39 protein-coding genes are annotated in these 52,180 nt (G+C 51.6%); 15 read left to right on the forward strand and 24 right to left on the reverse strand.

Annotated elements, in window-relative coordinates; genetic code table 11:
- Window positions 1-527 (reverse strand): transposase (locus HY774_06955; GenBank protein MBI4748211.1); only part of this gene is annotated, 527 nt, incomplete at its 3' end.
- 130 nt (window positions 528-657) lie between these two features.
- Here HY774_06955 and HY774_06960 point away from each other — a divergent pair.
- Genes HY774_06960 through HY774_06970 form a run of 3 tightly spaced genes read left to right on the forward strand, consistent with a single transcriptional unit; the run spans window position 658 to window position 2,761 of the window.
- Entirely contained in the window at window positions 658-1,908 is a 1,251-nt protein-coding gene (locus HY774_06960; GenBank protein MBI4748212.1) for a hypothetical protein, read from the forward strand.
- 5 nt (window positions 1,909-1,913) lie between these two features.
- Window positions 1,914-2,222, forward strand: coding sequence for a hypothetical protein (locus tag HY774_06965; GenBank protein ID MBI4748213.1), 309 nt, complete (start codon window positions 1,914-1,916; stop codon window positions 2,220-2,222).
- Window positions 2,219-2,761, forward strand: a complete 543-nt coding sequence (locus HY774_06970) for a hydrogenase maturation protease (GenBank protein ID MBI4748214.1) — start codon at window positions 2,219-2,221, stop codon at window positions 2,759-2,761. The genes HY774_06965 and HY774_06970 overlap by 4 nt, the downstream gene beginning before the upstream one ends.
- A gap of 369 nt (window positions 2,762-3,130) precedes the next feature.
- Here HY774_06970 and HY774_06975 read toward each other — a convergent pair whose 3' ends face one another.
- The 4 genes from HY774_06975 to HY774_06990 all read right to left on the reverse strand — a co-directional run bounded on the left by HY774_06975 (window position 3,131) and on the right by HY774_06990 (window position 9,677).
- The gene (locus HY774_06975) at window positions 3,131-4,489 is read right to left on the reverse strand and encodes a DUF1501 domain-containing protein (protein ID MBI4748215.1); all 1,359 of its coding nucleotides are present in this window, start codon (window positions 4,487-4,489) and stop codon (window positions 3,131-3,133) included.
- 111 nt (window positions 4,490-4,600) lie between these two features.
- Window positions 4,601-7,768, reverse strand: a complete 3,168-nt coding sequence (locus tag HY774_06980; protein MBI4748216.1) for a DUF1800 family protein — start codon at window positions 7,766-7,768, stop codon at window positions 4,601-4,603.
- 543 nt (window positions 7,769-8,311) lie between these two features.
- Window positions 8,312-8,944 carry a histidine phosphatase family protein gene (locus HY774_06985; GenBank protein MBI4748217.1) on the reverse strand — a complete coding sequence of 211 codons (633 nt, stop codon included), beginning with the start codon at window positions 8,942-8,944 and terminating at the stop codon, window positions 8,312-8,314.
- Between the two features lie 85 nt (window positions 8,945-9,029).
- The gene (locus HY774_06990; GenBank protein MBI4748218.1) at window positions 9,030-9,677 is read right to left on the reverse strand and encodes a hypothetical protein; all 648 of its coding nucleotides are present in this window, start codon (window positions 9,675-9,677) and stop codon (window positions 9,030-9,032) included.
- Between the two features lie 242 nt (window positions 9,678-9,919).
- Here HY774_06990 and HY774_06995 point away from each other — a divergent pair, with 242 nt between their 5' ends.
- Window positions 9,920-11,341 (forward strand): hypothetical protein, encoded by a 1,422-nt coding sequence (locus tag HY774_06995; protein ID MBI4748219.1) that lies wholly within the window; start codon window positions 9,920-9,922, stop codon window positions 11,339-11,341.
- Window positions 11,342-11,712: 371 nt separating this feature from the next.
- Window positions 11,713-13,428, forward strand: a complete 1,716-nt coding sequence (gene dhaK, locus HY774_07000; GenBank protein ID MBI4748220.1) for a dihydroxyacetone kinase subunit DhaK — start codon at window positions 11,713-11,715, stop codon at window positions 13,426-13,428.
- Window positions 13,429-13,785: 357 nt separating this feature from the next.
- Here dhaK and HY774_07005 read toward each other — a convergent pair whose 3' ends face one another.
- The 12 genes from HY774_07005 to HY774_07060 all read right to left on the reverse strand — a co-directional run bounded on the left by HY774_07005 (window position 13,786) and on the right by HY774_07060 (window position 27,398).
- The gene (locus HY774_07005) at window positions 13,786-16,290 is read right to left on the reverse strand and encodes a heavy metal translocating P-type ATPase (GenBank protein MBI4748221.1); all 2,505 of its coding nucleotides are present in this window, start codon (window positions 16,288-16,290) and stop codon (window positions 13,786-13,788) included.
- Between the two features lie 33 nt (window positions 16,291-16,323).
- Window positions 16,324-16,554, reverse strand: a complete 231-nt coding sequence (locus tag HY774_07010) for a hypothetical protein (GenBank protein ID MBI4748222.1) — start codon at window positions 16,552-16,554, stop codon at window positions 16,324-16,326.
- Window positions 16,551-17,912, reverse strand: a complete 1,362-nt coding sequence (locus HY774_07015; GenBank protein ID MBI4748223.1) for a 4Fe-4S binding protein — start codon at window positions 17,910-17,912, stop codon at window positions 16,551-16,553. The genes HY774_07010 and HY774_07015 overlap by 4 nt, the downstream gene beginning before the upstream one ends.
- 162 nt (window positions 17,913-18,074) lie before the next feature.
- Window positions 18,075-20,006, reverse strand: a complete 1,932-nt coding sequence (locus tag HY774_07020; GenBank protein ID MBI4748224.1) for an FAD-dependent oxidoreductase — start codon at window positions 20,004-20,006, stop codon at window positions 18,075-18,077.
- 164 nt (window positions 20,007-20,170) lie between these two features.
- The gene (locus tag HY774_07025) at window positions 20,171-20,488 is read right to left on the reverse strand and encodes a hypothetical protein (GenBank protein ID MBI4748225.1); all 318 of its coding nucleotides are present in this window, start codon (window positions 20,486-20,488) and stop codon (window positions 20,171-20,173) included.
- Window positions 20,489-20,728: 240 nt separating this feature from the next.
- Window positions 20,729-20,914, reverse strand: a complete 186-nt coding sequence (locus tag HY774_07030; protein ID MBI4748226.1) for a hypothetical protein — start codon at window positions 20,912-20,914, stop codon at window positions 20,729-20,731.
- A 192-nt stretch (window positions 20,915-21,106) separates the two neighbouring features.
- A complete protein-coding gene (locus HY774_07035; protein MBI4748227.1) occupies window positions 21,107-21,676 on the reverse strand; it encodes a cbb3-type cytochrome c oxidase subunit II in 570 nt (189 codons plus the stop codon).
- A 117-nt stretch (window positions 21,677-21,793) separates the two neighbouring features.
- Window positions 21,794-23,224 carry a cbb3-type cytochrome c oxidase subunit I gene (locus HY774_07040; protein ID MBI4748228.1) on the reverse strand — a complete coding sequence of 477 codons (1,431 nt, stop codon included), beginning with the start codon at window positions 23,222-23,224 and terminating at the stop codon, window positions 21,794-21,796.
- 207 nt (window positions 23,225-23,431) lie between these two features.
- Entirely contained in the window at window positions 23,432-25,252 is a 1,821-nt protein-coding gene (locus HY774_07045; GenBank protein ID MBI4748229.1) for a c-type cytochrome, read from the reverse strand.
- Between the two features lie 154 nt (window positions 25,253-25,406).
- A complete protein-coding gene (locus HY774_07050; protein MBI4748230.1) occupies window positions 25,407-26,723 on the reverse strand; it encodes a cytochrome b N-terminal domain-containing protein in 1,317 nt (438 codons plus the stop codon).
- An 8-nt stretch (window positions 26,724-26,731) separates the two neighbouring features.
- Window positions 26,732-27,223, reverse strand: a complete 492-nt coding sequence (locus tag HY774_07055) for a Rieske 2Fe-2S domain-containing protein (GenBank protein ID MBI4748231.1) — start codon at window positions 27,221-27,223, stop codon at window positions 26,732-26,734.
- A complete protein-coding gene (locus tag HY774_07060; protein MBI4748232.1) occupies window positions 27,192-27,398 on the reverse strand; it encodes a hypothetical protein in 207 nt (68 codons plus the stop codon). Before HY774_07060 ends, HY774_07055 begins: the two co-directional genes overlap by 32 nt.
- Before the next feature lie 560 nt (window positions 27,399-27,958).
- Between HY774_07060 and HY774_07065 the strand changes: the two genes are divergently transcribed.
- Window positions 27,959-28,879 carry a DUF3034 family protein gene (locus HY774_07065; protein ID MBI4748233.1) on the forward strand — a complete coding sequence of 307 codons (921 nt, stop codon included), beginning with the start codon at window positions 27,959-27,961 and terminating at the stop codon, window positions 28,877-28,879.
- A gap of 473 nt (window positions 28,880-29,352) precedes the next feature.
- The gene (locus HY774_07070; GenBank protein ID MBI4748234.1) at window positions 29,353-30,117 is read left to right on the forward strand and encodes a sulfite exporter TauE/SafE family protein; all 765 of its coding nucleotides are present in this window, start codon (window positions 29,353-29,355) and stop codon (window positions 30,115-30,117) included.
- Window positions 30,118-30,353: 236 nt separating this feature from the next.
- On the opposite strand, the gene HY774_07075 is transcribed toward HY774_07070, so the two are convergent.
- The gene (locus tag HY774_07075) at window positions 30,354-31,028 is read right to left on the reverse strand and encodes a VOC family protein (GenBank protein ID MBI4748235.1); all 675 of its coding nucleotides are present in this window, start codon (window positions 31,026-31,028) and stop codon (window positions 30,354-30,356) included.
- A gap of 91 nt (window positions 31,029-31,119) precedes the next feature.
- On the opposite strand from HY774_07075, the gene HY774_07080 reads away from it, so the two are divergent.
- The 3 genes from HY774_07080 (at window position 31,120) to HY774_07090 (ending at window position 35,626) form a co-directional block, all read left to right on the forward strand.
- A complete protein-coding gene (locus HY774_07080) occupies window positions 31,120-31,908 on the forward strand; it encodes an ABC transporter ATP-binding protein (GenBank protein MBI4748236.1) in 789 nt (262 codons plus the stop codon).
- A gap of 41 nt (window positions 31,909-31,949) precedes the next feature.
- On the forward strand, window positions 31,950-34,316 hold the full coding sequence (locus HY774_07085; protein ID MBI4748237.1) for an FtsX-like permease family protein: 2,367 nt from the start codon (window positions 31,950-31,952) through the stop codon (window positions 34,314-34,316).
- Between the two features lie 113 nt (window positions 34,317-34,429).
- The gene (locus tag HY774_07090) at window positions 34,430-35,626 is read left to right on the forward strand and encodes an efflux RND transporter periplasmic adaptor subunit (protein MBI4748238.1); all 1,197 of its coding nucleotides are present in this window, start codon (window positions 34,430-34,432) and stop codon (window positions 35,624-35,626) included.
- A gap of 342 nt (window positions 35,627-35,968) precedes the next feature.
- On the opposite strand, the gene HY774_07095 is transcribed toward HY774_07090, so the two are convergent.
- The 3 genes from HY774_07095 to HY774_07105 form a co-directional block, all read right to left on the reverse strand.
- Window positions 35,969-36,949, reverse strand: coding sequence for a hypothetical protein (locus tag HY774_07095; GenBank protein MBI4748239.1), 981 nt, complete (start codon window positions 36,947-36,949; stop codon window positions 35,969-35,971).
- A gap of 94 nt (window positions 36,950-37,043) precedes the next feature.
- Window positions 37,044-37,652: a sigma-70 family RNA polymerase sigma factor gene (locus tag HY774_07100; GenBank protein MBI4748240.1), complete on the reverse strand. Its 609-nt coding sequence runs from the start codon at window positions 37,650-37,652 to the stop codon at window positions 37,044-37,046.
- A gap of 236 nt (window positions 37,653-37,888) precedes the next feature.
- Window positions 37,889-39,631 (reverse strand): protein kinase, encoded by a 1,743-nt coding sequence (locus tag HY774_07105; GenBank protein MBI4748241.1) that lies wholly within the window; start codon window positions 39,629-39,631, stop codon window positions 37,889-37,891.
- Between the two features lie 550 nt (window positions 39,632-40,181).
- On the opposite strand from HY774_07105, the gene crcB reads away from it, so the two are divergent.
- Window positions 40,182-40,664: a fluoride efflux transporter CrcB gene (gene crcB / locus HY774_07110; protein ID MBI4748242.1), complete on the forward strand. Its 483-nt coding sequence runs from the start codon at window positions 40,182-40,184 to the stop codon at window positions 40,662-40,664.
- 359 nt (window positions 40,665-41,023) lie between these two features.
- Here crcB and HY774_07115 read toward each other — a convergent pair whose 3' ends face one another.
- Both HY774_07115 and HY774_07120 read right to left on the reverse strand, forming a co-directional pair.
- A complete protein-coding gene (locus HY774_07115; protein MBI4748243.1) occupies window positions 41,024-44,020 on the reverse strand; it encodes a protein kinase in 2,997 nt (998 codons plus the stop codon).
- Complete coding sequence (locus HY774_07120) at window positions 44,017-44,601, reverse strand: sigma-70 family RNA polymerase sigma factor (GenBank protein ID MBI4748244.1); 585 nt, start codon at window positions 44,599-44,601, stop codon at window positions 44,017-44,019. Before HY774_07120 ends, HY774_07115 begins: the two co-directional genes overlap by 4 nt.
- Window positions 44,602-44,727: 126 nt before the next feature.
- On the opposite strand from HY774_07120, the gene HY774_07125 reads away from it, so the two are divergent.
- The 4 genes from HY774_07125 (at window position 44,728) to HY774_07140 (ending at window position 51,234) form a co-directional block, all read left to right on the forward strand.
- Window positions 44,728-44,868: a hypothetical protein gene (locus tag HY774_07125; GenBank protein MBI4748245.1), complete on the forward strand. Its 141-nt coding sequence runs from the start codon at window positions 44,728-44,730 to the stop codon at window positions 44,866-44,868.
- A gap of 510 nt (window positions 44,869-45,378) precedes the next feature.
- Window positions 45,379-46,170, forward strand: coding sequence for a hypothetical protein (locus HY774_07130; protein ID MBI4748246.1), 792 nt, complete (start codon window positions 45,379-45,381; stop codon window positions 46,168-46,170).
- A gap of 186 nt (window positions 46,171-46,356) precedes the next feature.
- Window positions 46,357-50,112, forward strand: a complete 3,756-nt coding sequence (locus HY774_07135; protein ID MBI4748247.1) for a PAS domain S-box protein — start codon at window positions 46,357-46,359, stop codon at window positions 50,110-50,112.
- A 135-nt stretch (window positions 50,113-50,247) separates the two neighbouring features.
- Window positions 50,248-51,234 (forward strand): hypothetical protein, encoded by a 987-nt coding sequence (locus HY774_07140; GenBank protein ID MBI4748248.1) that lies wholly within the window; start codon window positions 50,248-50,250, stop codon window positions 51,232-51,234.
- A 263-nt stretch (window positions 51,235-51,497) separates the two neighbouring features.
- Here the strand turns inward: HY774_07140 and HY774_07145 are convergent, their stop codons facing one another.
- Complete coding sequence (locus HY774_07145) at window positions 51,498-52,115, reverse strand: SDR family NAD(P)-dependent oxidoreductase (GenBank protein MBI4748249.1); 618 nt, start codon at window positions 52,113-52,115, stop codon at window positions 51,498-51,500.
- Between the last annotated feature and the right edge of the window lie 65 nt (window positions 52,116-52,180).

A 52,180-nucleotide genomic window follows, 5' to 3' on the forward strand; every position in this document is an offset into this window, starting at 1 on the left:
ACATCCGGCAGTTCATAGACCACTTCCAGCACATACGAATTGAGTTTCGGCACCAGTCGCACTTGCTGAATGTGGGTTCGGGGAATCCGGGTTGGAAAGGATAGGTTAGTTTGGGATGGGTGGATCACACCCCGTTTCAAGGCTTTGCGGCTGACAGCCTGAGTGGTGTATACCACCACGTTTCGGCCCGTTGCTTTGGGTTTGTACTTCGGGATCTTTGGTTCAGCCAGGAATTTGTCAGCGTCGCGGGCATATTCGGCGGTGGCGGCAAAATAGCTGGTCCAGTCCTGACATACCTGTTTCAAAACCTGCTGACTGACCTTGGCCGGCAATCCCCGGTACGCATCGCTGGTTTTCAATCGAACATCGAGTTGTTCATATGAAAACACCGTTCCCACCTCAAAAAACCGTTGCCGTTGTTCATACAGCGCCAGGTTGTAGAGGTTCTTTGACCGAAAGCAGAGGTCATCCGCTTCAGCAAAGAATGGGCAATCAGGTTTGATGTGATGTTTTTCAACTCGAATCATGATGGCAGTTTAAATTACAGAGTATTAAAAGACAAGTCTTTTTTTATCAACCGTAAAGAATTTGTTCCCGGTATAAATGATTGTGGTTGGTTAGAGATAGATATAAAAAATAAAACTGAATTCAATACCGATGTCGAACAAGACTGATATGATGGAGGTTTATTATCCAAACAGCGTCTGGCTCAACTTGAGACGCGACATTTTTGACGACCTGGATTGCTTTAAAATTCGGCCTGGAATTCCAACCTGGGAAGCGGGAATGGAACGTCTCCTGGCTGAGAAGGGAGGAAAAATGGTGGTGGATCTTGAGCTGGTCGAGAAAATCGCGGCGGCGGTGCTCTATGAAGGCTATATGCTGTACCCATATCGGCCTTCGGCGGTAAAAAACCGGAAACGATTCAATTTTGGGGTGTTGACTCCGCGGGCGTACAGCGAAGCCCAGCACGGAACCGAACGCTGGACCATGCATACCGAGTATCTGATTTGGTGCGAAGCCGATGCCGTGCTCAATGTAAAGGTTCGGTTCCTCAATTTGCGTGACCGACGAGTGTTTAAGACAGAGTCTCCGCCTGTGGCCGGCGATGGGCAAGAAAATCTTGAATTTCTGCAAGTTGACCACCTCGAAATTGCCGGCCAGCACTGGTATGCCTGGCAGGAAGCCGTGGAACGAGAGATTGCGGAGTTCCACTTGAACCCCAAAGATCTTGTTTTTCACCCCAAAACAGTGGCGGTGACCTTTCTACCTGAAACGGATACCCAGATGCTGATGGGGGATGATGGACAGGTCCACGGAAAACTTGAACACGAATTGCCTTCAACCAGCCTCCGACTCGAAATCAAAGCCAGGGTTGAGAGTATTCAGGAATTCCCTGACGGCCAGGTCCGCACCTTGAAGAAAATATCGGTCCGAATTGAAAACCAGACCGGGTTGAACGAAGGCTGGCTCAAGCATCGGGAGGAGGTTTTGACCCGATCAATGATTTCCACGCATACGATTTTGGGAGTTCACAACGCTGAGTTTGTGTCGCTGCTGGACCCTCCGGAAACCCTTCGGAGCCAGGTTGCTGGATGCCAAAATAATGGTGCCTGGCCGGTTCTGGTGGGGACTCCTGGAAAATGCGATGTGATGCTGGCTTCACCGATCATTCTGTATGATTATCCGCAGGTTGCGCCGGAAAGCCTCGGGGATTTTTACGATGGGACTGAAATTGATGAAATGCTGGCCTTGCGAGTGATGACGCTCACCGATGCCGAAAAACAGGAAATGCGAAACGTTGATGACCGGGCGCGCCGCATTTTAGAACGCACCGAAACACTTCCGGAAGAACACTTTATGAAGCTCCACGGTGCCCTGCGTGGCCTTCGCCCACTGGAGCCCTGACCCTTATGCAAGAATGGGAATGGCATATCCTGGAGGATCGAACCGAATTGTCCCAAACGCTGGTCCAGGGAGTTGAAATCAAACCCGGAGACCGCATCCGATTACGCCCTCAGCGTGGCGGTGACATCTTTGATCTGGTCCTGGCGGGAAAACTGGCGGTGATTGAGTCCATTGAGCAGGACTATGAAAACAAGGTCCATGTGGCAGTGGTTGTGGAAGATGACCCCGGCCAGGACCTTGGCCACCAACGACTTCCGGGCCACCGCTTCTTTTTTTCCCTGGAAGAGATCGAACCCTGGAGAGATGAGACATGAACTCACCAAACAACGGTAACCAACCAAAGAAAATCCTGGTTGCGGGCATCGGCAATATTTTTTTCGGTGACGATGCATTTGGAGTCGAAGTTGTTGGCGCTTTATCAATGCGGAAATTGCCTGATGGCGTCGTGGTCAGGGATTTCGGAATCCGTGGATTTGATCTTGCCTGTGCGCTGGTCGAGAACTTTGACACTGTCGTTCTGGTGGATGCCATTTCTCGCAATGAACCGCCGGGTACCCTGTTTGTCATTGAACCTGAGATCAATGTGTCGGTCCCGCCCAGGGCTGAAATTGAGGCTCACAGTCTGAATCCAATGAAAGTATTGGACCTCGCCCATACTTTCGGGGCCCAATTGAAGCACGTTTTACTGGTAGGTTGTGAGCCTGCTTTTCTTGGCTCGGAAGATGAAGGAGCACTGGGCCTTAGCGAACCTGTCGCCGCCGCCGTCACCGAAGCGGTGTGGCTGATTGAGTCATTGATTGCAAAAATGTTGACTGAATCGCACGGCTCCAAAGCCGCTCAATCAACAAGATAATACCAGTTTGTAGTCAGTAGTCAGTAGTCAGTAGTTCACTAAGCCTATTTGATTGAATTATACCATTTTGGAATGAAGTGATCGTATTAGAAAACAGTCAAGTAATTCAATCAATTGAAGTTAGTGAACTACTGACTACGATCTACTGACTACAAACTGATATAAGTACTCTGTCGTAAGTTTCCTGAGATATTGAATTTGGTAAGTATTTGATTCTTTTCGTGTTTTTCGTGTTTTTCGTGGTTAAAATGTCTTGGAATTTTCGGTAAAGTACTTATTAAGAGCCAAAAGAAACGCTCAGAACCCGTTTGGTAACGGGACTTCTGAGCGATGAGGAATGACCGAATTACCAAACTGTGTTCGGTGATTTCAGGCCATAAAGCCCATATCACGCACCGAAAAATTCGCCAGTTCGGGGAACAATCCATTTAATTGCCCATCGGCGGCGCCGAACCACTTCGCCAGGGTTGCCCCATACTGGGCAATGGACGTTGATGGCAATAGCACCCCACGGGTATCGGCAAAGGCATTTGGGTTATAAGCCGAATCCGCCTGATTGAGAATGGGAAATGTGCCGTAAATCTGTCCGCCACTGACACCGCCCCCCATCACCAGATAGTGACTTCCCCAGCCGTGATCCGTTCCCGTTCCGCTTGGTTGCAGCGAGCGCCCAAAATCAGAAAGCGTAAAGGTCGTAACCTGCTGCGGAATCCCCATCTCAACCGTTGCATCATAAAATGCCTTCATCGCCTGACTGACTTGCCGCAGTAAATCCCACTGCTGGTAATCCTGTCCGCTGTGCGTGTCAAACCCGCCAAGACCACAGAAAAAGACCTGACGACCAGTGCCGGTCTGGGAACGCAGATTGATGAACCGGGCCACTTCTTTGAGCTGATTTCCAAGGGTTGAGTTTGGGAACACCGTCCCCAGCGTTCCACCTCCAGCCCCCTGAAGAATCGTGTTGAGTTGCTGGGTGTCGCGCATCACTTTGTCAGCCGCCGCAATCAGTCGGTTGCTGTTCGCCAGGGATGCGATTTGTACCTGGGCATTGGCTCGGGCATCCACGGCGGCTTGTGGATAGCCATTGCTGAGGGCGTACTGAGACAGGCTGTTTCCAGGCTGCAGGTTTGTTGCCGGAACTGCCTGCCCCGCCACGTACAAAGCCGATCCATTGAACGAAATCGAGGTCGGAAAGGTGGTATTCGCGTTGTTTGGTTGCATCAGATCGGCAATGCGTCCGCCCCACCCGCTACTGGCCGAGGCATTCGGAATGCCGGCCTGCATCTGGACAATCTGATCGGAATGCGAGAAAAGCTGGGTCGGCAGTGGAACCGCGTTTTGCTGATATTGTTGCTGCGTTGTCGGCTGGTACAACATGCCGGTATTGGCCATCACCGCGAGCTTGCCTTGCTGGAAGAGCGATTGTAATTCGACCAGTCCATAATTCAGGGCGTACTGGCCGCCAGTTGTCGTCGCAATCGGCAGGAGCTTGTTGCCGGTCAGCGCCAGGCTCCCTCGTTTGGCCAAATAGGCATTATATTCGTTGGTGGCCATTGGGATGACGGTGTTGTGGCCGTCGTTCCCTCCAAACAGGAAAATACAAACCAGCGCTTTGTAATCCGGGACCTGGGCGGCTTCGACCAGATTAAACTGACCAAGAGCCGCAAGCAGTCCGGAACTGGCGGTAAGTTTCAGGAAATTGCGTCGGGAAAAAATATGTTTCTGCATCGAATCACCTCTTTAGAATTAGGACGGAAAACCTGGGGCTCAGGGCTTGGGGCTGAAACTCCTTTCTTTAAAACGAGTTCCAAACCCTGAACCCTGAACCCTGAACCCTGATCAGTGCGCCACCTGATATTCGCTCGACATGGCTGTCAGATAGAGCACCGTTAAGGCTCGCATCTTCGCATCGGCGCCGGCAGCCTGGGAGCTTTGTAACGCTGTCAGCAACTGTTGGCGCAATCCGGGGGACATCCGTCCATAAAGCAGCAAATTATCAACCGCATTGACACAGGCCACGTGGTCGCTGCCCAGAGTAAACAGCCACTGCAGGTTCCAGATGCCCGTCTGGTAATAGTTCATCCAGTTCCAAAGCAGATTGGCTCGATTGACTAACTCGCCTGGGCCATAAATCTGAAACTCCGGACCAAAAAGTGGCGGCGTTTGTTTCGGAACGCGGAATCCTGGTGAGTAATGGCCGAACACGGATGGCGCATCGAGGATGCTCTCGCCCATATTGGTGTAGGCATAGGCGATCTGCGAGGGTTGCGACAGTGTCCCTCCCAGCACACGCAGTAAGGCAATGTGGTGCTGAAGTGGCGTTCGAAGTCGTCCGAAATCATTGCCTGGATTATCGTTGCGGGCTTCTGGGTCAAGCAGGATTGCCCGGACGACCGCCTTCATATCACCGCGAACACCCTGGCCGTTGTCATCAAACACCGCTGAAATCCGGGCAACGTAGCCGGGCGTTGGATTGCTGGTCACCAGATACCGAATCATTCGGGTGGCAAGAAACGGCCCGACATTGGGGTGATTGAAAACAATCTCGATCACATCGTCGAGATCTTTCTGCATGGTCTGGTTGGCTGGCAGCGTCTGGCCAAGGAAGGTCTTTGAAGAAGTATCGTGATACGCCGGCAACGGCACCATCGGCCCGGGGTAATAATTCGGATTTGGTGACTGTGGTGTGCCGCTTGCCGTGGCATAGGTCCAGCCGGTGAGCGCGAGCGCCAGTTGCCGGATGTCATTCTGATTGTAAGTTGGAATCGGCTTGCCTGCGCCATCGAGTTTCTGCGATCCGTCTGGGTTGAGCTGATACAAACCGATGCTGAAAAGCTGCAGCAACTCGCGTGGGTAGTTTTCATTGGCGCCGCCGGCGACACCGGGTTTGGTGCTGTTGACCATATCGAGGAAGTTCCCCATCGAGGCGTCGAGCGTCATTTCCTTGAGCAGATTTTTGTAGTTGCCAAACGCATGCTTGCTCAAAATCTGCTGCCACGGCACCAGCATATTGGGGTAATAGTTTTTGTTGCGTGAAATCACGATGATTTCGCTCAAGGCGTATTTCACGCGTTGGCGAAGCTGATCCTGGCCGGTCAACATATGCCAGATAAACTGATCGGTCATTTCTCCCTGTGACGAAGCAATCCCATTGGGGTAGACCGATTCTGGGGCGTTAAACTGTTCGTCCAGATATTGCTGGATACCAACCTGTTTGACATAGGCCGTCAACTGGGGCGTTGGGCCAAAGGTAGCCTGTTCCAGAAAGCGACCGACCGTAATGGCCTGCAGGTCAACGAAGTTCAGACCCGCGCTGGCATTTTTCGTCGGGTCGGCCACACTGACCGCCCTGACGGTGACCGCACCGGCTGGGATGGCCGCCGGGGCGGTGTACAACCCGCTGGTGCTGATGGTGCCGGTTGTGGCATTGCCTCCGGTTACGCCATTGACTTGCCAGGTGACCGCCGTATTGGCCGAACCCGTGACCGTGGCCGTGAATTGCTGAGTTGTCCCCACGGCGACTGAAGCTGAGGTTGGATTGATTGTAACTGCGACCACTTGTGGAGGGGCAGTAATTGTAACACCCGCGCTGGCCTGTTTGGACGAATCAGCCTGACTCACCGCCGTGACGGTGACTGCACCGGCTGGGACTGCCGCTGGCGCCGTATAGAGCCCGGTGGTGCTGATCGTCCCCATTGTCGCATTTCCACCTGTGACACCGTTGACCTGCCAGGTAACCGCCGTGTTGGCTGAACCATTCACGGTAGCTGTAAATTGCCTGGTTGCACCAGTTTGGACCGAAGCTGAAGTCGGAGAAATCGTGATGGTAACGGCCTGTGGTTGATTTGTGACCGTCACGGTTGCGCTGGCTTTTTTGGTTGAGTCGGCCTGACTCACCGCCGTGACGGTGACTGCACCGGCTGGGACTGCCGCCGGGGCCGTGTATAAACCGCTGGAACTGATGGTGCCGGTGGTCGCGTTGCCACCAGTGACCGTGTTGACCTGCCAGGTGACCGCCGTGTTGGCTGAACCAGTCACGGTAGCTGTAAATTGCCTGGTTGCACCAGTTTGGACCGAAGCTGACGTTGGTGAAATTGAAACCGAAATGGTTTGTGGCGCTCCGTTGCTGACCGTGACCGTTGCGGTCGCGGACCGCTCGCTGTTGACGGCACATACGGCCCGAATGGTCACCGGACGGCTCAACGCCGCATTCGGCGCCTTGTACAAGCCGCTTGATGTAATTGTCCCGTTTGCATTTCCGCCGTTGACATACCAGTAAACCGTTGTGTTGGTTGTACCTGAGACATTGGATGTAAATTGCTGCTGAGCCGCTGGCGCCACAGTGGCGGTTGAGGGTGTAATGGCAACGGTGATTCCCTGTCCAAATTCGATCAGGCGCGGCGTTGAAACAGCACCGGGAGGACCCGGATTTACGACCGTGATGTTTCCGCTGCTTGATTGCATGACGTTGCTCGTTGCCTTCAATTGTGTCAGGGATACATACGTGGTCGGTAACGGCGCACCATCGAGCAGTACAACGGCGCCGTTATAAAACTGGCTCCCATTCACCGTGAAAATGGATTGTCCGAGGGGAACTTTACTCGGTGAAAACCATTGCACAACTGGAGTTGGATACCGCACTGTCACGGTCGAGGTGGCTGACGCTGTTTGGTCGGCCACACTGGTGGCCTTAATCATGACGGGATTTGCCGGCGGCAATGCGGCAGGTGCCGTGTAGAGGCCACCGGTACTGATCGTACCAACCGTCGAGTTGCCCCCTGGAACATCATTTACCGACCAGACGACCGTTGTCATGGGCGTTCCCATGACCGTCGCGCTAAATTGCCGGGTGCCCTTCAACGGCAGGGTTTCGCTGGTTGGACTGATACTGACAGTCGGCGCCGGTGGCGGCATCGTCGTGGCCAGCGCTGGGACCGCTGACCCAAAACAAAAGGTCAGGGCGAAGAAAACACCTGACAGGCATCTGTATAAAAGTTGTGAACTCACGTTATTTCTCCTCTGCCGTTCGGGCACAAACGCGACGGCGAATTTTGGAGTGCGACGGCTTGACGCCGCTTTGATATGAGGCTTTTGGTAAAATTGGCGTCAAACTGGCTCTTCTCTGCTCAATAGGGTGATGCGGAAAAACAACGACCAGCCTCAATATGGAGCACGAAGTGGAATATGGGTGCGGGATGTGCGGCAGTATCCAGTGTGGAAGATAACTGGACAACTACCTGTTTATGTAGGATTTGGGAAAATCCAGTTTTTTGCTGCAACTTGAAAGGACTTTCCTGGGCAACCAGGTCTGTTTTCTTTGAGAAGCCATTCAAAACAGAAAAACCTCTGGCCCTTGATTGGACCAGAGGTTCACAGATACCAGTTTGTAGTCAGTAGTCAGTAGTTCACTAAGTACAAGTCTCCATAAATAGGGGATGGAATCACCGAAATTCCATCCCCTATTTATGGGGACTTGTACTAAGTTTGTTTAAATGAATAACTTGACTGTTTTCTCATACGACCGCTTCATTCCAAAATGATATGAGTGGGTTAGGTTCGGCGGGCCAGTTCACTGGTCAGGCGGTATTTGTTGGTCATTTTTTCCATGGTCACAATCTGGCAGTTCTTTGGATTTTTGAGGGCTTCAAATTCTTCCACGCTCCAGTGAAACCACCGCATCAGAAAGAGTCGCAGGGTCATGCCGTGCGTGATGATCAGTGTGTTTTCTGGATAATCGTCCTTTTTGAAATCCCGATAGAGCGTTTCCAGAAACGTGCTGACCCGGTCATAGACATCAGCCCCTGATTCGCCGTCGGGAATGCGATAATAAAAGGTGCTAAACCCGTTGCGTTCGCGCATGATTTCTTCGTTCTCGTCGGGATGGCGCAGATGACCCCAGTCGAGTTCGCGAATCCGTGGGTCTTCCAGTGACCGTTTGATGTTGCTTCCGATGGCTTTTTGAATTTCGGCAAACGTCTGGCGTGTACGATAATAGGGAGACACATAGACATACACGGATTCATTTCCAATGATTGACTTTATGGAATTTCCCGCTTCAAGAGCCTGAGTGCGGCCAAGGCTGGTGAGGTTTAATTTATAGTCCGGTGTGGTCTCGTACATTTCCCGGTCTGCGTTTCCTTCTGATTCGCCGTGGCGGACAAGAATAATTCTTTTGGGTTTCATGGTGGCCTTCCGAGTGCAAACTAACCTGTGATTTGTCAGCAGGTTAGCAAAAAGACGCGGTGCTTGCACCGGGCGTTGCCAAAAATCAAAACGAAAATGGTTGAGTCATCCTGAATTTTGGCGCGAACTCTTCTTTTGGCACCGAGTTTGTCTCATCTTCAATTGGTTTGTGGTCAGATGAAAAGTACCTGCCGCCGCTCCAGTATGACCCATCGGTAAACGTAACGTGCTGCAGGACCAGATACACATCCGTCGCGTTTGACAGGAGTTCTTTTGAGGGCACGCTTCCTTTGAGATCATCATAGGTCTCAGCATCCAAAATCAGTGAAATCATCCCAAAAGGAAGGACCCGCTTCTGGGGTGCTCCGGCAAGTTGGATATCGGGAATCTCGCCCTCAAAGAGAATCACCCCAAGCGGGCGTTGCTGACCTTTCATCGGCACCAACAAAACATAGCTGACTCCTTTGATGGGTTTCGGAGACACATTCAGAACGTGCAGGGTCAGCCCCTTGAGCCAGTCGTTTTCGGCGTTGAAGGAGGAAAAAAGTTTGACCGGTTTGCCAGCCACAGAAACGGTTGAGATGACAACCGGCTCCTTTTTAAAAGTCTTTTGGGTAATCAACCGTTCCAATTGTTGCGCTTTGATTGGAATACTCAGAAGCCCATACCAAATCAGGCTGATTCCTCCGGTCAGGACGATACCGCTGAATATTTTTTGAAGTCTGTACCACATAGGTTCCCTGTCCTTTCCGCTCCTGTTTCTTCCTGAAAGTGTGAGATTTTCAGATGATCAGGCATGAATTTGCTTTTCTTTTTTCTCAAAATAGTACATAACCCAAAATTCTGAATTTCAGGGAGCGGTTTTCCTGAAACCAGGAACTTGATACTCTCCCAACTACTCCATTCCAGTCAAAATCCACTCCAATGAATTATCAAAAACCACCTTTTACGAAAGAGAATGAACCAAACCGAAAATTGTCCTGGTATGAACTCAAGGAAATGCTGTTTCAGGCGGTAAAGAAACAGTTTCGGTATGTTTCGCAGCCAGTCAAAAGCCAGATCAAACGGTTGTCCCCGGCGCAGTTGGAATCCGTGCTGGATATTTTGCCTCAATTTTCAGATCTCCAGTACCTGGAAACGCACCTGACCGAGGTTTTAAGCAAACCAACTCCGGCCCGGTCCAGGGATCGGTACACCCAGTTGGGGCCTCCTCCGGAAAGACAATTTAACCGTGAATTTACCCCGCCCCCTCCGATTCCACAAACCGAAGAAGTTTTTGAGGATTCAGAGCCCCAGGAACTGGACGTAGAGCCGCCGCCGCCGGCCCGTATCGTGGATGAACCAGCCGAAGTGCCCGTGGCGAATGAGCCCGAAGAATCGAGAAGTATGGGTTCTGAGCCGGTTTATTCTTCCCGGCAGCCTGAAGTACCTGAGTTCCATCAACCACCGGTTCAACGGCAATACTTCAAACCCAGTCCCCCGGCATCCCGGCCCAGCGCTCCCGCACCGCCACCATCAGGGGTCGTTCGGGCGACAGTCCCTCTCTCAATTGAAGGAACGCAGCTTGAACTGGTGCTCGAATACGACCGATTTTCGGACGATAAACGAAACCGGGGGGTGCGGTTTTCATTCACGATGGATGAAAGCCAGTTTCTGATCGCTCAATTGCTGACCCATCGCCAGCACATTCAACCGCTTGAGCCCCGTGTGGCGGAAGCCATTCGATCCTATTTCAATGAAGCGGAACAGGTTCTGCAAGGCGCCATCCTGGGGGGGCAGGCCGCGCCAGCGGCACCCCAACGGGTTGAAGCTAAAATCGAACATCCACCCGTTGTGGCGGCACCAACCCCTGAGTCAGCCCCAGCCCCCCCAGTGGTGGAACCCGTGACCGATGGTCAAGCGTCTTCTTCAATTTCAGATTCTGACCTGATGGAAGGCCAGGCCGGAAAACGGCATCGCCGAACCAATGAAGAACTCGCCGCCGCGGGAATTGCCGTTGGAAAACGCACCCGGTTGACTTCCGAAAAAATTGACCTTGACTCGCTTCAGTTCGACCCACGTCTGGCGTCAATCCTGAGCATTGATCAGGCTCGACACTTGAATATTGCCCCGGTCAGTTTCCTTGATAATTCAACCGACTTGCTGGTTTTGTTTGTCGAACCTGAAGGCAAAGTCCGGATTTACACCTTCTTTAACCGGGCGGCTAATCGGGCGGCAGTGGCGGCACTGGTTGGCATTCGACCGGAAAAACGCGACCAGGTGAAAATCCGTACATTTCGGGTTTCACAAGACTTTATGAATCAATTTCTTGACATGGCCGCAACGACCGAAGGCAGCGATGAACCTTCAAAACCCAAACGTGGGCGGCCAGCAGGGTCCAAGAACAAACCTGCTTAGGGAGTCGGATGGAAATATCATACCACCAGGGTTCAGGGTTCAGGGTTCAGGGTTCAGGGTTCAGGGCCAGATACTCCACGTTGAGTGGTACCCGCCAGTTCCCCAGTCTTCATCTTGAGTGGGATCAGTCAACTCATGTGGGATTTTATTTTCTTCTGGGTCCCTTAGATGAAATGACTCAACTGGTTTAGACCTGTTGGACCAAGGGCTTGTGGCTTCGAGAAATGTAATTTTTCCAGCCAGTGAGCCCTTTTTTATTGCCTCTGCCGGGCTAAATTCCTGCCCTTCGAACGACTCCCGTTTCATTGCTCGCACTGCTCACAAATGGCTGTGATTCACTCATTTCGCATCGAGTCAAGAAAGGTACCCCGATGAAAAAGTTGATAAATTCTCCCCAGACCGTGGTCCCTGAAATGCTTGAAGGACTGGTACTGCTCTATCCCGGACTTGACGGTGTGCCAGGCCAGCCAGTGCTGATTCGCTCGGATATCGAAATGGTCCGCCAGCAGCAAGTTTCAATCATCTCAGGAGGCGGAAGCGGCCATGAACCAGCCCATGCTGGATATGTTGGGTCAGGCATGTTGAGCGCCGCAGTCGCGGGTGAGGTGTTTACCTCCCCAACCCCGGACGCCATTCTGGGAGCACTGCGGGTGACGACTGGATCTCCGGGAGCGCTTCTGATTGTGAAGAACTACACCGGGGACCGATTAAATTTTGGACTTGCGGCTGAAATGTTTCGGGCCCAAGGCCATTTCGTCGAAATGGTGGTTGTGGCTGATGATGTGGCCCTGGCTGATTCGACCAACCACGCTGGGCGCCGTGGGCTGGCGGGGACGATTTTGGTTCACAAGATTGCGGGAGCAGCGGCTGAAGCCGGGGCTTCGGTGTCTGAAGTTGCGGCTGAAGCACGCGCGGCGGCCTCAGCCGTCAGAACAATGGGAGTCGCACTGACGCCGTGCATTGTACCAGCGGCGGGCCAGCCTGGATTTACACTTGGCCGGGATGAAATCGAATTGGGGTTGGGCATCCACGGGGAACCAGGTGTCCGACGCGAGGCGCTCCAATCGGCTGACCGCCTGGTTGATGAATTACTGGAACCTATATTGAAAGACCTTCAACTGACTGCGGGCGAACGGGTTGTACTGCTGGTCAATAATCTTGGCGCCACCCCGACGATAGAACTTGCCATTGTGGCACGCCGGGCCCTGACGGTGATTGAACAGCGGGGAATTCTTGTCGAGCGGGCATATGCCGGAACTTTTCTTTCAGCACTTGAAATGGCGGGAGTCTCCCTTTCCGTCATGCGAGTGGATGACGAGCGCCTGCGCCGCCTTGATGCTCCAACCGGGGCGCCAGCCTGGCCAAATGCTGCCGCCCAGCCTCGTGCGCGTCAGCGGTCCAAACCACATCTTGATCAATCCATACCTGAACCCGGCAAGTCCGTGGGGAAACCTGTGACCCACGCCGGTCAGGTTCTGGAACAGGTGCTTTCAGATGTGTGCGAGGCGTTGATTCATCAGGCCCCGCAATTCACCGAAATGGATCGTGAAGTCGGCGATGGAGACCTGGGAATCAGTCTTGCCCGAGGCGCCCAGGCCATGCGCGACCAGTTGCCAATGATTGACCTTGATGACCCAACCCGGACCTTATATGACCTGGGAATGACCGTTCAGCGAGTAATGGGCGGCACCTCAGGCGCGCTCTATTCGGTTTTCCTGCTGCGAGCGTCGCGGCTTTTCCACGAGGAAGCACAGCCCGGACTGGCTGCCTGGGCACGAGTCTTTCGCGGCGCCAGCGAAGCCATTCGCGAGTTTGGTGGCGCCGAACCCGGAGACAGAACCATGCTGGATGCACTGCTCCCGGCGGTTGCGGCAGTTGAAGCCGGAGCCGCACGGGGACTCACCGCGGCTGAGACGCTTGATCGAGCAGCTACTGAAGCCAGTGCCGGGGCTGAAGCAACAAAAACCATGTTACCCAGGCGTGGACGGTCGAGTTATGTCGGAGAGCGAGTGTTGGGATTCCCAGACCCAGGTGCAGCGGCGGTTGCCGCATGGCTGAGGGTCGTGGCAAGGGCATTTCAAGAATAACACCCTGAACCCTAAGGGAGCGTTAAAAAACAACTTCCCGTTTTCATTTGGAACACCAGCCTTTGGATTGAGCATCCCGGAGGGCTGCCGTTCACATAGCCGGTCGGTTGCTCGGCTTTGCGAGCTACCACCGGGAAACGATTGTCTTCTCGGTCCGTCTCCCCCCGCGTCGCCTGCGCCCCGCAGGGCGCAGGCGACGCGGGGAGAAACAAGGAAACGGCCCGTGGATCCGGTGGTAGGCCCAAAGCAGCCAACCGACCGGCTATCCGAACGGCAGCGCTTCGCGGTGCAAAACCAAAACCTGGACGTGGCGGAACGCACCCCAGGAACTTATTTTTTAACGCGCCCTAAATGGCATTACTGATTTGCTTTTCTCAATCGAAGTGAATTGGTAATCACGGACAGGCTCGACAGCACCATCGCTCCGGCGGCCAGAATCGGATTTAAAACGCCCGTCACGGCCAGCCCAATACCAAGCGAGTTATACAAAAATGCCCAAAAGAGATTTTGGCGGATCACCCGGCGCGTTTTGTGCGACAGATCAAACACATCAAGGATTTTGTTGAGCGAATGGCTGATCAAAACAACGCTGGCGGCCTGCATGGCAATATCTGTCCCGGAACTTAATGCCACGCCCAGATTGGCCTGTGCCAGCGCGGGTGCATCATTGATTCCATCCCCAACCATACACACAACCCGCCCCTGGTCCTGAAGCGTCTGGATGTATCTGGCTTTTTCCGCTGGCGAAACTTCGGCCAGAACCTGATCGGCTCCAATCTGGTTGCCAACGGCACTCACCGTTGCCTGGGAATCACCGGAAACAAGATGAACTGTCATCCCACGTTGCTGGAAAGTCCGAACTGCTTCGATTGAATCTGTCTTCAGGCAGTCACCAAACGCCAGTACTCCACAAAGCTGTCCATCAAGTCCAAAGAACACCAGGGTTTGCCCGTTCGCTTCCCATTCCGCCGCCTGCACTGATGTATAACCAGAGGTATCTGGCCCGGTCAGGTGTTCGAGCAGTCCACGATTTCCCAAAAATACCTGCCGACGGTCCACCGTTCCTGAAATTCCTTGCCCTTGATGAATCACAATCTCAGTGGCTTCACGCAACGCAACCCCTTGTTCAACCGCATATTTGCGCAAGGCAATGCCCAATGGATGCTCAGAATAGGCTTCAAGCGAGGCCAGGAGTGGGAGATACACCTGCCGGAATAATTCGGGGTTGGAATCGGCACCCAGTTCAAATCCAACCAGCGAGAACCTGCCTTCGGTCACGGTGCCGGTTTTATCCAACACAATCGTGTCAATTGTCTTGACTGACTCCAGCACACTGCCGTCACTGACCAGTATTCCGGTTTGGGAGGCGGTTCCAATCGCCGTGGTCATCGCAAGCGGTGTGGCCATTCCCAATGCACAGGGACAGGCAATCACGAGTACCGTTATCGCCCGCATCAAGGAATCTCCCGTTGGATGCCCCAACCAGACACACATCAGAAATGTGAAGGCGGCCACCACAATCACACCCGGAATGAATATTCGTGACACACGGTCTACCTGCCGCTCAATCGGCGAACGCCCGCTCAGTGCCTGCTCGACATAGTGCACAATCTGGGCCAGGGTGGTGTCGTTTCCGACTTTGGTGGCCCGAACCCGGAGCACGCCGCTGCCATTCAAACTGCCAGCAATGACCGGACTTTCGACGTGTTTGGTCACCGGCGTGGATTCACCCGTCAGCAGTGATTCATCAGCAAAGGAATGCCCGTCAATCACAACGCCATCGGCTGGAATTCGCTCACCGGCTTTAACCAGGAAGCAATCTTCGACTCGCAAGGCATCAACTGAAACAAATCGTTCCTGTCCATTGGAATAAAGTCGGACTTTTTTCGGCATCAACCGATAGAGCAACGTCACGGCCTGCGACGTCCGATCTTTGGCGGTCCGTTCAATATACTTTCCAATCAAAACCAGCGTTACAATCGCACAAACAGTGTCGAAATAAATGTGAATTCCACTCTGGAAAGCTTGCACCGCACTATAAAAATACGCTGCCAGAATCCCCAATCCGAGGAGCGATTCCATCCGCAGGGTGCGGTTACGCAGTGCCTGATAGCCCAATTTTAAAATTGGGCTGGCCGAATAAAAGACCACCGGCGTGGCCAACACCATCAAAACAAAGGGTAAATACAATCGAATACTTTCAGCGATGACTTCAAAGTAGCCGACATAGAGCGCCGTGCTCAGTGTCATGATGTTGAGCCACAAAAAACCAGACAGCCCAAGCCGGAGCAGCAAGTCACGTTTTTCTTCGTCGTGAGCATCCTGTTCGCCGGTAAATTCGCTGGCGTGATATCCAAGCTGTTCAATCCGTTCAATGAGGCGTGTCGGTGGTAAACATTGGGGAGCGAATCTGACTTTGACCAGATCGGAAGCAAAAAACGCTTCGGCTTTGATGACACCTGGTTCTTTGGAAACCACATGTTCAATCAACCAGGCACAGGAGGCGCACCACATGCCTCCGACGTGAATTAAAATTTCCTGCCCTGGCGTTTCAGGTGAATCCGTGGTTTTGGCGGCTGATTTTGGCGACTGATCTTGTCTGTTTGAAATCAACCCCATCCGAAGGCTTTGTTGATACAGTTCTGTCTCCCGAAAATCATCCCCTGGCTGACACAGGCCGCTTTCAATCAAAATGCTGTACACATTCATACACCCAGCACAGCAAAAGCACGTGTCCTGACGAACAAACCGCGATGATTCGCAGGGAAGGCCACAAAGACCACATTCAGGGCTTGGGGCTGCAAAATCAGGGTTCCGGGTTCCGGGTTCCGGGTTCCGGGTCGCCAAATCAAGGTTGGTCATAGACGGTTATCCACAGTGTTTATAAGGATATTGTTATAGGAACAAACAATCTGCCTGAAAACCCGGAACCCGGAACCCGGAACCCGGAACCCGAATTAAGGCATTGATCGGCTTGCCTTTTTCATCCAGTAGAATCGGGTTGGCCCGTTTGGCAATAACATAAGCCGCCACCAGGATGGCAAGAAACAAAACAATGATAAAGGCAAAATAGGCTTTGAGAACCACGTCCTGACGGGTCGCAACAAAGGTGAACAGTTTTTTCATTGCGGCTTTTTCCTTTCCATCGGGGTGATAAAGGTCATCGGAATTGAGTCTTCGGTTGGGTCAGGTGCCGTTCGGGAGACAAATTGAAAGTGGTTGACACCCGCCGGGATATCCGCCGGATCAACCATAAGTTCAATTTCTTCATTTCTGACTTCGCCGGCTTTGATCTGGAGCGGATTGGATTTCATCAGCAGTTGAGCTGTGTCGAGTCCTTTTACTTCCAGGGTAAAGGTTTCATCTCTGGTTCCACGATTGGCGACAGTCAACCGAAACGTATTGAAAACCTTCCCATTTTCAATTCGATACAGTGTGGCTCTGACCGGCAGAATGTGTACCAGCACTGCTCGCCGCATTGCCAGCGCCACCCATAACCCGGAGGCATAAAACACCAGCACCAGCATCACCACGGCCCGTTTGGCATCGAGCAACCCCAGGCGGCGATACCAGGGGGCATTCTTTTCAGTAAACAACTCGCCTTTTTCGCCCCAGGCATAATGAATCAACCCTGGTTTGCCTTTGCGGCCCAAAATATCGGCACAGGCATCAATACATTCACCACAATGGACACATTCAATCTGATCTGGCGACTTGCGGATATCAATTTCCATCGGGCAGATTTTGACGCATTTCTTACAGTCAATGCACTGTTTCTGTTCGTCGCGATAATGAACCAGCAGCGTGTTTTTATCGCTCAAGATGCCTTGCAGGTATCCGTACGGGCAGATCGTCGTGCAAAACCGCTGCCGGACATACATAAAATCAATAAAGGTAATCAACGTGGTTGCCGCCCCACTGATGCCAGCCGCCGTTTTCAGGTCAAATGCCAGCAAGCGCTGGATCAAATCGCGTGGTTCGACAAAGTAGGAAATAAAAACAAATGATAAAAAAACCGATCCCACCCCAACCACTGAGTAAAAAACGCCAGTGTTGAGCCAGGATCGTTTCTTCAGATCCATTTTGGGGAATTTTTTATTGGTCCAGCGCTTGATGGCCAGTTCAAACTCGGTCGCCGCTTCGCTGAAAATCATCTGCGGGCACATATAGCCACAATAGACCCGGCCATAAATCATCGAAATCGCGGCAATCAAAAACATCAAAAACATCAGGCTGAAAAAGATAATCCCAAACTCATTGATCCAGAGTTCCTGCCCGATGATATAAAACCGCTGGCGTGGAATATCAAACCGCATCACGTTAAAAAACGGAAGGGCGACAAAAATCACCACGCACATGGCGTGAATCGCTTTGCGGACCGGGTGATACACCGGTTTCGGAGGCGGAAATTTTTTGGATTCGGGTTTGGGTTTTGGAGCTGGAACTGGAGGTGATACGACTGGTTCGGTTTCGGTAACAGGCATGGTTTTTTCCCCACCACAGTGTGAATTTCTACCCAACCAGTTTTTAGGGTTCGGGGTTCAGGGTTCAGGGTTCAGGGAAAAATAAAAAGGACGAAAAGGACATCAGGGACGAGAAAGAACTAATTTTAAATACCCTGAACCCTGAACCCTGAACCCTTGCCTTTAATACCGGATCTTCGGGTTGGGTGCGGGGATGGTCACGCATTCACGGTAGAATTCAAATCGCTGCATGGTGATGGCGTGGGTGGGGCATCGAGAGGCACACATCGCGCACCGGATACAGGTTGTTTCATCCTTGAGCATAACCGACCCCATCTGGTCGAGTTCTTCGGTGGTGTATGAAAGCAAATCCTGTTCCGTAATTCCCAATCCCTCTTCAGCCAGGTTCATCAATTTCGGATCTTTGGGAAGCTGAGAGAGTCCAACCAGTTTAATCAGGTTCTCAGGGCAGACATCAACGCAGCCCCGGCAGGCAATGCACATCGTGGTGTCAAAGACCGTGTTGACATTGCAGCGCAAACACCGGGCAGCCTGGGTCTGGGCTTCGGTCTCAGAGTAGTTTTCCTCGGTATTGACAAGCGAACTGGCACGTTTTTCAGGTTCGACCGCTGGTGGGTTGTGGCGTTCCAGTTGATACCAGCCATCCACCATCGTGTAGGAAGCCGGGAACCATCGTTTGCGCACCACAACATCCGTCCGGGTCTTTCTCAGATAATCGTGCATCGAGCGGGACGCCGTATGGGCCGAAGCCACGGCATGGATAAACAACCGTGGACCATGCGCGATGTCGCCACAGGCAAACACGTCAGGCGCCGTGGTTTGATAGGTGTCCGGATTGACTTTGATCAGGCCGCGCACAGATTCAATGCCATCTTCAGGTGACAGAAATGACAAATCCGACGTCTGGCCAATCGCAAATAAAACGGTGTCGGCTTCAATGTCCTCAATTTCATTTTCGTCAAATGTTGGTGAAAATCGTCCCTGGGCATCAAACACGGCGGTACATTTGACGGTTCGCAGGCCGGTGACTTTTCCTTTTTTGCTCAATATCTCTTTTGGACCACGTGAGTTGTGGAGTTTGATGCCTTCTTCTGAACCTTCGTGGATTTCGATTTCATCGGCGGGCATTTCAGCCCGACTTTCAAGGCAGACAATGTGGACTTCTTTATCGCCGCTCATTCTCAGTGCCGAGCGAGCCACGTCATAGGCAATGCGCTGCTCGCGCTCACCTTCAATTGAAAATTCATCGTCATCGTCACTGGCCATCACTGGACGAATGGCTGAGCGAGCCACGTCATAGGCCACGTTGCCGCCACCAATCACAACCACTTTCTTGCCCAGCGGCAACGGTTTGCCTTCGTTAAACGCCCGCAAGAAATCCATGCCGTCATACACCATGTCAACATCAGAACCAGGAAGCGGAATTTTTCGCCCTTTCGGAAGACCAATGCCGAGGAAAATGGCCTTATATCCTTCGGCTCGAAGGCTTTGAATGGTGAAATCACGCCCCAGCCGCATATTGCATTTCAGGTCAACACCCATTGACAAAATGGCATTGATTTCGTGTCGAACCAGCTCACGCGGCAGTCGAAAGACGGGCACACCAACCATCAGCATTCCGCCAGGTTCGGCGTTGGCCTCAAAAACGGTGACTTTATACCCAATCCGGGTCAAATCGTGGGCCACGGTCAGACCGGAAACACCGCCTCCGATGACAGCCACTTTTTCAAAATCACCGCGTTCCGGCGGCAGCATTCGTTCATCACACGACTCATGGTAAAAAGAGTAATCACCAGTTTCAGGCCCAAATTGTTCATTCACAAAGCGTTTGAGGGCACGAATCGTAACCGGTGAATCCAGGTCGCCACGCCGGCAGTTGACTTCGCACGGTGCGCCGCACACCCGCCCGCAAATCGAAGCAAATGGATTGGTGGCGCGGGCCATCCGGTAGGCATCTTTATATCGCCCTTCGGCAATGGCGTTGACATATCCGCAGGCATTGGTATGAACCGGGCAGGCGTCCTGGCATTTCACCATCCGAATCCAGTAATCCGCCCCATCTGGTGACTCGAACTGATAGCGTTCTTCCGTCATAACGGTGTATCCATTGTATAAATACCAGTTTTTAGTCAGTAGTCAGTCGTCAGTAGTCATTTTTCAAATCCTGCAAGCGCAGTACTGAACTGGACGATGAGACCCAAAATGGTATTGGTTGAACTGGTTGAACCAAAAAACCGCCTGAAGGCGGAACTCTAAACTTATTCGTCCACGTGGCCTTTTCGAAACACAAAAGCCACCAGGATCAGCAGATAGACCACAATCATCGCACCAACGACATACATGAATGGGTCGGCGGTTTTGGTCACGGCATTGAGGGCCTGGACGAGTGACCCGCGTTCGGAGTGGGTGATTTCCCCGTTCATGTAAATGAAAAAGTAAATCGCAGCCCCACCAATGATGACAATGTTGGCAAATTTCAGGAATGCGGGAACTTCCGTTCCCTGGCGCTCGGTGATCCAACCATCGGCATATTCTTTGATTTCAACCGGTTCGACTTGCTCGGGTTTCGTTGCCATACCATCTTGCTCCCCTCAGAAGAATAAAGAATGAAGAATGAAGAATGAAGAAAAATCAACGGGTTCAGGGTTCAGGGTTTAGGGTTCAGGGTTCAGGGTTCAGGGTTCAGGGTTCAGGGTTCAGGGTTTAGGGTTCAGGGTTTTCGAATAAATATGCCCCAGTCACCTTGTCACCCAGTCACCCAGTCATCCTGTCATTTGTCACCTTGTCATTTGTCACCTTGTTACCCAGTCACCTTGTCATTTGTCACCTTGGCGCGGTTTTTCTTCATCCGCCCAGACCTGGTATTTGATTGACTCACCTTCTTCGCCCCAGTAGCCATCGCGATAGGATTTCAGAAAGAAATAAATCGCTCCAACCAAAAAGATGAGAAACAGAAAATAAGCAAAGTAAATGCTTGGATAGACATAGTCGCCGCTGTACATTGCAAGGACCTCTCAACTGATTTCATTTGCGAATTTAGAGTTCAGGGTTTGGAAAGGACATAAACTTCGAAAACCCGGAACCCGGAACCCGGAACCCGGAACCCGGAACCCGGAACCCGGAACCCGGAACCCGGAACCCGGAACCCGGAACCCGGAACCCGGAACCCGGAACCCGGAACCCGGAACCCAACCCTATTTCTCAAAGTCATTATCCGGACGCCAGTTTTTGGCACGTCCCAGCGTTTGCAGATAAGCCGTCATGGCTTTGAATTCCGCCGGATTGTTCGCAATCCACGGAAACGGCGGCATAATCGAGCCAGGCACCAAATCCCGCGGGTTGCGGAAGTGCGTTAAGTGCCACTGTTCGTCATATTTACCGCCAACCCGCGACAGGTCGGGCCCAGTGCGTTTGGTGCCAAAGAGATGAGGGCTGTCATTGACAAATTCGTCCGGGGTTGAAATCGGCGAATCTACGCCACGCCAGCCCGAACGCTTGGTGTCAGCCAGCAACGTTCGGGTTTGCTGGGTGTGGCAATACCAGCAGCCTTCACGGACATAAATGGCCCGCCCCTGTAACTCAAGCGGTGTATATGGCTTTAATTTTCCAGTGGGCCCTTTGCTTGGATCGTTATTTTCAAAAGGTTTTGCCCAGCTATGATCAAGCAACGGCGGTACAATCGTTGTCAGCAGCCCACCAATGAAGAAGAAAAATAACGCGAAGGCCACAAACCCCACGGCGCTTTTGTCGGTTTTCTGTAACATACCAGTAATTCTCCGTTAGTTGTGAATGAAGAATGAAGAATGAAGAATTGAAATGCCTTCTTGGTTCTCTCGTTCTTCGCTGAGTTCTGGCTATTCTTCCAGTTGGTCAGCCTGTGCTTAAACTGTTGCCGCCACCGCTTTGGGTGGCGCCTCCGGTGTTGATTGGACTCTCAGCACCGTCGCCATCACGTTGTAGGCATAGAGGGCAATCCCAATAAACATGAAAATTCCCGAGAAGAATCGCACCAGCCACACCGGTTGGAGCGCCACCACAGTATCAATAAATGGAATCGCCGGGTTGTTCCACTGCCACCCTTGCCAGAATCCGCCCAGCCACAGGGTCACGAAAAAGCCCAATCCGCCAATCATAAAGAACCAGAAACTCCAGTTGGCTAAGGTGTCGGAATACAGCGCGGTCTTAAACATTCGCGGCAGGATATAGAGTGACCCCGCAATGGCAAAGAATGAAAAAGCCCCCAGCACCGCCATATGCGCGTGGCCGGGAATCCAGTCCGTCTTGGACACAATGGCATTGACGGCTCGCAGGCTGTGCATCGGCCCCTGGAAACAGGTCAGCAGGTAAAAAACGACGCCTGACATCAGGAATTTGAGCGGTACGTTGTCTTTCAACTGATGCCACTGGCCCTTCATCGTCGCAAAGAAGTTATACACAACCGCCCACACGGGCACCAGCAGCATCACCGAAAATACAATCGCAATGGTTTGCAGCCATTGGGAAATCGGACCATGAAGCATATGGTGCGCCCCGGTCCAGACATACACAAAGGCCAGCGACCAGAACCCCACCATTGACAGCTTGTGACTATAAAGCGGCGTGTTTGAGGATTTCGGAATAAAGTAATAGGCAATTGCGAGTCCTGCCGGAGTAAAGATCAGGCCCACGGCATTATGAACATACATCCAGTTCAAGTTGGCCTGATTGACACCCGTGGCCATCAGTACGGCAAAATTTCCGGTCAGGTACACAAACGCCGTCCAGAGAATCGTCCCCATGACATACCACAGCGAAACATACATTTGCTGATACTTTCGAGTGGCAATCGTCATAAAGATATTGGCGCCAAACATCACCCAGGCCACCACCACCAGCACATCGAGCGGAACGACCAGTTCAGCATATTCCAGCCCCTGGTTTAAACCCAGCAGGAGCGTGACGACCGCACTGAGAATAATGAAATTCCAGAGCATCGCCGTGGCCACGCCCAGCTTTTCACTCCATAGCTTGACCCCGCACAAACGCGGGACAAAGTAATAAATCAAACCCATGTCGCAGGCCAGCAACCATCCGAACAGCATTCCATTGACGTGGAGCGGGCGCAACCGACCATAAGTTAAATATGAAACCGTCCCCAGCATTTGTGGCCAGACAAATTTGGCTGCGATGATGAGCGCGATAATCCCAACGATGAAAAAGTAGGCCACGGCGCTGATCAGAAAATACTTGGCGGTGGTATCGGTATGAATACCCTCTGACGCTTTTGCCGCCTGAGAAACAGGTATTTCAGCTACGGATGATTGAGTGGACATAACCGTTTTGACTCCTTCGATTCAGGGTTCAAGGTTTTAAAACCAGGGTTCAGGGTTCAGGGTTCAGGGTTTCAAAACCAGGGCTCAGGGTTCAGGGTTTTCGCCGCGTAGCGGTGATTGAATTGAGGCAGATCGTTTACGACCTGCAAAATAAAAAAGACAAAAATTCAAAAACCCTGAACCCTGAACCCTGAACCCTAAAGGATCTCACTTCTTCGGCTGATTGAAACTCCGCAGGTAATTGACAACATCGCCGACATCATTTTTCGTCATTCCGTAGTCAATCCAGGGTGGCATCGCCGTGCCTTGAACACCATACAGAATCGAGTCAAACAGTCGGCGGTCAGTCATACTTTGGACAAAGAACTGGTTTCGCAAATTGCGTGGACGCGGAATGATGTCGAGTGAGTTTGGCCCCTTGCCGTCAGCTTTCCGACCGTGACATCCGGTGCAGCGCATAAGGTAGATTTGTTCGCCGCGTTTGACCGAATCCGGCGTCATGGTGATTGGGTTCTGGTCCGGCACCTGGTGGGCAGCCATCACGCGCGCGGGTTCTTTGGTAAATGTCTGGCGAATATAGGCCACCAGATCGCGGACCTGGGTTTCGTTGAGCACTTTGCCCCAGGCCGGCATTGACGCTCCGGCCACGCCTTCCTGAATTGACTTGATAAGCCGTTCATCGGGTTTGCTGCTCATAAAGGCGGCTTTGGTCAAATCACGCGGTGCCGGGTCGAGATAGAGCCAGGAAATCCCTTTGCCGTCTCCCTGTTCACCGTGGCACCGGGCGCACAGGTTTTTGTATGTATCGGCGGCGGTGGTCGTTGGTGGTGGTGTTTTCAGCGACAGGAGGTAATCGGTCATGGCCTGGTAATCTGGCTCACTGAAGTTGAAACTTGGCATAATCGAATCCGGCATTTCCGCCCGTGGATCCTTAAAGTGTTTCATCATCCAGGGGCCATCTTTGAGCAGACCTTCAAAAGATAAATCCGGAGCAATCCCGCCATCCTTATCGCCCAGCTTATGGCAGGCAACACACGATTTTTCCGCAATCAGTTTTTCACCCCGAGCCAAAGCGGATGCAGCTTCAGGCGTGGGGACGGTTGACGGAACAACCGTGCCGGTTCCAGTGGTGGTTGCGACTGGGACGGCTTCTGGTTTCTTTTCTTCGATCCGAGCGCGATAGCGTTCCAATGAGGTTTCGTTGAAATTGATCCCCCGGCGGCTTTTGAGGAAAATTACCAGGGCCCGCACTTCGTCATCCGTCAGATTAAACTTGGGCATCACTGAAGTGGCGAGATTGGCTCGTGGATCCACCACCGATTCCCATAGATAATCAACTTTGAACTTCTTTCCGACTTCTGAAAGATCAGGTGCCAGCGTCCCGTTGGAAATGCCTTCGATTCGATGGCAGCCATAACAGTTCTTTTCAAAAAAGAGCTGTCGTCCTTTGGTAATCGTCGGGGTTGACGCAAAATTTTCTTCAGTGTGGCATTGGGCACAGTTGGCTTCCATATACCCTTTTCCAACCAGCTTGGGTTTATATTCCGCGCGCCAGGTGTCTTGCGCCACATAGCCCAGCATCGGGTCCGGCCAGTAGTGGTCTTTGCCGTGGCCATAATATTCCTTCAAGCCCCGCCCCTGACCATCGTGGCAGACCGTGCAGCCAAAATCAGAAAATTTGTGCCGGCGCTCCCATTTCCCATTGATTTCCTTATCGCCCAGAGCCGCCGAAAACGGATGGGCTTTGAGCGGATGGGCATATTTTTCAAACCGGGGGTCATCGGCGGAAATGTGACAGGTGGTGCAGCGGTCCACGCGCATTTCCCCGAACTGGGTCACCAGAATCTGCTCGATCCGAGGGCTTCGCCCGTCGAGGGCGGCTCGTTCCGATTCGGATTTGGCCATTACTTTCGCCTGGTCAAAATAAGCGGTCTGGAATTTTTCCCACTTATGAAAAAATTGATCGTAAAACACCAGCCCGTGAATGACCAAAATCAGTAAGCTCGCTATTGCTAAAGCCAGTCGCATAAGTTACCTACCCTATGATGAATGGGGGTTCAGGGTTGCGGGGTTCAGGGTTTGGAAATCATAGAAAGGGACATAAAGGACATAAGGGACGAAAAGGACAAAAATTTCGAAAACCCTGAACCCTGAACCCCGAACCCTGACCCCTGCTTTCGGTCTACCAGGGAGAAATAAATTCCCAGTTCGGACCTCGGAAGAAGGTTCCAATAATGATGAGAATGATGTTCACCACGACAAAGGTCAGAAACAGCGTGTTGGCCAATAACCGATCTTTGGAAAACCACTGGCCAATTCCTTTGGTGGAGCGATCAAGATATGGCGCGATCAGTAAGATCAGCACTTCGATGGTCGGAATTCCAACTCCGCCCCAGAAAGCTGAGTAACTCACCAGTTCCTGCAATCCCAGAAAATACCACGGGGCTTTGGCTGGGTTCGGCGGGTGCATAATATTGACTGGCTCTTCCAGCGGCGCATCAAACAGAAGCGACACGACCAGAACTCCCGCCACGGTCAATACAAAGACAAACAATTCAGCCATCAACAGATAGGGCCAGCTATAAACGGTATTTTCATCAACTTTTCCGACTTTAGAGAATGGCCCCCGCACCAGTCCTTGAATACCAAACCGTTTCTTTTCAACATTGGCCAGTGCGACTTCGGTGGTTGGGGTGCCAACCGTGGAGGTGGCGCCCGGAACATACTCTGAATCCTGCTGGAGTGGCTGCACGGCTGGGGTTTCGGCGACTTCTGGCCGCGAGAGCCCGCCGTCCTTGCGAATCCGCCAGAAGTGAATCGCCACCATCAAGGTCATCACCACCGGCAACACGGCGACGTGCAACACATAAAACCGCAGCAGGGCTTCCTGACCCACGGTGGAATCGCCAAGCAGCAAAAATCGGACGTCTTGTCCAACGATTGGGGCATATCCGGCAATCGCCGTTCCGACCGTAATGGCCCAAAAAGCCAGTTGGTCCCACGGCAAGAGATACCCGGTAAAACTTGAAAAAAGTGTTAATAAGAAGAGGACAACTCCCAGTACCCAGTTAAACTCACGCGGCGGTTTGTACGAACCGGTAAAAAAGACCCGGCACATATGTAAAAAAACAACGGCCACCATCGCGTGTGCTGACCAGCGGTGCATATTCCTCAGAAAGGTGCCAAAGGCAACCGTGCCCCGCAAATCCAGCATTCGGTCATACGCCTGGGAGGTTGACGGAACATAATAAAACATCAACAACACGCCCGTTACGACCAGCAGGACAAATAGGAAAAAGGACATTAGCCCAAGGCCCATGGTGTAGGTCGGGCGTAAGGTGTGACGGTGGACTTTGACCGGATGAATATGCAGGAAAAAATTAGTAAAGCTGGTTTGGGCTCTTCCTAAATCAGATGAAGGTAATGGATTTCGGAAGACGGATTTCCAAACATTTTCCGGGAAGCTTAGCAAGTCATTCCAGAGGCTGGTGGTCTTCATAACATCGCTCACAGGTTCAAGTAGGTTCCGGCGTTGATTTCCGCGTCTTTGTCAACTTCCAACTCGCCGTTTGGCGCCAGGTTGATTTTGTACCAGGCAAGGGGTTTCGGAGCTGGACCACCCGTGACATTTCCATCCTGATCAAACCGTGATCCGTGGCACGGACAGGCAAAACCTGTTTCAGAAAGGCCAACAATACAGCCAAGATGGGTGCAGGTGGTGGACACGGCGGCAATTTTGTTTTCTTCACGCACAATGCAGATTCGGTGATTATCCAGGGCAATCCGAGTGCCGGGTGGGTAATCATCTGGCTTCCCAACACTAAACCGGTTGGGCTGCCCATAGGTCGCTCTGGGTTTGATAAAGACCAGATTCGAGACCACACTGATAACCGCCGAACCAAATAACCCAAGGCTACTCAACCACAAAAGGAATTTTCGGCGGTTGGTATCTTCGGTGGTGGTTGGCTTAGTGGAGATGATGTTTTTGCCCATCGGCATTGGTTTGTTCCTCCTTCGATGATTCAACTAATTCTTCAAGGTCCGACCAAAACACCTGGTACTTGACCTCTTCCAGATTCCGGAAGTAATCGCGTTTGACGGCAAACATAAAGATAAGGAAAGCCGCAAGCCCCATCAGAAGGCTGGCTACAATGGCAATCCAGGTGTATTCCATTTTTTGACCTCAGTGAGATGGGATCAGCGGCAAGAATTCGGGAATGAGAGCAAGAGGGGCATGAGTCTCTCAGGCAACACACTGGGCAATCGCCGTGCCACGCCAAAAATGGGGAAATTTGAGGCAAAAACCAGGAAGAATTGGCCTGACGACTGTGTGAATTTCCACATATCATATGAAAATTTCCACAAACAAGCGTTCGTTTTAATCTGGAAATCACTCAACCCCGGCTTGCCAGAGGTGTGTGAGTTGCGCGGATAGGTCAGATTGGAAATTTTCTGAGAGCAACGCTCAGGTACTTGAAAATACAGGCCACCACCAATGCAAAATCAGTCAATAAGTTACCGTACTCAGAATAATGCTTGAATAAACAACAGGATGCACCCCAGGTAACCATCCAGTTCTATCCAACTCGAAAATAATACCAATATTTCGCGTCGTTGACCCACTCAAACTTACTTTTGGTACGTTGGTTGCACAGATAGAAATAATTACCAAAACGAATAATTTCGACGAACCAGAGATTGCCGCACCCTATACTTTGCCAACAGGAGCAACCTATGAATCATTTACTTTCTTCCTTCAATCACCCCATGCTGTCATTCCTGAAAGATCGAATGGTCCACATGATGTTGATCGGAGCTGTTGTTTTTCTCTTTGCACTTCCGCTCAATGCGCAGGCCCAGGGACTGAACTGGGAAGGACAAACCGGCGCTTTTGTAACACCATTTGCCTATACGGTCTCTTCCCCTTCCAATTCAATTGGCAAGCCGGAATTGAGCTTTCACTATATGAACACCGGTCCGATCATCGGACACAGTCTGCAAACATCGGTCACGGTTGGGGCATTTAAACGCATTGAATTTGGCTACACCCGAGCCTTCAATGCCGGAGGAAATGACAAAGCATTCAGTGCCCTGTTTGATAGCGGGTTTAATGTCTTTCATGCCAAAGTCAATGTGGTCCCGGAAAATGTCAAGAAGGCAAACTGGGTCCCCGCCATTTCAGTTGGTGGCGTTGTTCGGTCACAGGTTCAACACGTCGGCGGAGTCCTTGGGAATAAAGACACAACCAATGGCGATGTGTATGTCGCTGTCACCAAAACGGTGACCCAAATCAAAGGTCTGCCGTTCCTGATCAACGCCGGCTATAAAGCCACCAACGGCAGTCTGTTTGGAATTGCCGGAAATGCCCCCGCCTGGAAAGGCCGCGCGTTTGGCGCCGTGGCCTTTGTTGTTCCCGGACCAGCCAAGAGCACGTTGATCCTGGGTTCAGAATTTGCCCAGCAGCCCCGCGATATCGAAGGGCTCCCCGGTGCGGTGATGCCAACCTCGTTGACCTACTTTGTGCGCATTCTGCCGAATAAAGAAGTCCCAATGGCGATTGATTTCGGTGTGGCCCAGGCCGCCGGAAAGATTATGCCGGGTGTTGACCTCAAGGCCAGAGCCCAATTTGCGATGGGTCTGTCATATCGGTTTTAAATAGATAGCGAGTAGCGAGTAGCGAGTAGCGAGTAGCGAGTAGCGAGAGCGAGTAGCGAGTAGCGAGTAGCGAGTAGTCAATCCATCGTAGCTTGCACTTACTATTCAACCACTATGAACACCAGGGTTACCGAATAAATATTCCTAAACTTTTTCTGATGACTGGCTACTCGCCATGTGTTCACGACTCACACTTTTTGGATTGACTATCTCGCTACTCGCTACTCACCACTCGCTATCTATTTGCTATTTCACTCACGGATTTCTTGTTACCTCCCTACGTTTCTCTCCGGGCCCAGTCAGTGGACAGCCACCAACTGGGCCTTTTTTTCTTAAACCCAAGGGAGGGAAAAGACATTGGGCCTGGGGCTCAGGGCTCAAGGTATACAAATCATTTGAATGCAATTGGTTTTACCCTCAGCCCCAAGTCCTCAGCCCTCAGCCCGTTTCCTTCAGCCCAAGGTTTTCACAATATGGTTGAATTATATGCTGCGTTTCTTTTCGGTTTACTTGGGAGTCTTCACTGTATCGGGATGTGTGGACCGATTGTGCTGGCCTACAGTTTGCCACTCAGCGCCAAAGAGAAGGCACGTCGGGTATTCTGGCATCACCTGTTTTATCATTTTGGTCGTGTTACCACCTATGGTTTTTTAGGTGCCGTTGCTGGTGGAATCGGCAGCCAGATGTATGTAGTTGGTGACTGGGTTGGCGCCGGAAGGCTCGTCATGCTGGTGTTTGGGGTCGTGTTGCTCGCGGTGGCGATTATTCTCGCCGGAGGAAGCCGGTTGTCCCCGTTTTTCTCTTTTGATTTGGTAACTCAATCAGCTCTTTACAAGCAAACAGTGGGAAAACTGATGGTCTCATCAGCACCGACTTCGAAATATTATCTTGGCCTGTTGCTTGGGTTTCTCCCCTGTCATTTGATTTACGCCATGTTGATTCAGGCAGCCGCCTTCGGAAGCATCCGCACAGGCTTTCTGATGATGGTGTGTTTTGGTGCCGGCATGGTGCCGGCACTGATGGGAATTGGCTTTGCTTCGCAAATCCTTACCCAACCGGTTCGACTCTGGGGAGAACGTCTGGTCACTGCCAGCCTGGTGATTCTGGCTATCACATTTTTGCTCAGGTCCGTTGGATATAATGCAATGCATTTCGGACATCCACCGATGGCTGCTCCAGGTCCAGTGGTTGCCGGTGCCCCGCCGGGGCAAGAGGGACACGGTGGTGGGTGCCATTAGGAGATCGGGTTCCGGGTTCCGGGTTTTTTAAGGGATGAGGGATGAAGGATGAGGGATGAAAAAAATCACCTTGTCACCTTGTCACCTTGTCTGGGTTCCGGGTTCCGGGTTTGAGGCAAAAGGACATAAAGGACGAAAAAAGTAGAGGCTGCTGCTTTGAGCCGCGCCAAATTCGAAAACCCGGAACCCGGACCCCGGAACCCGGAACCCGGAACCCGGAACCCGGAACCCCCAACTCACCAGGCAACCGACATTGGCAGCAGTGGGCGAAAGTCTAATTCCTGCGCTTCAATCTCAAAATCCCAGCCAACTTTCAGGAAATACTCAGTTCCCTGTTGATAGCGAACAATTCCCCACTCGACCAGCTTTTTCAGCGCTGAAGAGCATTCTTCTATAGGCAATATCAAATCCAGACAGGTAATTTTGCGCCGTTTTCCCAGATGCTCAAGCGGTGGACGAAGTTCCGGCGGTTCACCAGCCGGAGGAACTGATCCTGGAATCAGAAAAATCAGCGGCTCATTGAGCGTGTCAGGTTGGGTTGCCACCGGAATACAGGTGCCAGGCGGCAGAAAGGGAGCGTCGTAATCCCAGGTGGAAAAATGATTTCTCCAATCAACATTTCCGGTTGGTCGAATCGCAATCCCAAACGGACAGGCGGTTGTCTTTTTCCAATGGAGCCGGTCCCAGAGCCGCGTCTTGCGGACCTTCTCGGAAAGGAGTTCTTGTTCGTTGTGCGGCCAGAGAATTTCAAAATAGGCATTATCAAAAAAGAAACAGGTATTGGTGGTGCCCTGTCCAGGGTGCATTCGGCTGGCGCCAAAGGTTAGCCCCAGATTTTCGAGGTAAGGAACAATGGCCTGATTGCGCTCAGAACACACAAAAAAATGATCAAGTTCAAATCCTTCAAACATGAAATCTCCCGCTTGCCGGAAAACGGATGGAATGACGTTTGCACCTGAGAATGCAACGTCTTGTTATTTTAAAAGGTGGGGAATTTCACCTATGACGCGCGGCATTGTACTCTCGACATCAATCCTTGACCAAGAAAATGTGCCTTCGGTGGCTTTGGTTGAGCCGCCCAACCAGCGCGAAGCTGTTTTTCGCGCCCGTAACCTGTGCAAGGTCTATCACATGGGCGAAGTCGAAGTTCATGCCCTGCGCCATGTTGATCTTGATCTGTATGAAGGCGAACTGCTGGTACTGCTTGGGGCATCAGGGAGCGGCAAATCAACGCTGCTCAATATTCTGGGCGGGCTGGACCCCCCGACCAGTGGTGAAGTCGTCTACCGTGACCACGATTTGACCGTCCACAACGATGCGGAATTAACCCGGTTTCGACGCGACCACGTTGGCTTTGTCTTTCAGTTTTACAACCTGATTCCAAGCCTGACGGTGCTCGAAAACGTCGAACTGGTCACTGAAATCGCCGCGCACCCGATGCCCGCCAGTGATGCCCTGGCGCTGGTGGGTTTATCAGAGCGACTTCACCATTTTCCATCTCAGTTATCCGGTGGTGAGCAACAACGCGTCGCGATTGCCCGGGCCATTGCGAAACGACCTGAAGTGTTGCTGTGTGACGAACCCACCGGGGCACTCGATTACCAGACCGGAAAGCTGGTGCTCGAAGTCATCGAACAGGTCAACCGTGACCTTGGCACCACCACTGCCGTCATCACTCACAATGCCGCCATTGCCGAAATGGCTGACCGCGTGGTGCGGATGCGCAGCGGCGAAATCGTTGAAATTACGACTAATCAGGTCAAGAAACATCCGGCGGACCTGATTTGGTAAGGCAATAAAGCGGCGTCAAGTAGGCCGCACTCCAAAATTATATGGCAACGCTTGACCGCAAACTTATTCGGGACCTGGCGCATATTCGAGGGCAATTGATTGCCATTGCGCTGGTGGTGGCGTGTGGCGTGTCGGCGTTTGTTTCGATGGGAAGCACCTATTTTTCCCTGCTCCATACCCAGCAAGCCTACTATGATCAGTTTCGGTTTGCTGATGTGTTTGCCCAACTCAAACGGGCACCCGATACAGTGGCAGCTCAAATTGAAGCCATTCCCGGTGTGGCATCGGTTCGAACACGGATTGTGATGGAAGTGACACTGGACCTGCCGGGTTTGGCCGAACCGGCAACCGGACGGCTGGTGTCAATTCCAGACCGCCAGACCAGGATGCTCAATGACCTGTTTCTGCGCCAGGGGCGTTATATCGAGCCCGATCATCCGGATGAAGTCATTGCCAGTGAAGCCTTTGCCAATGCCAATCAGTTTCAGGTGGGGGATTCATTCAAAGCCGTCATCAATGGTCGGTTGCGACCACTTCGAGTTGTCGGAATTGCGCTGTCACCTGAATACATTTATGAAGTCAGAGGCGGAGGCTCGATTTTCCCGGACAACAAACGCTTTGGAATCTTGTGGATGAGCCACGAAGTTCTGGCGATGGCGTTTAATCTGGATGGGGCGTTCAATGATGTGGCGATCAGATTATCGCCGCAGGCTTCGGAGCCGGAAGTGATTGCCCAACTGGATCTTTTGCTGACCACCTACGGCGGCCTTGGGGCGTATGGCCGGGACGAACAGACATCAAACCGGTTTATCTCGGATGAAATTGCACAGAACAAGTTTAGCAGCACGATCATTCCATTGATTTTTTTGAGCGTGGCGTCGTTTCTGCTCCACATCATTTTGTCGCGACTGGTCAATATCGAACGCAACCAGATTGCCATTTTAAAAGCCTTCGGATACCGCAATTTCACGATTGGGGTGCATTACCTCAAGCTGGCGCTCGTGCCGGTGTGGGGTGGGGTGATCTTTGGAACGCTGAGCGGAATGTACCTTGGGAACAAGCTGACTGAACTCTACGCCATGTTTTATCACTTCCCCTTTCTGCGCTACGAAGCCAGCCCCGAACTCTTTGCGTTTGCCATTTTGATCACGATTGTCACGGCCAGCCTGAGTGTGGTGAGTGCGTTGCGTAGCGCGGTGGCTATTCCCCCAGCAGAAGCCATGCGCCCCGAACCACCAGCCGTCTTCAAACAGGGCTGGCTGGATAAAACCGGCATTAACAACCTGTTTTCACCAGCCGTTCGGATGATTCTTCGAAATATTGAGCGCCGCCCGGTCAAAGCATTTCTTTCGGTGCTCGGCGTGGCGGTTTCAGTCGCGATCCTGGTGATTGGCATGTATTTTTTTGATGCCTTCAATCATTTGATGAAAGTTCAATATGAATTTGTCCAGCGTCAAAATGTGACGGTTTCCTTCAATGAAGTTCGTCCACCACGGGTGATCCACGAACTGGAGCGATTGCCGGGCGTGCTACGTTCCGAGCCGTTTCGGGCAGTTCCGGTCAGATTACGATTTCAGCATTACTCGCGCCGGGTCGCGATTTTGGGCTTGCAGCCGGACAGCGAACTCCGGTGTCTGGTTGATAAAGATCTCAATATCCAGCCGATTCCGCCGGAAGGCGTGGTTTTGACCAAAAAGCTGGCTGAAATTCTCAATGTTCTTCCAGGTGATGTGCTCACGGTTGAAATCCTCGAAGGTCGCCGCGCGATGACCAGCATTCCAGTTTCCGGGCTGGTGGATGAACTCCTTGGACTTTCAGCCTATATGAATGTCCGGTCACTCATGCAATTGCTGGGAGAAGACACCACGGTTTCAGGAGCTTATCTGAAAGTTGACCAGCTCCGGATCAATCAACTTTATGCCGAACTCAAACGCATGCCGGCGGTGAGTGGTGTCGGGTTGCGGGATGTCGAAATTGAAAGTATTCACAACACAATCCAACAAAATATGGCAGTTTCAACCACCATGTTGATTGTGTTTGCGAGTGTGATTGCCTTTGGCATTGTCTATAACAGCGCCCGGATTGCGCTTTCTGAACGCGGTCGTGAACTGGCCAGTCTGCGGGTGCTTGGCTTTCTTCAATCCGAAGTGAGCTTTATGTTGCTTGGAGAACAGGCAGTCTTGACGTTGACGGGAATTCCCCTTGGGTGTGCCATCGGATTTGGGGTCTGCGCCTGGATTCCACACCGACTCAACACCGAACTCTACCGGATGCCGCTCGTGATCAATAGCGAGACCTATGTGGCTGCCTTTTTGATCGTGGCGCTGGCCGCTTTTTTGTCTGGACTGTTTGTCAGGTGGCGGATTCGCAAACTGGATTTGATTGCGGTGTTGAAAACACGAGAGTAAGCGGGTTCGGGGTTCAGGGTTCAGGGTTCAGGAGCTTCGAATTTTAGTCCTTTTGGTCTTTTCAGTCTTTTTTGTCCTTTTTGTCTTTCCCAGTCACCCAAACAGGTACTCATATGAAAAACCTCGGAAGCAAACTGGTATTCGGAATGGTGGTTTTGGCTCTTGGGTGGGCGATCTGGTGGGGCACACGTCCCACGCCGATCAAGGTCGAAGTGAGTCAGGTGACGCGGGGATCCCTTACGGTCACCGTTGATGCCGAAGGGAAAACGCGCGTTCGGGATCGCTTTGTGATTGGCTCGCCAGTCGGAGGCCGATTGCTGCGGATTGGGCTTCGCCGGGGCGATCAAGTGACTCAACAACAAGTCGTTGCCAACATTGACCCACTCCCGCTTTCGCCGCTTGATCCACGTGAAACGGCTCAAGCCACCAGTCGGGTGGTGGCTGCCGAAGCCCTGGTTCGCGAAGCAGCAGCCAATCAGGCCCACGTAACGGCTGAGGTCGAACAGGCCCGGCGTGAACTGGCCCGCGCTGAAAAACTGGCAACCACCGGTGATGTTGCTCCACAGGAAGTCGAGCGATTACGACTTGGGGTTGAGACTGCTTCCAAAGCAGTTGAGGCAGCAGCCTTTAGAGTGAAGGCCGCCGAAGCTGAAGTGAATGTCGCCAAAGCCGCGTTGCTGGCATTGAAGCCCACTCGTGAAATAAAAGCCGGCCTGCCAATTGAAGTCCGGTCACCCGTGGCTGGAAAAGTGTTGCGGGTGATTGAAGAAAGCGAACGCATTGTGACCGCTGGAACACCACTGGTTGAAATCAGCAACCCTTCAAATCTTGAAATTGTCATTGATGTACTTTCAACCGATGCCGTGAGAATTCTTCCGGGAACACCCGTGACCATCAGTGGTTGGGGAAATGAAACACGCCTCAAAGCCCAGGTTCGACTGATTGAACCATCGGCTTTTACCAAAATTTCGGCGCTCGGGGTCGAAGAGCAACGCGTCAATGTGATTGCTGATTTTCAGGAGCCTCAATCCCAACTCGGTGACGGCTATCGGGTCGAAGCTTCAATCGTGATCTGGGAAAATTCAAATGTGGCCAAAGTCCCGGCCAGTGCCCTGTTTCGAGTTGGAACCAATTGGGCGGTGTTTGTGGTCGAAGACGGAAAAGTCATTCGTCGCCAGATTGAAATTGGTCATCGCAATACCTTTGAAGCTGAGGCTCTGAACGGGCTTTTGCCTGGAACGTTCGTGGTGCTTCATCCATCAAATCAATTGCAAGATGGAACACTGGTTGAAGTGGCGAACAAACAGTGATGTCAGTCAAGTGATATCAGTCAGTAGTCAGTAATGCGAATTAAGGGTTGAAGTGGTTGTTGGTCCTCATCCCCGTTGGGATGGAGTAAGGTTAGCCGGTGGTCAGCGTTGCTTTGGACGCGCCACCACCGGATGCGGGTCAGTTCCAGATTGGCGCCGCCCGGCCAGCCGCCGCCGTAGGCGGTTGCCGGTGGGGCGGGAGAAATTGGGAATGACCGTCAACCCAGGGTTTCGAAGACTCCACCTGGGCTACGAGCCATCACCCGCTTCGCAGGTTAAAACCGAAACCTCGCTGTAGTATTAGTGAACTACTGACTACTGACTACTGACTACAAACTGATATTAGTTAACCGCAAACGAATAGTCAGCGCTTTCGCCCTCCGGGTCTGAACTGTCGGTCAGGGTTAAAATATAATCATCCGGTTTGAGCAATTTGGCTGAAATCTGACAATTGACATATTTTTTGGAGCCTGAACTTTGGGGTTTCAGGCTGGCGGCTGACCAGATGAACTGATCCAAATTCATATCATTCACGGTGGTGAGAGTTGCTTTATACGAAGGTGCTGTCATGTTGGCGAGGAGCTGGAGCTTTAAAACCACTGTTGCGTTCGTTTTGGTGATGGTGATTTTTTGACTCTCTCCCTCATCGCGAAGGGTTCCCGCTTTCAGTACAAACGAAATAACTGCTTCCGCCACTTTTTGGACAACGGCTGGCTTTAGTTCATTCAGTTTTTGCTCCAGTTGTGAATTCAAGGCTCGTGTTTGGGCTAATTCTTCATTCAAATGCTCAGCCTGTGTGACACGTTCCTCAATTTGGCGGGTTAAAGCTGCGGTTTGCTGCTGGATGGCAGCGTTCTCAGACCGGAAATGTTCCAATTCAGTTCGCATTCGTCGGTTGTCCATCACCACCAAAGTCGAACCCACCAGCAACCCCAGCATCACTGCCGCAAACGCGAATTGGGGAAATCCCACTTCAGAAAGATTCAATCGCTCACGCAATCGCCGCCACCAGGAAGGACTCTGGGCTGCTGACGGCTGTTGGGTTCGATGCTTCCCCGCTTTTTCATGAAGCGCCCTGGCAAACTCAACCCGTTCCCGTCGGTGTGGATTGGTCAGAAAACGTTGTTCAAAGAGCGGGCGCTGAACCTGGGGAAGATGACCGGTCACATACTGATCAATCAACTCATCCTCCGTCACACACAGAACCTGGTACAGTTCGTCGTCATCAAAGAATCGCTCTTCGAAAGCAGTTTGCTCAGATTCGGAAAGTTCCCCAAGCAGGTATTTGACCAAATCCCTGGAATGGGGGTCAACGGTGCTCATGATTTTTATTCCTCAGTGATTGAATAATGAGATCTGATGAATGTGGCTTAGGGAAAGGGCAGGTGCAAAAGGAAGTGCCGGAAAATCAAATTCGTTACACCTTTTCCCGGCATTTTCGGACACAGGCTTCCAGTTTTTCGCGCAACCGCAGAACCCGAATGCGTAAATTGTTGACCTGTATGCCAAACCTTTTAGCAAGCTGTTTGCGCCGCTCAATCCCAGCCCCACCAGCTTCCATATAATATTCAAGAATCAATTCCCTGGTTTCAGGTGGAAATGTTTCAAGGCAGTGCTCTAAACACTCCAAATAGGCTTCATGGTCAGATCGTTGCTCCTGTTCTTTTTCAAGGTGGTATGGATTAACGGCAGGATGGTTGCCTGGCACCTGATCTTCAAGTGATTCCGGGGCTTTTTCAACTCGCCGCCAGTGTTCTTTGAGAAGGTTATAGGCAACACTGAAAAAGTATTTGGACGGAGTGTCAGTCCGAATGATTTCGCCTTCCAATAACCGTTTCAGCACGCGACTAAAGGTTTCATCGGCGTATTCTTCCGGCTCCGAGCAATTCCGGTTCACGAAAAACGAAACCAGTTTTTGTCGCAGGAGGTCATAGTTCCGTTCGGCCTGGACCTGATCGGGCCCAAGCAGGCTTAAGAGTCGGGCAAATGCCTCCTGGCTCGTGATGGGGGATGGAGATCGCGGCAAACTCTCTTTTTCCATTTGACCTTTTGATGGTTGGGGAAGACGCTCGGGTTATCACCAATCACCGTGCAATTGGACAACCGCCCACTCACGAGGAGGTTTCCATTGCCTTTGTTTCAATACATTGAGTTGTGCTTTCCGCAGTGCCTGCGCGGGAAGGAATACCATTCTTCAAATGTGACGGAGTCACTGGGTTTCGACTTGCTTTGAAAAGAGGTGGTCACCCTTGAATCCCACCGTCACAGGGTCAACGTGTCTTGTTCACCAATGCTGATTTCCGGTTTTTTCGGCGCCGAGAGTTCAAAGGTTGATTCCGGCAACTGAGAGGCCAGCTCGGTGAGTGCCTCGGCCAGTTCACCTGCCGTGGGCCGCTGGTCCGGGTTTTTATCGAGTGTCCGCAAAATCAGGGCTTCGAGTTCCACGGGGATAGTGGGTGTGATTTCACGTGGCGGACGCGGCATTTCATTGAGATGTTTCATAATCACGCCGTAAACCCCTCCGGCAGTCAACGGGAACGGGACTTTCCCGCAGACGAGTTCATACATCATCACTCCGACGCTATACACATCAACCTTCCCATCGTATGGCTGCGGACTCATTCGCTCTGGAGCCATGTAAGTCAATGTTCCAATGAAGCTTCCAGTTGCCGTGAGCTGATTGATTTTGTCACCGGTATCTTCAGCGGAAAGCTTGGCGATGCCGAAATCAACGACTTTGACGATCTCGCCGTCTTTGGTTCGGTGAAGGAAGACATTGGGCGGTTTGATGTCGCGATGGATGATGCCCAGGCGGTGGGCTTCGGCCAGCACCTGACACACCGGTATCATCCATTGAATGCAGGTCTGAAGTGACCGCGATGGGGTTTGTTTTAATTCATCCGCCAGCGAATGCCCGTGCAATAACTCCATCACCAGATAGGCGATGCCGTCGGTGGAAATTCCGGAGTCAAGCACCGCAACCGCGTTGGGATGGTTAATCCGGGAAGTGGAAACCCCTTCCAGACGAAATCGTTCGACGGCCTCGGCAGAGTCATTTCCCGGAGGCGGACGAAAAACCTTGACCGCAATCGGACGATTGAGCCTCAAATGCGTTGCCCGAAACACCACGCCAAATCCACCTGCGCCGATTTTTTCATCCAGCCGGTATTTTTCGTCCAACACGGTCCCGGGGAGTGCTTCAGCCAGGGCTGAAAAAATCCGGTTGGCTTGTTGCTGCGAGGCCACCAGTTCTTGATTGACCCGTTTTACTTCCTGGATTTGGTGGTCCAGTTTCTCATTTTTCTCAGCCACATCACGATGGGCGGCACTGAGTTCCTCAACCTTTTGGTTGAGTTCCTGGGTCTGGCGCTGAATGGTTTTATGGTCGAGGAAATTCTGAACCCGAAGCTCTGTCACTGTCCGGGCAAAGATATAGGCTAAACTGGTGGCAACCAGCCCCATGGTGTTTATTTCAACGACCGATTGGGCTTTGAGATAAAAGAAATTTGATACAAAAAAATAAAGATAGGTCAGCAGGAACGGAAGAAGGGGAAATTTATCAATCCAGGGAAAGCCGACAATGAGAAACATTAACCCCATAAAATAGATCAGTGGATTTCCACGCTGCATTAAAAAAATGAGAAATGAAATATGAGCCGCCACAACCGCGAAGGTAAACACCGCCAGAAGCCCGTTTCTGTGGTGTGGTTGAAAATCATGTGGCGAGTCTGGTTTTTTGAACCAGTCCAGCAGTAAAAACCCTGAAAAGACAACAATGGAAAGGATATGGAGGCCGGTAAATGTGGTATGGAGCGGGCCGAGAGGCAATTTGAAGACGTTGAGAAAATCAAAAAAGATCAGGAGCAGAATAAAAACAACCAGACAGAATACTGAAAAGATTCGAAACCGATTGAAATAAATAAAAAGCACTTCCTGAAAATATTCATTGCGAAGGTTTTCAGGAATGGTATTGAGGCTGTTTTTGAATAAATTGATTGGTTCCATGGGATCGAGTGGATCGATAAAGTAACCAACGGAATTCAGGAAACAGGTTACTGGATTGAGAGACTGTTGAACTGATTGTCGGCAATCTGTGGAGGAAGCCCCAACAAGATAGCGCATTTCCCAATTTGGGTAAATATTGGGTGCATTGGCTCACTTGAGCCAGATTCCAAATGAGAAACACCTTCACGCGTCAAGCGTGCCGGGTGCGAGGCAAGAAAAACGCTCTCGTCGAAAGACGATACGCTGAACCTTTTTGTGAAAATCTATAGCATTTGGATGATAGTGGTGGAAATTGAGCGACAGAACCGATTGCACCCAGAAAGGCCAGAGGGTATCTTTGGGTGAACGTTCCAATTTGAAGGGTACACTTTTTTGATGGCGATGGGGTTCGCCGATAACCACTCTGTTTTTCCAGAGTTGATGACTCCTGCTATACCAATTTGCAATGGAATCCTCAGTATTAGAAAACAGTCAAGTAATTCAATCAAATAAACTTAGTGAACTACTGACTACAAACTGGTATTACTTTCAGCAGTTGAGGAGACGTGTTATGGAAACACTCTGGAAATATCTGGCGATTGCCGTGGGCGGAGCGATTGGGTCAATGGTTCGCTATTACCTTGGTACGACGGCGCTTTCACGCTGGGGGGCACCGTTTCCGACGGCCACCTTTGTGATTAACATCACCGGGTCGTTTATTCTGGGCTTTTTTTTGACCTTGATTGCCGACCGATTTCCGGTGCATCCCAACTTCAGGCTGGCGGTGGCGGTTGGGTTTGTCGGCGCCTACACCACGTTTTCAACCTTTGAATTTGAAACAGCTACACTGGTGGCCGTCCGCGATATCATGCGGGCGGCGGTGTATGTCGCCCTGAGTGTGGCCGTCGGCTTTGCCGCCGTGTGGTTTGGAATGTACCTGGCAAAACGAGTGGTTGGAGCTTTCCCGGCCCGAATTGCCGCGACGGTTAGCGAGTTTTCTCACCCCGTGGTGCTGCCGGTCCTGCCTGAGCTTCAAAGTGAGGAAGAATCGTAAGGGATCCGGAAGAAAATAAAATCCCACTGAAATCGGGTTCAGGGTTCAGGGTTCAGGGTTCAGGGTTTGAGGACTGGGGAACCAGTAGGTACTACCATTTTGGAATGAAGGTATTGTATTACAGGAAGGCTAAATGATTGAAAAAATTGTATTTCCCTCAGCCCTTAGCCCGGTACCCTCAGCCCCAAATGGTATACCGCTCAAACTGGATTATCTTGCTCTAAACCCTGAACCCTGAACCCTGAACCCTGGTGGTATGATATTTCCATCCGACTCCCTAAGTGTCTGACCGAAAATTCCAGGACAGTTTGAACCACGAACCCCACGAAAAAATCAAACACCTCTAAAATTCCAAACACTCAGGATTTGCTCAGAAGCACCACATTATTCATTTGGGTCCCACGCAGAAGAATCAGGTTTTTTCCATCTGATGACCAATCAAAAAAGAAGATTTTCTCGGTCTGAAAATGAGTCAACGGCCTGGCTTTGCTCATACCATCCAGTGGGAGAACCCAGACATTGCCCCCGTCATCCCGATTGTCCAGAAATGCCAGGGAGCGTCCGTCCGGTGTGAAATGCAGATTCAGGAGGGACAAGGCCGTCGCAGGCAGTTCAACCGTTTTGGCTAAACTCCCGTCAGGCGGCATAATGACGACCTTGCGGGTCTGACTGGGTTGATACGCAAACTTTTGAAACGCAATCGTGCCATCCCGTCGGGAGGTTTTGACATTGACGGAAGGTTCAAACGTCACCTGTATCGGAGGGCCGCCGTCAAGCGCTACTTTCCAAATTGTCGGGATTTTTCCATCAAACTGATTGAAATAAACCCATTTGCTGTCAAACGAGACTACATGTTCCCAGATGTACTTTGACCCATGAGTTAATTGTTTGACATTTCCGCCGTCAATATCCATTCGCCAGAGATTCGAGCTTCCGGAACGATTGGACCCAAATACGATGGTCCGACCATCGGGCGTGATCACCGGGGTGTAGTTCAAGCCCTGATTTTCGGTGAGTTGTTTTTGGTTCTTTCCCTCGGCATCCATAATCCAGATATCATAGTTGCCGCTATCGAGTAAGGTGTACACAATGGCTTCGGGCATCAAATCAACCGACTCGATCCCTGAAGCTGGCAGTACCTGCCTGGCTTGAGACAAATCGGCCATGGGTACTGTCCAGAGGTTGGACAGGCGTTTTTGCTCCACCGCCACCAGCATGTTTCCACTGGCGGTTGCTCCCAGGCTCGAATAGGTATTTAAATCGTTGGTGATGCGCTCGACGGTTCCATCAGCAGCGACCAGCCAGAGCTGGGTTGGTGAAGCCTGGGTCTGGCTTTGTTCGTTGGCGCTCACAATGAGTGTCCCATCCGATAGCCATACAACTCCAAATAGTTCTCCCCAGGGGTAGTTGACCAGTTTCCGGCGGAGACCGGTGGTTATATGAATCGCGACCAGGGTCTGATACTGGGTGTCACCTTGAATTTCACTGGTAATACAGGCGACTTCGGTCCCGTCAGGCGACCAGGCAAGGTTGATTTTTTCATAAAAAAAAGAGGTTGGGCTGCTGGTTGCAATGTGATGTTCGTGCGATCCATTGATGTCAGTCACCACCAGCGATTCATACGGTGACGATTGATCTGAACCGGTGTCTATGTTAGAGCGAATAAACGCGATGCGGGTTCCATCAGGTGAAAAACCAACCCCACTGAAAATTTCAGAAGCGATAGTCTGGACGGTACCACCAGGCAAATTGATCCGGTTGAGTGTTCCGAAATGATTCTTGTACCCAACATAATACAGAGCCGTTCCATCACGTGAAAAATTCAAATTGCGTAAATCGGCATCGCTGGCCTGGATCAATTCCGTGTCGGTATTGGTGGACATGTGCCGAAGGTGAATGGTCTGGCCCACTTTTTGGCGGGTGACATAGGCGACGAATTGCCCATCGGGTGAAATGGCGGTATCGGCAATATTGCCCGACGTGGTGAGTCCTCTGACCGTCATCTGGTTGAAGAGCGGCAACTGATTGGGTTGAACCCTGGGGGGAGACTCGAAAAACCAGGACCCACGGTTGCCAATCAGGATCCCACAGGTCGCCAGCCCAGCCACCAGCAGGAGAAGAGTCGTTTGTGGCAAAACATCTCTGGCAAAGAATCTGCGGGTGGTAAGCCACAGATTCTGGGGTTTTTCATTTTTGAATGGCGGCTGATCGTGGAGCGTTTTTTGAGGTGACGGCAGGTGCCCTTCACCTTCCAGTTTTGGTTCGTGACTCAGGGGCGCGGATTGAAGGTCTTCCAGGACAGCTTCAATCGTTTGATAGCGTTTGTCAGCTTCCTTCGCCAGTGTTTTGCGGAGAATGGGCCAGATCCAGGCCGGGATGTCAGTTGACTGATCAACTGGGATTTCCGGCTCACTTTTCAATATTGCGGCAATGATGTCGCTTGGGGTCTCACCGGCAAACGGTAATCGGCCAGTCAACATTTCATACAGCACGACCCCGAAGCTCCAGATATCTGACCGGGCATCCACCTGAAGGCCGCGAACCTGCTCTGGCGACATATAATGGATGGTTCCGATCAACATGCCCGGCGTGGTAACGATGGTGCTGATCGTTGAAGGCGTGGTTCCGGTTTCGTCGGTTGGGGAATGTCCCATAAACCCACTGGTGCTTTTGGCCAGCCCAAAATCCAGAACTTTGACCAGCCCATCGGTCCGAAGCATTATATTTTCAGGTTTGATGTCACGATGAACAATATTTCCTTTGTGAGCAGCGGCCAGCGCGGCCCCGGCCTGTATGATCACATCCAGCATCTGATCCAGGGCGCGCGGTGAACTTGTCATCCGTTTTCTGAGGGTCTCGCCTTCGATGTATTCCGTTGCGATGAAGTGCAGCGTATCGCTTTCGCCAAACTCATATACCGTCACAATATTTGGATGGTTAAAGGTTGAAATAATCTGTGCTTCCCGGCGAAAGCGTCGAACAAATTCTTTGTCTCGGGTCAGTTTTGAGGAAAGGATTTTTAAAGCGACTTTGCGCCTGAGACGTGTATCCTCAGCCAGATAGACTTCACCCATGCCGCCTGAACCAACCAGTTGCCGAATCCGGAATGAGCCCACGACCTGACCTGGAAACAACTCGATGGTATCGCTGGCCGTCAGGTGGCCGGTTATTTGAAGTGCTGGACTATCCAGCACGTGGCTGGGCTGGTAAAAGGCATCCAGTAAATTTTGAACTTGCAGTTTCAGATCACTATCCTGACCACATTCCTGATCGAGATACCCTTTCCAATTTCCATCGGGCAGGGTCAGGGCGATTTGAAAAATATGACTGATTTGTTTCCAGCGTTCAGGTGTCATTGTTTCAGCAAAGAAGCCATCGAGTTGTCAGAGAGGGTCATTACCAGCCAGGCTCGCGCCAGGTTCCAATCACGCAACACCGTGATCGAGGAAATATTGAGGACCTGCGCAATTTCTTCGGTGTTGAGTCCTCCAAAGAACCGCAGTTCGACAACCTGAGCCCGACGGGGATCGAGTTGGGAGAGCTGGTGTAACGCCTCATCAACCGCGATGATATCGGCGATACACAGTTGAACCTGGGTATTGACTTCATCAAGCTGGACCTGAACCAAATTGCCTCCTCGTTTGTCGCAAATCCGTTTCCGGGCATAGTCCACCAGAATCCGCCGCATCATCTGTGAGGCAATCGCAAAAAAGTGCGCCCGGTTTTGCCAGCGGACTTTCTGGTCAATCAACCGAAGATAGGCTTCGTTGATAAGTGCTGTTGTTTGAAGAAGATGGCCCGGTCCCTCATTTTTCATATAGCGCCTGGCCTGCCGATGAAGCTCGGCATAGACGAGTGGAATCAAGCGATCCAGGGCCTCCTGATCGCCATTATTCCAGTTGATAAGCAATTGAGTCACATCAGGGATCTGGTTCATGCGAGCCCCTTTCAATTCAGGATTGAGATTGGTGAAGGTTGAAGTTGGTGGAATCGTCAGTAGCCAGTAATGCCAGTGAAGGATTGAAGTGTTTTTTGGTTTTCATCCCCGTTGGGATGGAGTCAGGTGAGCCGGTGGTCAACGTCGCTTTGGACGCGCCACCACCAGATGCGGGTCATCTCCAATCCAAATTTCCCCGCCCGGCCAGCCGCCTACGGCGGCGGCTGGCCGGGCGGGGGTGAGAAGGCGACGTTTTCCCAGGGTTAAAACCCTGGGCTACCTGCCTGCCACCCGCTTCGCGGGTTCAAATCCGCTCATTTTTCAACTCTTCACTGGCGTTCCTGACTCCTGACTACGAACTGGTATTCTACCATTTTGGAAGAATCCTTTTGTATGAGCAAGAGGTTAAATTATTGATAGAGCTGTATTTCCTTTGGTTTTTAGTTTTTTACCTGATATTCTTTGGCCCAAAAAGGTATGCTAATTAACGCGTAAAAAAGTAAGAAAAGACATCATGCCGGACGATTTTTTCCTGTGGTAAATTTGTCTGTGCTATGAAAAATGATACCATTTTGGAATGAACCCACCGTATTCCGGCAAGGTTAAATTATTGAAAAAATTGTATTTCCCTGACCCCTGACCCCGATACCCTGACCCCAAATTGGTATGACACCATGAAAAGTCAGTATTTTGGATGCTGGCCAGGATCAGAATTTGACTGATTCCGCACTTCTTACCAAAAATCACGAGTGCGCTCGGAAACGACAGAGGGAATTTATGGATCGAATTTCTTTTCGAGGTTTGTGCGGGGCCGGTTTGGCTCTGGTGTTTGTCGTTTTGGTAAACGCACCCATTCCAGCCAGGGAAATGGTGGTTCAAAAAGGCCCGGTTGAAATAGACCCGTTGCCGTTTTACACCGCCGTCAAAGTGTTGGGGGCGCACAAGAAAAACTCGGACAGCGAGCAACTCGCCTCGTTTGCCACGACCCTGCATATTGAACGCGGGTTTAATTACACCTTTTATCTCTGTCCGGATGGGACACAATCAACTGCTTCGTTTGACTCGCGGACGCTGCACCTTGAACGCACCAACGGGAAGCCAGTTACCTTTGAAGTGTTAGCTGATATTGAACCAGATGGAAATTGCCGCCAGGGCTGTGCCATTCATCTGCCGTGTTACCAGGTGAATGCAAAGGAAATTGAGCTGGTGACTGGTCAGCAAACCTACCGCCTCAAGCGTCCAGCCAATTTTCGGCTCAATGAAATTCATCAGGTGGATGAGGCCGGAAAGACGGTTTTGCGGACCTGGGAAAGTCCAATTGACGCCGATGTGGTTGGACTATCGGAAGACGGAAAAAACCTGTATGTGCTGACACCGATTGAAGGTCTGGTTTTGGAACTGACTGGTGGGCAAATTCGGTTCAAGGTCCGATCAAAAGTGAAATATCTCAAAGGCCGGGATGTTTCGGTTTCCGCGACTGATAACAAAACCCATACCACCCTTCAATTCACAACCAAAAATACCTCCATCTGGATTAAATACCCAACCCCCTGTTCACCCTCCGCTTGAATCAAACAACCGCTTACACTCGACTCAGGTTAGGGTTTACTGAATCGTGGAAACTGGCGTAATCTTTCCTTCTCCACCCGCTCCATCATCCCTTTTCGAACTTCAAATATAATCTTGCCGAATTCAGGTTGCCTGCCTGGGGATGTCAATCCATTTCTTCATTTCGGTCAGACAAAGGCTTGCCTTATGAAAGCAGAGTTCCCCTCGCTTGTGCTGTCAAATACTGCTCTCCGGCTGATGGCCATTGCGCTTGTTTATCATGGGTTTCATAAACTGGCTTTTCTGTTTTTAGATCCAGTTCAGCATATTTCGCTGATCTGGCCCCCAAGCGGATTTGCCCTCGCAATCCTTTTGCTCACGCCGAAGCCTCAGGTGAGATCAACCCTCGTTGTCCTGAGTTGTGTCAATTTGTTCTCCAATTATGTTTCCAGCGGCTCACTGGCGTTGAGCTTAGGATTTCTGGCGGCCAACCTGCTTCAGGCAATCCTGGGGTGGTGGGTCTTAACCTATTTTTGTGGAGCTGGAATCGTTTTTATTCACCTGAGCGAAGTATTTGTGTTGATTGGGGTTGCGACACTGGGAACAGCGGTTACCTCTTTCATTGGCGCCGGAACAACCGTGCTGGCAAACCAGGTGCCGTTTGGGCCTTCATACTGGACCTGGTGGACATCCGACAGCCTGGGAGTGCTTTTAATCACGCCGCTGGTGGTAACCTGGGTCAGATTTCACGATCCGTGGACCTGGAAACAAAAATATCCTCTGATCGAAGCAATCCTTTTTCTCGGCTTGTGGTGTGCGACATCGTGGCTGGTTTTTCATGGAATTGGCAATTTGTTTATTCCCTACCCTTATTTCATGATGACATTGCTGGTTTGGGCGGCCCTGAGATTTGGCTCTCGGGGAGTTGCCTCGGCGATGGTACTCCTGGCCGCCATTTCGATAAGTGGCATCACGGTTTCTGAGTCCGTGCCGGTACTGGGCGGCAAAAATTTGACGGATCAGCTTTTGCTGGTGCAGTTATTTTTGGGGGTAGCCTCCATTACCGGGTTGCTGCTTTCAGCGAGCCTGGCCGAAACCAAACTGGCTGAGCAGGCATTGCGCGAAGACCAGCTCCGGCTCAGGGCCCTGGGCGATAACCTGCCCAATGGAATGATTTATCAGGTTCTGCTTGAACCTGACGGCTCAAAGAGATTTCTCCACGTCAGCGCCGGGGTTGAACGCCTCAATGGTATTTCGGCTGAATCGGTTTTACAGGACTCCTCATCCCTGTACCAGTTGATTGTCGAGGAAGACCGTCCGGCACTGGTCGCGGCACAGGTCAAGTCGGAGCAAACCCTGAGTCCGGTCAGCACCATTTTGCGGATCCGGCGAAACCCAAATGAACTTCGATGGATGCAAATTTCGTCATCACCACGGCGGCTGGCTGATGGCCGAATCCTGTGGGATGGAATCCAGGTTGACATTACAGACCTTATCCGGGCTGAGGAAAACCTGCGACGGGTCAACCGGGCTTTGCGCACCCTTAGCAATTGCAATCAGGCGGTGGTTCGGGCAAAAACAGAAGCTGAACTACTCGAAAGCGTATGCCAGGTGATTGTAGAAAATGGAGATTACCGATTGGCCTGGGTTGGGTATATCCAGCATGATGCCAGCCGTTCGGTCATTCCCCAGGCCCAGGCTGGAGTTGGCCTGGACTACGTTCACACGGCAAATATCACCTGGGCTGATGTCCCACGTGGCCGGGGACCAACCGGGACTGCAATTCGGACTGGGCAGCCAGCCGTGTGTCATCATTTTCTGACCGATCCAGCCGTTGAACCCTGGCGCGAAACCGCCATCAAGCATGGGTATCAATCTTCACTGGCCGTGCCCTTAAAAAATGGAACCGAGGTGTTTGGCGCGCTCAATGTATATTCGGCGGATCCAAACACCTTTGACGATGACGAAATCAGCCTGCTCGCCGAACTGGCGGCTGACCTGACCTATGGCATTCTGGCCTTGCGAACCTACCAGGATCACCTGAAAGCCGAAGCTTCGTTACACCTGAGCGAGCAACACTTTCGGTCCGCGATGTTTCATTCGCCCATTGGAAAAGCCATCGTGGCCCCAGATGGCCGATTTTTAGAGGTTAACCCAGCTCTGTGTCGTCTGGTTGGCTATAGCCGGGAAGAACTCCTCACCTTAGATTTTCAAACCATTACCCACCCTGACGACCTTCAAACCGACCTTGGGTATGCCCGGCAATTATTAGAGCGACAAATCGAAGCCTATCAAATGGAAAAACGGTATTTTCATAAAGCTGGACATATCATCTGGATTCAGTTAAACGGCACGATTGTGTGGAATCTGGATGGGACGCCAGGTTATTTTATTGCCCAAATCCAGGATATTACCGACCGCCGGGCGGCACTACGGGCATTGCAAGAAAGCGAAGAGCGGTTTCGGCAAGTGGTCGAAAACATCCATGAAGTCTTCTGGATGGTCAATTTTTCAACCCGGCACTTGCTCTATATCAGTCCCGGATATGAAAGAATTTGGGGCCGGTCGTGTGAAAGCCTCTACCAGTCTCCCAGCACCTGGATGGAGGCCATTCATCCAGATGACCGCGACCGTGTGGCGCAGGCCCTCAAACAACAGGCCGTTGGCGGCTATGTGGTTGAATACCGGATCATTCGCCCGGATGAAACCATCCGATGGATTCGCGACCAGGGGTTTCCGATTCAGGATTCAACCGGCCAGGTGTACCGCATTGCTGGAATTGCCGAAGACATTACCGAACACCGACAGATTGAAGCGCAACTCCGTCAGTCACAGAAAATGGAAGCCATCGGACAACTTGCCGGTGGGGTGGCCCACGATTTTAATAACATTCTCGGGGCAATCATGCTGCAGGCAGGCTTTGCCCAAAAAACCCCGGACCTTTCCCAAAATATGCACAATATCCTGCAGGATATTGTGGCTTCCGCTAAACGGGGAGCCAATTTAACCCGGCAATTACTGGCCTTTAGTCGGCGGCAGGTCTTGGAACCGCGAGAACTTGATTTAAATGAAGTGGTTACCAACCTGTCCCGGATGTTGCAACGCATCGTGGGTGAAGATGTCCCAATTGAACTTGATCTCTACCCCGCCCCATTAATCACCAATGCTGATGCTGGGATGCTTGATCAGGTGCTGATGAATCTGGTCATCAATGCCCGTGATGCAACGCCCGCTGGAGGCAAGTTAAAGATTGAGACCTCCACCACCTGGATCAGCGAAAAGGAAGCTGCCTTACATTCTGATTCAATGCCGGGACGCTATGTGTGTCTTTTGGTGAGCGATACTGGGTGTGGGATTTCATCGGAGAACCTGCCCCACATTTTTGAACCATTTTTTACCACGAAAGAGCCTGGAAAAGGCACCGGCCTTGGGCTGGCAACCGTTTTCGGCATCGTAAAACAGCATCAAGGGTTTATCCTGGTTTCCTCGCAACCTGGGCAAGGGACAACCGTTCAGGTGTTCTTGCCGGCCAGCAACCACCTGGGTGAGTCAATGTTGATTGAAGCCATTGAGCCGTCACAGGTTCAGGGAACAGAAACCATTATGCTGGTTGAAGATGATCAGGCGGTGCGCGACATGATGAGCCTGGTGTTACAGGAATATGGGTACCGGGTCCTCAAGGCTGTCAATGGAGTGGATGCATTGAGCATGTGGGAAAATTACCCCGAGCCAATCCAGCTTGTGGTGACAGATATCGTGATGCCCCAGGGGATCAATGGAATTGAACTGGCCAAAATGCTCCGAGAGCGAAACCCGTCACTCAAAGTAATTTTCACCAGCGGTTATAATCCAAACTGGACACAACAGAATTTGCAATTGCCCGCAGGGAGTGTTTACCTTCAAAAACCCTCTTCTTTTGACCAGATTCTAAAAGAAATTCGCACCTGCCTCGACAATCAATAAGGTCATCTGTTGATTTGAGAATTGACGGGAATTTTAGCCGACTCTGGCATTGCCTCTTTTCCTTTTGCTCCGAGCGAATACAATGTGCCAACCCAAACAACTCCAGCTCAACCGCTTGAAATTCCGAGGAATGCGATGGACCAATTGGAGAATCAGTCACTGCCCCCGACAACACAACTTGAACTCTTTCCACAACCTGACACTGGCCGCCAACCGATTATTGATCTCATCAACTCCGCCACCCGAACGATTGATGCCGAAATGGATGAACTCACCGACCTGGAAGCCCTCAGCGCGCTCAAAACCGCCGCTCAGCGTGGGGTTCAGGTCCGTGTTCTGTTAGCTCCGAAACTGAGAACTGGGGAATCGAATTTTGACCTGTATGCTCCGGTCCTCCAGGCAGCAGGCATTGAGGCCAAACCAACACCCGCCAAATTTGACACTGAGGACAGTTTGGCAAATGCCAGGTTTTTGGTTCTTGACCAATCACGGCTGCTGGTTGGAACCACCAGTTTTTCAGTCAGCGGATTGGGGGATTTCACCACTGCCGCCGCCAGCCGAAGTTTCTGGCTTTTGGACCCGCGTCCAGAAGTGGTGGCTGAAGCCCAGGCACTTTTTAACGCTGATTGGGCACAGGAAGACCTGGTTGACGGTGCTTTTCAAGCCCTGACGGTTACCCCCGAAAATAGCCATGCCCGGATCCTGGGCTTCATTCATGGAGTTCAGCGAGTTCTCTATATTTACACTCAAGAAATGAGCCTTGAAAATGTGACCGATGCCCTGATCTCAGCCAGGAACACGCGTTGCGTAGACGTGCGGGTACTTGTTTCTGATCATTCAACGGCAAATCAGACGACAATCCAACAACTCCAATCCGCCGGAATCCCGGCCTATCCCTACACCAGATATGCCTTAGCGGCAAATGCTTTCCTGGCGGATGGGCAGCTTTTCATCGGTTCTCAAACCTTCACGTATGAAGGATTTTTCACGAATCGGGAACTGGGTGAACTTGTGACCGATGAAGCACTGGTTGATCAATTCACTGACCTCTTTCTGGTGGATTTTGAGTTTTCAAGTGCGATGGCAGTCACAGCGGATGGAAGCGAACCGAGTCAGGGCTGAAGACACTGGGCTGAGGGGCCATAAGCGCCAGGATAAGGAAATTTGAGCCTGTTTGAGACAAGGAGTTGGGGGAACAAGGAGACAAGGAGATTCTCCTCCCGACGTTGGGAGCGGGAGAATATTTTTCTCCTTGTCCGCTTGTCCCCTTGTCCAGATCGGGCTTTGTTTTCTTCTCCTGGCGCTTATGACCCCGGTTCTTCAGCCCTGAGCTTGCGAATCTTCAGCCCCAAGCCTTCAGCCCCATAAGCCCAAGCCCAGGTTCTTCATTCTGGTTCAGGAATCAGAAACGGGGGCACGTACCGACCATCAATATCCGTCACCTGAAATTCCGCGGCCAGTTCACCAGCCATAAAAACTTTTCCAGATCTGGACTGGAGTTGCGGGTCAACGGCCAGGGCGGCGATCACCCGGCCAACATATTCAGGTGATTCAGTTTGGCTCCAATCAAAGCCTTCGTGGTTTCCAACCGCAGCCTGGACCCGTTCAGTGCGCATAAATCCAGGTGCGACGGAAAGAACCGCAATTGAATAGGGTTTCAGGTCGCGGCTGGTGCCAAATGTAATGCGATTAATCGCGTGTTTGGCGGTGTCATAAAACACATTTCCCAAATATTTGTCGTGATCCCAGGCGACCACATTGACGATCAAACCTTTCTGGTGCGGGAGCATCAGCCGGATGGCCTCGCGGGTCGTTAAAAGTGTTGGTCGGACCCCCGCCGTAAACATCCCTTCCCAATGACGAACGGGTTGTTTCCAAAGCGGCGCCGCAAACTGGTCGTGTTCATACTGTTCATACCCACCCCAGGCATTAAAGGTTATTACGATTAAATCATAGGAACCCAGGGTGTGATCCGAACTCGAAAATTGTGAAGGGCGGCACAAACTTCCATCACCAGATCCCGAACCCCCTCGCCCTGTAACCGAATCTGTTCCTTGACAATCCGACA

The organism is Acidobacteriota bacterium, from assembly GCA_016208495.1.
GTDB lineage: Bacteria > Acidobacteriota > Blastocatellia > Chloracidobacteriales > Chloracidobacteriaceae > JACQXX01.

What these genes read in the sequence shown, in the direction of transcription:
- crcB (MBI4748242.1), top strand. Translation starts at nt 40,182, where the DNA reads ATGGAAACACTCTGGAAATATCTGGCGATTGCCGTGGGCGGAGCGATT.
- HY774_07035 (MBI4748227.1), bottom strand. Translation starts at nt 21,676, where the DNA reads ATGTTACAGAAAACCGACAAAAGCGCCGTGGGGTTTGTGGCCTTCGCG.
- HY774_07135 (MBI4748247.1), top strand. Translation starts at nt 46,357, where the DNA reads ATGAAAGCAGAGTTCCCCTCGCTTGTGCTGTCAAATACTGCTCTCCGG.
- HY774_07115 (MBI4748243.1), bottom strand. Translation starts at nt 44,020, where the DNA reads ATGACACCTGAACGCTGGAAACAAATCAGTCATATTTTTCAAATCGCC.
- HY774_06990 (MBI4748218.1), bottom strand. Translation starts at nt 9,677, where the DNA reads ATGTGGTACAGACTTCAAAAAATATTCAGCGGTATCGTCCTGACCGGA.
- HY774_07105 (MBI4748241.1), bottom strand. Translation starts at nt 39,631, where the DNA reads ATGGAACCAATCAATTTATTCAAAAACAGCCTCAATACCATTCCTGAA.
- HY774_07095 (MBI4748239.1), bottom strand. Translation starts at nt 36,949, where the DNA reads ATGAGCACCGTTGACCCCCATTCCAGGGATTTGGTCAAATACCTGCTT.
- HY774_06965 (MBI4748213.1), top strand. Translation starts at nt 1,914, where the DNA reads ATGCAAGAATGGGAATGGCATATCCTGGAGGATCGAACCGAATTGTCC.
- HY774_07010 (MBI4748222.1), bottom strand. Translation starts at nt 16,554, where the DNA reads ATGAAAAAACTGTTCACCTTTGTTGCGACCCGTCAGGACGTGGTTCTC.
- HY774_07030 (MBI4748226.1), bottom strand. Translation starts at nt 20,914, where the DNA reads ATGTACAGCGGCGACTATGTCTATCCAAGCATTTACTTTGCTTATTTT.
- HY774_06970 (MBI4748214.1), top strand. Translation starts at nt 2,219, where the DNA reads ATGAACTCACCAAACAACGGTAACCAACCAAAGAAAATCCTGGTTGCG.
- HY774_06960 (MBI4748212.1), top strand. Translation starts at nt 658, where the DNA reads ATGTCGAACAAGACTGATATGATGGAGGTTTATTATCCAAACAGCGTC.
- HY774_07045 (MBI4748229.1), bottom strand. Translation starts at nt 25,252, where the DNA reads ATGCGACTGGCTTTAGCAATAGCGAGCTTACTGATTTTGGTCATTCAC.
- HY774_07130 (MBI4748246.1), top strand. Translation starts at nt 45,379, where the DNA reads ATGGATCGAATTTCTTTTCGAGGTTTGTGCGGGGCCGGTTTGGCTCTG.
- HY774_07090 (MBI4748238.1), top strand. Translation starts at nt 34,430, where the DNA reads ATGAAAAACCTCGGAAGCAAACTGGTATTCGGAATGGTGGTTTTGGCT.
- HY774_06975 (MBI4748215.1), bottom strand. Translation starts at nt 4,489, where the DNA reads ATGCAGAAACATATTTTTTCCCGACGCAATTTCCTGAAACTTACCGCC.
- HY774_07080 (MBI4748236.1), top strand. Translation starts at nt 31,120, where the DNA reads ATGACGCGCGGCATTGTACTCTCGACATCAATCCTTGACCAAGAAAAT.
- HY774_07005 (MBI4748221.1), bottom strand. Translation starts at nt 16,290, where the DNA reads ATGACCAACCTTGATTTGGCGACCCGGAACCCGGAACCCGGAACCCGG.
- HY774_07040 (MBI4748228.1), bottom strand. Translation starts at nt 23,224, where the DNA reads ATGTCCACTCAATCATCCGTAGCTGAAATACCTGTTTCTCAGGCGGCA.
- HY774_07065 (MBI4748233.1), top strand. Translation starts at nt 27,959, where the DNA reads ATGAATCATTTACTTTCTTCCTTCAATCACCCCATGCTGTCATTCCTG.
- HY774_07020 (MBI4748224.1), bottom strand. Translation starts at nt 20,006, where the DNA reads ATGACGGAAGAACGCTATCAGTTCGAGTCACCAGATGGGGCGGATTAC.
- HY774_07075 (MBI4748235.1), bottom strand. Translation starts at nt 31,028, where the DNA reads ATGTTTGAAGGATTTGAACTTGATCATTTTTTTGTGTGTTCTGAGCGC.
- HY774_07050 (MBI4748230.1), bottom strand. Translation starts at nt 26,723, where the DNA reads ATGAAGACCACCAGCCTCTGGAATGACTTGCTAAGCTTCCCGGAAAAT.
- HY774_07140 (MBI4748248.1), top strand. Translation starts at nt 50,248, where the DNA reads ATGGACCAATTGGAGAATCAGTCACTGCCCCCGACAACACAACTTGAA.
- HY774_07025 (MBI4748225.1), bottom strand. Translation starts at nt 20,488, where the DNA reads ATGGCAACGAAACCCGAGCAAGTCGAACCGGTTGAAATCAAAGAATAT.
- HY774_07070 (MBI4748234.1), top strand. Translation starts at nt 29,353, where the DNA reads ATGGTTGAATTATATGCTGCGTTTCTTTTCGGTTTACTTGGGAGTCTT.
- HY774_07085 (MBI4748237.1), top strand. Translation starts at nt 31,950, where the DNA reads ATGGCAACGCTTGACCGCAAACTTATTCGGGACCTGGCGCATATTCGA.
- HY774_06985 (MBI4748217.1), bottom strand. Translation starts at nt 8,944, where the DNA reads ATGAAACCCAAAAGAATTATTCTTGTCCGCCACGGCGAATCAGAAGGA.
- HY774_07060 (MBI4748232.1), bottom strand. Translation starts at nt 27,398, where the DNA reads ATGGAATACACCTGGATTGCCATTGTAGCCAGCCTTCTGATGGGGCTT.
- dhaK (MBI4748220.1), top strand. Translation starts at nt 11,713, where the DNA reads ATGAAAAAGTTGATAAATTCTCCCCAGACCGTGGTCCCTGAAATGCTT.
- HY774_07055 (MBI4748231.1), bottom strand. Translation starts at nt 27,223, where the DNA reads ATGCCGATGGGCAAAAACATCATCTCCACTAAGCCAACCACCACCGAA.
- HY774_07015 (MBI4748223.1), bottom strand. Translation starts at nt 17,912, where the DNA reads ATGCCTGTTACCGAAACCGAACCAGTCGTATCACCTCCAGTTCCAGCT.
- HY774_07120 (MBI4748244.1), bottom strand. Translation starts at nt 44,601, where the DNA reads ATGAACCAGATCCCTGATGTGACTCAATTGCTTATCAACTGGAATAAT.